This window comes from Clostridium lentum (assembly GCF_014287815.1).
GTDB classification, from domain to species: domain Bacteria; phylum Bacillota; class Clostridia; order Clostridiales; family Clostridiaceae; genus Clostridium; species Clostridium lentum.
Window position 1 is genome coordinate 1 of record NZ_JACOOQ010000001.1, and the last position, 57,671, is coordinate 57,671.

Annotated in this window: 50 protein-coding genes, 3 tRNA genes and 4 pseudogenes (1 of these 57 running past the window's edge); 52 read left to right on the forward strand and 5 right to left on the reverse strand. The window is 28.9% G+C overall.

Annotated elements, in window-relative coordinates:
* Nucleotides 1–120 precede the first annotated feature (120 nt).
* Both H8R92_RS00005 and H8R92_RS00010 read right to left on the reverse strand, forming a co-directional pair.
* Nucleotides 121–762 carry an HAD family hydrolase gene (locus tag H8R92_RS00005; protein ID WP_022212121.1) on the reverse strand — a complete coding sequence of 214 codons (642 nt, stop codon included), beginning with the start codon at nt 760–762 and terminating at the stop codon, nt 121–123.
* Nucleotides 763–813: 51 nt separating this feature from the next.
* Nucleotides 814–889: transfer RNA gene (locus H8R92_RS00010), tRNA-Pro, on the reverse strand.
* Nucleotides 890–1,034: 145 nt separating this feature from the next.
* Between H8R92_RS00010 and H8R92_RS00015 the strand changes: the two genes are divergently transcribed.
* From H8R92_RS00015 to rsmI, 4 genes are all read left to right on the forward strand, one after another.
* A complete protein-coding gene (locus H8R92_RS00015) occupies nt 1,035–1,325 on the forward strand; it encodes a hypothetical protein (RefSeq protein ID WP_022212120.1) in 291 nt (96 codons plus the stop codon).
* 179 nt (nt 1,326–1,504) lie between these two features.
* Nucleotides 1,505–2,755 carry a C40 family peptidase gene (locus H8R92_RS00020; RefSeq protein WP_022212119.1) on the forward strand — a complete coding sequence of 417 codons (1,251 nt, stop codon included), beginning with the start codon at nt 1,505–1,507 and terminating at the stop codon, nt 2,753–2,755.
* A gap of 144 nt (nt 2,756–2,899) precedes the next feature.
* Complete coding sequence (locus H8R92_RS00025; RefSeq protein ID WP_022212118.1) at nt 2,900–3,643, forward strand: tRNA1(Val) (adenine(37)-N6)-methyltransferase; 744 nt, start codon at nt 2,900–2,902, stop codon at nt 3,641–3,643.
* A 1-nt stretch (nt 3,644) separates the two neighbouring features.
* Nucleotides 3,645–4,490 (forward strand): 16S rRNA (cytidine(1402)-2'-O)-methyltransferase, encoded by an 846-nt coding sequence (rsmI, locus tag H8R92_RS00030; RefSeq protein ID WP_022212117.1) that lies wholly within the window; start codon nt 3,645–3,647, stop codon nt 4,488–4,490.
* 42 nt (nt 4,491–4,532) lie between these two features.
* On the opposite strand, the gene H8R92_RS00035 is transcribed toward rsmI, so the two are convergent.
* Nucleotides 4,533–4,781 carry an AbrB/MazE/SpoVT family DNA-binding domain-containing protein gene (locus H8R92_RS00035; protein ID WP_022166495.1) on the reverse strand — a complete coding sequence of 83 codons (249 nt, stop codon included), beginning with the start codon at nt 4,779–4,781 and terminating at the stop codon, nt 4,533–4,535.
* 524 nt (nt 4,782–5,305) lie between these two features.
* Here H8R92_RS00035 and H8R92_RS00040 point away from each other — a divergent pair.
* From H8R92_RS00040 to rlmD, 42 genes and pseudogenes are all read left to right on the forward strand, one after another.
* Nucleotides 5,306–5,890: a DUF1836 domain-containing protein gene (locus H8R92_RS00040; RefSeq protein ID WP_022212116.1), complete on the forward strand. Its 585-nt coding sequence runs from the start codon at nt 5,306–5,308 to the stop codon at nt 5,888–5,890.
* Nucleotides 5,891–6,013: 123 nt separating this feature from the next.
* Entirely contained in the window at nt 6,014–8,308 is a 2,295-nt protein-coding gene (locus H8R92_RS00045) for an ATP-dependent DNA helicase (RefSeq protein ID WP_022212115.1), read from the forward strand.
* 65 nt (nt 8,309–8,373) lie between these two features.
* The gene (locus tag H8R92_RS00050) at nt 8,374–9,234 is read left to right on the forward strand and encodes a YihY/virulence factor BrkB family protein (protein WP_022212114.1); all 861 of its coding nucleotides are present in this window, start codon (nt 8,374–8,376) and stop codon (nt 9,232–9,234) included.
* 119 nt (nt 9,235–9,353) lie between these two features.
* A complete protein-coding gene (locus tag H8R92_RS00055) occupies nt 9,354–9,716 on the forward strand; it encodes a single-stranded DNA-binding protein (protein ID WP_022166491.1) in 363 nt (120 codons plus the stop codon).
* A gap of 381 nt (nt 9,717–10,097) precedes the next feature.
* On the forward strand, nt 10,098–10,400 hold the full coding sequence (locus H8R92_RS00060) for a DUF6514 family protein (protein ID WP_022212113.1): 303 nt from the start codon (nt 10,098–10,100) through the stop codon (nt 10,398–10,400).
* A 26-nt stretch (nt 10,401–10,426) separates the two neighbouring features.
* Nucleotides 10,427–10,795 (forward strand): holo-ACP synthase, encoded by a 369-nt coding sequence (gene acpS / locus H8R92_RS00065; RefSeq protein ID WP_022212112.1) that lies wholly within the window; start codon nt 10,427–10,429, stop codon nt 10,793–10,795.
* Between the two features lie 50 nt (nt 10,796–10,845).
* Nucleotides 10,846–11,016: a hypothetical protein gene (locus H8R92_RS00070; protein ID WP_022212111.1), complete on the forward strand. Its 171-nt coding sequence runs from the start codon at nt 10,846–10,848 to the stop codon at nt 11,014–11,016.
* A 64-nt stretch (nt 11,017–11,080) separates the two neighbouring features.
* Nucleotides 11,081–11,689: a germination lipoprotein GerS-related protein gene (locus tag H8R92_RS00075; RefSeq protein ID WP_022212110.1), complete on the forward strand. Its 609-nt coding sequence runs from the start codon at nt 11,081–11,083 to the stop codon at nt 11,687–11,689.
* A 442-nt stretch (nt 11,690–12,131) separates the two neighbouring features.
* Entirely contained in the window at nt 12,132–12,395 is a 264-nt protein-coding gene (locus tag H8R92_RS00080; RefSeq protein ID WP_022212109.1) for a hypothetical protein, read from the forward strand.
* An 8-nt stretch (nt 12,396–12,403) separates the two neighbouring features.
* Nucleotides 12,404–12,760 carry a type II toxin-antitoxin system PemK/MazF family toxin gene (locus H8R92_RS00085; protein WP_022212108.1) on the forward strand — a complete coding sequence of 119 codons (357 nt, stop codon included), beginning with the start codon at nt 12,404–12,406 and terminating at the stop codon, nt 12,758–12,760.
* A gap of 309 nt (nt 12,761–13,069) precedes the next feature.
* Nucleotides 13,070–13,894 (forward strand): transketolase, encoded by an 825-nt coding sequence (locus H8R92_RS00090; RefSeq protein ID WP_022212107.1) that lies wholly within the window; start codon nt 13,070–13,072, stop codon nt 13,892–13,894.
* Nucleotides 13,894–14,838, forward strand: coding sequence for a transketolase family protein (locus tag H8R92_RS00095; protein WP_022212106.1), 945 nt, complete (start codon nt 13,894–13,896; stop codon nt 14,836–14,838). Before H8R92_RS00090 ends, H8R92_RS00095 begins: the two co-directional genes overlap by 1 nt.
* 265 nt (nt 14,839–15,103) lie before the next feature.
* Nucleotides 15,104–15,955, forward strand: a complete 852-nt coding sequence (locus tag H8R92_RS00100; protein WP_022212105.1) for a YitT family protein — start codon at nt 15,104–15,106, stop codon at nt 15,953–15,955.
* Nucleotides 15,956–15,976: 21 nt separating this feature from the next.
* Nucleotides 15,977–16,816 (forward strand): YitT family protein, encoded by an 840-nt coding sequence (locus H8R92_RS00105; protein ID WP_022212104.1) that lies wholly within the window; start codon nt 15,977–15,979, stop codon nt 16,814–16,816.
* A 105-nt stretch (nt 16,817–16,921) separates the two neighbouring features.
* Nucleotides 16,922–17,608, forward strand: coding sequence for a cell division ATP-binding protein FtsE (gene ftsE, locus H8R92_RS00110; RefSeq protein ID WP_022212103.1), 687 nt, complete (start codon nt 16,922–16,924; stop codon nt 17,606–17,608).
* Nucleotides 17,598–18,488: a permease-like cell division protein FtsX gene (gene ftsX, locus H8R92_RS00115; RefSeq protein WP_022212102.1), complete on the forward strand. Its 891-nt coding sequence runs from the start codon at nt 17,598–17,600 to the stop codon at nt 18,486–18,488. Before ftsE ends, ftsX begins: the two co-directional genes overlap by 11 nt.
* A gap of 194 nt (nt 18,489–18,682) precedes the next feature.
* Nucleotides 18,683–19,945 (forward strand): S41 family peptidase, encoded by a 1,263-nt coding sequence (locus H8R92_RS00120; protein WP_186834350.1) that lies wholly within the window; start codon nt 18,683–18,685, stop codon nt 19,943–19,945.
* 18 nt (nt 19,946–19,963) lie between these two features.
* Nucleotides 19,964–21,232, forward strand: coding sequence for a PDZ domain-containing protein (locus H8R92_RS00125; RefSeq protein WP_186834351.1), 1,269 nt, complete (start codon nt 19,964–19,966; stop codon nt 21,230–21,232).
* Nucleotides 21,233–21,353: 121 nt separating this feature from the next.
* Nucleotides 21,354–23,321: an excinuclease ABC subunit UvrB gene (gene uvrB, locus H8R92_RS00130; RefSeq protein WP_022212099.1), complete on the forward strand. Its 1,968-nt coding sequence runs from the start codon at nt 21,354–21,356 to the stop codon at nt 23,319–23,321.
* A gap of 290 nt (nt 23,322–23,611) precedes the next feature.
* A complete protein-coding gene (locus H8R92_RS00135; RefSeq protein WP_022212098.1) occupies nt 23,612–24,313 on the forward strand; it encodes a response regulator transcription factor in 702 nt (233 codons plus the stop codon).
* A gap of 261 nt (nt 24,314–24,574) precedes the next feature.
* A complete protein-coding gene (locus H8R92_RS00140; protein ID WP_022211492.1) occupies nt 24,575–25,498 on the forward strand; it encodes an ABC transporter ATP-binding protein in 924 nt (307 codons plus the stop codon).
* Nucleotides 25,491–26,372: an ABC transporter permease gene (locus tag H8R92_RS00145; protein WP_022211493.1), complete on the forward strand. Its 882-nt coding sequence runs from the start codon at nt 25,491–25,493 to the stop codon at nt 26,370–26,372. Before H8R92_RS00140 ends, H8R92_RS00145 begins: the two co-directional genes overlap by 8 nt.
* Before the next feature lie 20 nt (nt 26,373–26,392).
* Nucleotides 26,393–26,686 (forward strand): hypothetical protein, encoded by a 294-nt coding sequence (locus H8R92_RS00150; protein WP_022211494.1) that lies wholly within the window; start codon nt 26,393–26,395, stop codon nt 26,684–26,686.
* Between the two features lie 41 nt (nt 26,687–26,727).
* Complete coding sequence (locus H8R92_RS00155) at nt 26,728–27,441, forward strand: ABC transporter ATP-binding protein (protein WP_022211495.1); 714 nt, start codon at nt 26,728–26,730, stop codon at nt 27,439–27,441.
* Nucleotides 27,434–29,050: a permease-like membrane multi-spanning protein gene (locus tag H8R92_RS00160; protein ID WP_022211496.1), complete on the forward strand. Its 1,617-nt coding sequence runs from the start codon at nt 27,434–27,436 to the stop codon at nt 29,048–29,050. The genes H8R92_RS00155 and H8R92_RS00160 overlap by 8 nt, the downstream gene beginning before the upstream one ends.
* Before the next feature lie 185 nt (nt 29,051–29,235).
* Nucleotides 29,236–30,174, forward strand: coding sequence for a sensor histidine kinase (locus H8R92_RS00165; RefSeq protein WP_022211497.1), 939 nt, complete (start codon nt 29,236–29,238; stop codon nt 30,172–30,174).
* A 236-nt stretch (nt 30,175–30,410) separates the two neighbouring features.
* Nucleotides 30,411–33,236 (forward strand): excinuclease ABC subunit UvrA, encoded by a 2,826-nt coding sequence (gene uvrA, locus H8R92_RS00170; protein ID WP_186834352.1) that lies wholly within the window; start codon nt 30,411–30,413, stop codon nt 33,234–33,236.
* Nucleotides 33,237–33,308: 72 nt separating this feature from the next.
* Nucleotides 33,309–33,761 (forward strand): FHA domain-containing protein, encoded by a 453-nt coding sequence (locus H8R92_RS00175; RefSeq protein ID WP_022211499.1) that lies wholly within the window; start codon nt 33,309–33,311, stop codon nt 33,759–33,761.
* A 14-nt stretch (nt 33,762–33,775) separates the two neighbouring features.
* Nucleotides 33,776–35,011, forward strand: a complete 1,236-nt coding sequence (locus tag H8R92_RS00180) for an FtsW/RodA/SpoVE family cell cycle protein (RefSeq protein ID WP_022211500.1) — start codon at nt 33,776–33,778, stop codon at nt 35,009–35,011.
* A 4-nt stretch (nt 35,012–35,015) separates the two neighbouring features.
* Complete coding sequence (locus tag H8R92_RS00185) at nt 35,016–36,578, forward strand: peptidoglycan D,D-transpeptidase FtsI family protein (protein ID WP_022211501.1); 1,563 nt, start codon at nt 35,016–35,018, stop codon at nt 36,576–36,578.
* Between the two features lie 80 nt (nt 36,579–36,658).
* Nucleotides 36,659–38,530 carry an excinuclease ABC subunit UvrC gene (uvrC, locus tag H8R92_RS00190; RefSeq protein WP_022211502.1) on the forward strand — a complete coding sequence of 624 codons (1,872 nt, stop codon included), beginning with the start codon at nt 36,659–36,661 and terminating at the stop codon, nt 38,528–38,530.
* A gap of 76 nt (nt 38,531–38,606) precedes the next feature.
* Nucleotides 38,607–39,527: a UDP-N-acetylmuramate dehydrogenase gene (gene murB, locus H8R92_RS00195; RefSeq protein WP_022211503.1), complete on the forward strand. Its 921-nt coding sequence runs from the start codon at nt 38,607–38,609 to the stop codon at nt 39,525–39,527.
* A gap of 114 nt (nt 39,528–39,641) precedes the next feature.
* On the forward strand, nt 39,642–40,526 hold the full coding sequence (rapZ, locus tag H8R92_RS00200) for an RNase adapter RapZ (RefSeq protein WP_022211504.1): 885 nt from the start codon (nt 39,642–39,644) through the stop codon (nt 40,524–40,526).
* Between the two features lie 23 nt (nt 40,527–40,549).
* Nucleotides 40,550–41,479: pseudogene (locus tag H8R92_RS00205) on the forward strand (gluconeogenesis factor YvcK family protein); the annotation flags it as partial.
* Between the two features lie 211 nt (nt 41,480–41,690).
* Nucleotides 41,691–42,641: a DNA-binding protein WhiA gene (gene whiA / locus H8R92_RS00210; RefSeq protein WP_022211506.1), complete on the forward strand. Its 951-nt coding sequence runs from the start codon at nt 41,691–41,693 to the stop codon at nt 42,639–42,641.
* A gap of 20 nt (nt 42,642–42,661) precedes the next feature.
* Nucleotides 42,662–43,894, forward strand: a pseudogene (dnaE, locus tag H8R92_RS00215) (DNA polymerase III subunit alpha); the annotation flags it as partial.
* 222 nt (nt 43,895–44,116) lie between these two features.
* Nucleotides 44,117–44,887: an LAGLIDADG family homing endonuclease gene (locus H8R92_RS00220; RefSeq protein ID WP_022211508.1), complete on the forward strand. Its 771-nt coding sequence runs from the start codon at nt 44,117–44,119 to the stop codon at nt 44,885–44,887.
* Nucleotides 44,888–45,436: 549 nt separating this feature from the next.
* A pseudogene (dnaE, locus tag H8R92_RS00225) lies at nt 45,437–47,731 on the forward strand (DNA polymerase III subunit alpha); the annotation flags it as partial.
* A gap of 429 nt (nt 47,732–48,160) precedes the next feature.
* On the forward strand, nt 48,161–49,120 hold the full coding sequence (gene pfkA, locus H8R92_RS00230; RefSeq protein ID WP_186834507.1) for a 6-phosphofructokinase: 960 nt from the start codon (nt 48,161–48,163) through the stop codon (nt 49,118–49,120).
* Between the two features lie 61 nt (nt 49,121–49,181).
* Entirely contained in the window at nt 49,182–50,594 is a 1,413-nt protein-coding gene (gene pyk / locus H8R92_RS00235) for a pyruvate kinase (RefSeq protein ID WP_022211511.1), read from the forward strand.
* Between the two features lie 438 nt (nt 50,595–51,032).
* Nucleotides 51,033–51,380 (forward strand): DUF1540 domain-containing protein, encoded by a 348-nt coding sequence (locus tag H8R92_RS00240; protein WP_022211512.1) that lies wholly within the window; start codon nt 51,033–51,035, stop codon nt 51,378–51,380.
* Between the two features lie 126 nt (nt 51,381–51,506).
* A complete protein-coding gene (rlmD, locus tag H8R92_RS00245) occupies nt 51,507–52,886 on the forward strand; it encodes a 23S rRNA (uracil(1939)-C(5))-methyltransferase RlmD (RefSeq protein ID WP_022211513.1) in 1,380 nt (459 codons plus the stop codon).
* Nucleotides 52,887–52,926: 40 nt separating this feature from the next.
* Here the strand turns inward: rlmD and H8R92_RS00250 are convergent.
* Nucleotides 52,927–53,103 (reverse strand): annotated as a pseudogene (locus H8R92_RS00250) (IS3 family transposase); the annotation flags it as partial.
* 178 nt (nt 53,104–53,281) lie between these two features.
* Between H8R92_RS00250 and H8R92_RS00255 the strand changes: the two are divergent.
* A complete protein-coding gene (locus H8R92_RS00255) occupies nt 53,282–53,710 on the forward strand; it encodes a GNAT family N-acetyltransferase (protein ID WP_022211514.1) in 429 nt (142 codons plus the stop codon).
* A gap of 211 nt (nt 53,711–53,921) precedes the next feature.
* Here the strand turns inward: H8R92_RS00255 and H8R92_RS00260 are convergent, their stop codons facing one another.
* Nucleotides 53,922–54,254 carry a hypothetical protein gene (locus tag H8R92_RS00260; protein WP_207722779.1) on the reverse strand — a complete coding sequence of 111 codons (333 nt, stop codon included), beginning with the start codon at nt 54,252–54,254 and terminating at the stop codon, nt 53,922–53,924.
* 208 nt (nt 54,255–54,462) lie between these two features.
* Between H8R92_RS00260 and H8R92_RS00265 the strand changes: the two genes are divergently transcribed.
* The 5 genes from H8R92_RS00265 to mprF form a co-directional block, all read left to right on the forward strand.
* Nucleotides 54,463–54,538 (forward strand) — tRNA-Lys (locus H8R92_RS00265).
* A gap of 287 nt (nt 54,539–54,825) precedes the next feature.
* Nucleotides 54,826–54,901 (forward strand) — tRNA-Lys (locus H8R92_RS00270).
* Between the two features lie 95 nt (nt 54,902–54,996).
* Nucleotides 54,997–55,926 (forward strand): alpha/beta hydrolase, encoded by a 930-nt coding sequence (locus H8R92_RS00275; protein ID WP_186834353.1) that lies wholly within the window; start codon nt 54,997–54,999, stop codon nt 55,924–55,926.
* A 70-nt stretch (nt 55,927–55,996) separates the two neighbouring features.
* On the forward strand, nt 55,997–57,121 hold the full coding sequence (locus H8R92_RS00280; protein ID WP_186834354.1) for an AI-2E family transporter: 1,125 nt from the start codon (nt 55,997–55,999) through the stop codon (nt 57,119–57,121).
* Nucleotides 57,122–57,143: 22 nt separating this feature from the next.
* A protein-coding gene (gene mprF, locus H8R92_RS00285) for a bifunctional lysylphosphatidylglycerol flippase/synthetase MprF (protein ID WP_186834355.1) crosses the window boundary here: on the forward strand, nt 57,144–57,671 show its 5' portion. Its footprint extends 2,064 nt past the window's final position; only the first 528 of its 2,592 coding nucleotides appear in the window; the start codon lies at nt 57,144–57,146; its stop codon lies beyond the right edge, outside the window.

Sequence of the window (57,671 nt, forward strand, 5' to 3'; positions counted from 1 at the left end):
TGTGTTTAAAATTAAATTTATTACCACTAATTACATAATATAAACTGAATAATTTTTCTAAAAAACAAAAAAGAGGTCGTCTACATAAATGATTTAAAAATCATTTATGAGACGTCCCCTTTATAGTAGTTCTTTATAGCTATATATGTATTTGTCAGCTTTTTCTTTTAATATATTTAAATCTTTTTCAGATGCTTTATCATAAACAGCAGTAACATTCATGCCAGCTAGCTTGGCCCCACCTACAGCAGCTACGATATCTTCGTATACCATACAGTTGACAGGATTAACATTAAGCTTTTCAGCAGCTAGTAGGTATATGTCTGGATTATCTTTACCTTTTTTTACTTCATCTGTAACGGTAATAGAGTCAAATAAGTCATAAATTCCATTGTTTTTTAATGTAGCTTCTAATAATGGTTTTGAATTACTTGTAGCTAAAGCTATTTTAATGCCAGCTTTTTTTAAGCTATGTAAATATTCCATAGCACCTTCTTTTAGAAAAACATTATTAGAATACTCATTATAGGCCATTTCATGCCATTCATCCATTATAGCTTCTACTGAATCATCAATAGAAAATGTGGTTTTAAAATATTGGGCTACTTGTTTAAAGCTTAAATGAGTTATGTTATCTTTTAAATTTTCAGGAACAGTATATCCTCTTTTTTTCAAGAATTCCATATCTATTCTTTCCCATACCCACATAGAATCCACAAGTGTACCATCTAAATCAAATATTGCAGCTTTTATTGTATCCATATTAAATCTCCTTTATAAAATGCAAAAAAAAAGATAGGTTTTAGCCTATCTTGGTCGGGGTGACAGGGATCGAACCTGCGACCTCATGGTCCCAAACCACGCGCGCTCCCATCTGCGCCACACCCCGTAGTACATTTATTATTATAGTCCACAAAATTATAAGTGTCAACATGTAATTTAAAAATTGTTGAAGAAAATTTAAAAATAGCGTAATATGTTGTTTAAAAAGAGACAATATATAATAATATATGAAGATTTGGAGGAGAAATACTATGGGAATTGAAAGTATTATAATATTATTTGGAAGTATAGGATTTGTTTTAATGGGTTTTTTTGCCTTATATGTCAGCACTAAAGAAAATAGAACAACAAAAGAGCAAAAACAGTACATAAAAGTTAATGGGCTTCTAAATATAGCAATAGGGGCTATAGGTACTATTATTGGAACAGTATCAATATTTTATAAGGATAGTAGCAGGATAGCAATCATTATTTTCATAATTGCAATTTTTATAACAACAATAATTCAATTATTTATAAGTAAAAAGTATAAGATTAAGTAAAATCAATGAAAATATATGAATAGTAAAAATGAAAAATGACAGAAAAGTGATATTAAGGATGCTTTTATAATAGCTTTAATCCTTAAATATTAAAAATTACCATTGAATGGGGTTACCATAAATGATATAATAGTAATGAATCACTAAGTAGAGGGGGAAGGTCATAAGACCAATGAAATATGAAGAAAAAAGTATTATCGGCACTATTGACGGCAACATTAATATTTGGTATGGGAATGCCAACTTTTGCAACACCTAATGAAGAAGTGATAGAAAATCAAGCAAGATATGATGAATTGACAGATAAAATAGATGAAACAACAGCGCAAGTATACGCATTAAATGCAGAAATAGAATCCTTAATGGAAACTATAGAAAATAATAAGTCTGAAGTTGAAGAAATTAAAATAGAGGTTGAAAATACTGAAAAGGAAATAGAAACAACTAAAGCAGAAATAGAAAAAAATGAAGAAGTTTTAGGAAAGAGAATTAGAGAGTTTCAAAAGTCTGGTGGACAAGTTAACTATTTAACTCTTTTATTTAGTGCAAAAAGCTTTAATGAATTAATCAGTAAAATTGACTCTACAACAAGAATAGTTAATATTGATAAAGAACTTATATCTGAGTTAGAAGAAAAGAAAGCAAATTTAAATAAAAAAGTAACTGCATTAGAAGAAAGAAAAGCAGAAGTAATTAGGCTTACAGAAGAAAACGAAGCAGCACTAGCTGAGTTAAATACTAAGAAGGCAGAGCAAGAAAATGCTATTGAGCAATTAAATGCAGAACAAGAAGAATTTGAAAAGAACTATTTAGCAGTATCAGAAAGAAAATTAGTAGCTTATCAACAATCTGTATTAGAAACATCTAATGATAAGAATGAATTACAATCTGCTATAGATCAATTAACAAGCATAAGAGATAATCAAATAAAAAGTGAAATTGTAAAACAAGAAATATCAGATTCTATATACTATGGAACAATTAAATTAGAAGAAATAATAGAAGCAGAAGAAGCAGCTAAGGTAGCAGCACAACAACAAATTTCATCTCCAAATAGAGGGGAAATTACATTAGGAACTGCATCATCAGCTTATGGAAGTTCTATAGTGAGCTATGCATATAATTTCATAGGAGCTGAATATGTATATGGCGCAGCAGGTCCAGATATATTTGATTGTTCAGGATTTACAAGCTATGTATATGCAAATGCAGCAGGATTAAACATAACAAGAACTACTTATACTCAAATGGAAGTTGGGTCACCTGTATCTTATGATGAATTACAACCAGGTGATTTAGTGTTCACTTATGGTGGAGACCATGTTGGTATCTATGTAGGTGGAGGACAATATATTCACGCACCACAACCAGGTGATAGAGTTAAGGTAGGTAATATAACATCATTCTATTGTGCAAGAAGAGTATTATAATTAGTATTATGGACTAGGAAAGAGCTTTCTAGTCTTTTTATATTTAATTAAGTTTTCTAAAAAGCAGTTTTTGTGTATACTATATAGATATAATATAAGAAAGAATTAAAAGATATAGACACAATTTTGGAGGAACTATAATTTATGGATATAAGTATAAATAAGGATGAGAGAATTGATGATTTAGATTTAAAAGGTCTTAAGATTATACAGAAAGAAAAAGCTTTTAGATTTGGTATAGATGCTGTATTATTATCGGATTTTGCCAATGTTAAATCAAAGCATAGGGTAATAGATTTATGTACTGGTACAGGTATAGTACCTTTCCTTCTTTATGGAAAATATAATCCCAAGGAAGTTTGGGGAATTGAAATTCAAGAAGAAATGGAAGAAATGGCAAGAAGAAGTTCAAAATTAAATGGAACAGAAGATATAGTTAAATTTAAATGTGCTGATTTAAAGGATAAAAACCTTGTAAAAGAGTTAGGAAGGTTTGATGTATTGACGGTAAATCCTCCATATAAGTTAAATAATTCAGGTATAGTAAATCCAAACGATAAGTTAGCAATTGCTAGACATGAAATTCTTTGCAATTTAGAAGATGTAATTGTTGCAGCTAGAAGGTTACTTAAAGATAATGGAAGAATGTTTATTGTACATAGACCAGAAAGATTGGCAGATATATTTAGCTTAATGAGAAAATATAATATTGAGCCAAAGAGAGTAAAAATGGTACAGCCTAATGTAAATAAGGAACCTAATATTGTATTAGTGGAAGGTCAGAGAGACGGAGGAGCATTTTTAAAATGGGAAAAGCCTTTATATGTTTATGATGAAGAAGGAAATTTCAGTAGAGAGATAGATGAAATATATGGAAGGGTGAAATAATATGAGTAAAGGTAAATTATATTTAGTACCAACACCAATAGGAAACCTAAAGGACATTACTTTAAGAGCTTTAGAGGTTTTAAAAAGTGTAGATGAAATTGCAGCAGAAGATACAAGGCAAAGTTTAAAACTTTTAAATCACTTTGAAATTAAAAAGCCACTTTTTAGTTACCATCAGCATAATGAACAAGGAAAAAGTGAGCAAATAATAAATAAATTAGAAGATGGAATAAGTATAGCATTAGTTACTGATGCTGGTACTCCAGGAATATCAGATCCAGGGAGTGTAATAGTAAGTAAATGCATTGAAAACAATATAAATTTTGAGGTTCTTCCAGGAGCAACAGCAATTACAACAGCTCTTGTATACTCAGGACTAGACACAACAAAGTTCGTTTTTAGAGGCTTTATTCCAAGAGAAACTAAAGAAAGAAAAATTCTTATTGAGGAAATTAAAGATAAAAAAGAAACATTAATATTTTATGAATCACCACATAGGTTATTGGATACATTAAGTTTTTTAAAGGAGTCTTTAGGTAATAGAAATATTGCTGTATGTAGAGAACTTACAAAGTTACATGAAGATATATTTAGAGGAGCTTTAGAAGATGCATATAATAACTTTTTAGAGAATAAACCAAGAGGAGAATTTGTATTAGTACTGGCAGGAAAAAGCGAAAGTGAAATAAAGGCGGAGCTGGAAGAAGAATTTAGTGCTTTTACAGTGGAAGAGCATCTTAAGGATTTAATAAATAAAGGGATGGATAAGAAAGAAGCAATCAAGACTGTTGCTAAAATGAGAAACATTCCTAAAAAAGAAGTATATAAGATTGCCATAGATTTATAAAATTAAAAAGCTAGTGAAATTCACTAGCTTTTTTATGTACAATTATTTGTTATCTGTCTTTAATTCGTTTAAGCAATTTTTGCAGATATTTTTACCTTTGTAGTTAACTACATCTCTAGCATCTCCACAGAATATACAAGCCGGTTCATATTTCTTTAATATAATTTGTTCTCCGTCTACGTATATTTCTAATGCGTCTTTTTCTGCTATATCTAAAGTTCTTCTTAATTCTATTGGAATAACGATTCTTCCTAGTTCGTCTACTCTTCTAACAACTCCAGTTGATTTCATTTATAAATTCCTCCTAAAACAAGTTTCGACATTTTGTAGATTTATCTTACCAAATATGTAATATAAAGTCAATATAATTAATATAAAAAATATTAAATTATAGAAAATAATTGATATTTTTTACTTACTAATAAACTATACTACCATATATTTGAAAAGTCAAGTTTAATTTTCAAAATAAATAGTTAAATTTTTCGTGATTAAAATGACTTGTATACTGAAATAGTAAATGTGTTACATAAATGATTTAAAAATATTAAAAAATAGAATATAAAATAAGAAAATAATGTAAAAATAAATTTATTGCATCTGTATACATAAATTGTAAAAGTTTACTAGTAAAATATCAATAATAAATAAAAAAATCAATAATAAATTGGAAATAAAAAAGAATAATCAAAATATAGATATAAATATTAAAAAGAGTGAAAAAACTTATTAAATAGGTAAATAAACTTGTAATAAGTTTATATTTACTATATAATGGAGATAGTAATATAGAGAAAGATAGGTGAAGATGCGTGATGAAAAAGATGGATATGGATTATATACAGCAAGTAGCGGATCAAATAGAAGATAACATAATGATATCTTACGATGATTTACCTAAGTATGATCTTTTTTTATCTCAAGTTATTGATTTTTTGAATGATAAGTTTATAGATGATAAATATACTAATAACATAGTGCAGAACTATATAAAAAGTGAAGTAATAAGTAAGCCGGAAGATGGTAAAAAGAGGGGCTATACAAAGATACATTTAGTTCAGCTAGTATTATTAAGTTATATGAGACCAATACTTACTACTGAAGAGATTAAAAAGGTGTTTAGCTTAGCTTTCAATGAAATTAATGACAGATCAGATGATATAATATCTTGGGAAACTGCTTACAAGATATTTTCAGAGACACAAAGTCAGAGCATAAGAGAAGGTATCGCAGAAGATATTGTAGATGAAGAAAAGTTAAATAACATTATAAGAGACCTTAACCTAAATGAAAAAGATGAAAATAGCATAAGGACTTTCGTAGTGGTTATTTCATTAATAGCTCAAGCAAGTGCTATAAAGAAGCTAGTACAAAAGATAGTAAATGAATACCATTCATAAAAGACTACATATATATTTATAGTAGTCTTTTTTTCTTAAAAAGGAGATACTAGAAAGAGATTATAAAAAATATAATGTTATTAATAGAATTAATTATTTTTAAGATTTAGGAAGGCAAAGGTTATGGCACAAAAAGTAGTGATAATGGAATCTGTAAGAGGCATAGTGGAATACGTGTTAAAAAGTGGTAGCCTAGATGATAGATTTATGTCCATAAGAAGAGCTATGGAAGGAACTATAGCTCATGGAAGACTTCAAAAAGATAATGAAAATATTTATGAAAATTATCAAAAGGAAGTAAAGCTTCAATGGGGATTCGTTAGAGATGATATTGAGCTTATAATTGAAGGACGCACTGATGGAATTATAAAGGAAAGAGATATTATTGTAATAGAGGAAATAAAATCTACATATAAAAGCTTAATATATATAGAAGAAGATTATAATGAGCTACATTGGGCTCAAGGAAAATTTTATGGATACATATATTGCAAGGAAAATAATTTAGCGGAAATAAGAATACGTTTAAGCTATTATAATTTGAATACAGATGAAGTAAAGAGCTTTGAAAAGAAATTCAAACTTACAGAATTAGAAGCTTTTGTTTCAGAGTTAGTTGAGAGATATATGAAGGCTGCTTTTTTAAAAATAGCCTTAATAGAAGAAAGGAATGAAAGCATAGAGAAAATGGAATTTCCTTTTCTAACTTATCGAAAGGGTCAAAGGGAGCTAGCAGTAACTTGTTATAATACCATCAGGAATAACGGTATATTATTTGCTCAAGCGCCTACAGGTATAGGTAAGACAATATCAACAATATTTCCAGCTATAAAGGGGCTAACAAACAATATGGGAGATAGGATAGTGTATTTGACTTCTAAGACTATTACTGGAGTAGTTGCAGAAGAAGCATATGCTATGCTCATAAAGAATGGATTAAAGATAAAGGTAGTAAGTATAACAGCAAAGGAAAAAGCTTGCTTAAATGATGAAGTAAAATGTAATGCTGATGATTGTAAGTTTGCAAGAGATTATTTTTCTAAAGTGGATGATGTTATTGAAGATATTATAAGCCATGAAAACATAATATCAAGAGAGGTAATAAGAAAATATAGTGAAAAATATCAAGTGTGTCCCTTTGAATTATCATTGGATCTTACAGAATGGTGCCATGCAATAATATGTGATTATAATTACGCTTTTGATAATAGAGTAAGGTTAAAAAGGATTTTTGAAGAAGATAATAAAAGTAATGTTATATTAGTTGATGAATGTCATAACTTAATTGATAGAGCTAGAGCAATGTATAGTGGAGAAATTCTTAAGAGTGATGTAGTGCAAATAAATAAGATTTTAAAGGGAAAGGTTCCAGCTCTTTATAAAGCTTCAAATTTAATAAATAAGGAACTGATAGAGATACGAAGGGAACTTGAAGAAAACAGCCTAAGGGTAATATATAAAAATATTCAGTATAAAGAACTCATTAAGGCAATGCAGTTATTTATAAGTGTAGCAGATGAGTATTTGGTAAAAGGGAAAGGTACAGATGGATATGATGAAGTAATGGACTTTTATTTTAAATGTAGAAGTTTTGTTAGTATAAATGAATTGTATTCAGATAAGTATAATACAATAATAGAGAAAGCCAAAAATGATTTGAAAGTTAAGATATTTTGTATTGATCCCTCTGATAATATTAAGAAGATAATAAGTTCTTCCTATGCAACAATATTATTTTCAGCTACTTTATGGCCTATGAAATATTATATAGATTTACTAGGTGGAGATGATAAAAGTTATAGATTAAGATTAGATTCACCTTTTAAAAAAGAAAACTTAAAAACATTTATTTCGCCCTTAAATATGAAGTATAGCATGAGGGAAAATAATATATCTAAATTATGTGAATTAATTTATAGATTTAATGAGGAAAGTCCCGGAAATAATATAGTTTTCTTGCCATCATTTGAGTATCTTAAGAAGGTAGCTGAAAGCTACGAAAAAATATATAGTAATAATGAAAATATATTAGTACAAAAAGAAAATATAAATGAAGTAGAAAAGGAAGAGTTTTTAGCAAACTTTAGAGAAAATTCTAAGGTGTTGGCATTTGCAGTTGTAGGTGGCATGTTTTCAGAAGGAGTAGACCTTCCAGGAAAAAGGCTGAGTGGAGCTGTTATAGTTGGCGTAGGATTTCCTAAAATATCTATAGAAAATGATATAATAGCAAGTTATTTTGATGAAAAAGGATTTGACTATGCATATACTTACCCAGGAATAAATAAAATTTTGCAATGTGCAGGAAGAGTTATTAGAACTGAAGAGGATAAAGGAAGTATCTTATTAGTAGATAATAGGTACCTAAGCAAAAAGTATAAAGATATGCTACCAACAGCTTGGCAAATTGAATCATGGTAAAATAATGAATTAAAGGATATAATAAATATTATTTATATTAAAGAGAAAAAAGTAGTGGTGATGTAATGAAAAAAGAAGAAGTTAAAAAAAGGAGATCAGCCTTTGACTTTATAATATATTTTATTATTAAAGTAAATAATGATGATATTTTTGCTTTAGGAGCCCAGTTAGCTTATTATTTAGTTTTATCATTTTTTCCTTTTTTAATATTTGTTATGACTCTAATTGGATATATCAATTTAGATTCCATGAAGATAATAGAGGGATTAGCAAGAGTGCTTCCAAGTAATGTGGTGGAGCTTACTTCAAGTGTAATAATTGATGTTGTTGAAAAACAACATGGAGGGTTGTTAGGGGCATCTGCTACATTGACTATATGGTCTGCATCTTCAGCTTTTAGAGCAATTTTAAAAGGTGTTAATAAGGCATATAATATTAAAGAAAATAGATCATTTATAAAAAGGTGTATAATTGCTATAATATGCACTATAGCATTGGCATTTACAATTATGCTTACTTTAGCAACTTTAGTATTTGGAGATGTTTTAAGTAAATATATATTAAAATATATTCCATATAATGACTTTATTCATAAGTTGTGGGATTTATTGAGATATTCCATTGTTATAGTGGTAATGATAATTATTTTTGCGGCAATATATCGATATACACCTTCTAAGAGAACTGATTGGAGCGAAGCTATACCAGGAGCTGTTTTTGTAACATTAGGATGGATAGTGGTTTCATTAGCATTTTCATTTTATGTAAATAATTTTGCCAATTACTCACGGATATATGGAAGCTTGGCAACAATCTTTGTTTTAATGACGTGGTTATATATAAGCTCCATAATTATAATAATAGGTGGGGAAATAAATTCAGTCCTAGGTATAAGAAAAGACCAATTAGATAAGAAATTTTTATAAAAAACTTCTCATGAATTATGAGGAGTTTTTTATATATTTATATAAAGAGTTTTTACTAAATGAATAAAAGAGAAATTAATGGTTATACTGTTAGATAAAGTATTCAGGAGGTGTTATACATGAATAAAATTGTGTTATTAGGTAAGCTTATTAAGGACCCTGAACTAAAAACAATTGAAAATGGGGAAAAAAGCTTCACCAGATTTATAATTGCTGTGGATAGGAATTTTAAATCTGCCGATGGAACAAGGAAGGCTGATCTTATTCCAGTTACTATATGGGGAAGGAAAGCCGAAGTTATATGCAAATATATGACTAAAGGAAGCTACATAAGTTTAAGTGGAAGACTTCGTACAGGAAGCTATGAAGATAAGGAAGGAAATAAGAAATACATAGCAGAAGTTGTTGCGGAAGACTTCAAGTTCGTAGGAAATAGGAGAGTAGATAAAGAAAGTTCTGATGCCATAGGCAATGAACAATAATATCTTATATAAAGTTTTCTGTAATGTTTATGACATTATAATAAAGGAGTAAAAGAATAATTAAAGTCTCATAATTTTATAAAATAATATAGTGTACGTTTTGCTAAATGTATACATATAATTATGAGGCTTTGTTTTTTACAAAAAAACTTTAAAATTCAGATTAACTTTCTAAAGGACGTATTATCGACAACGTTTATTTTTAAGAGAAATGATAATGGGATATTATTAAATAATAATATGGGTAAAAAAGTAAAAAATAAAGTATAATGTAGAAAATAAAAGAAAAATTTATTTCTTTACAGAACAATCTTTGACACATTTTAATACATTAATGTGTTATCTTTGATGTATGGAAGTTATGTTAAGGGGGAGATAACTTTGGTTGTAAAAGAATGTTTTGATATCACAGTGGAAAAAGAAAATTGTAAGATGAATTACTTCTATAGAATGACTTTTGGAAGATTTAAAGGTAGACAGGCATACGGTATAGAAGTAGAAAGACAAGACGTTATAAATGGAGGTTTGGTTAATATAGAAAGAAATAGTGTAAATAATATTTCTACCGATAAGGAAAAGGTTAAGAGATTATTTGATTTAGTATCAAAGAATAATGTTTCACCTATACATTTAATAGATGTCATAGGAGAATATGTTGACGAATACGTAAGTGATTTTAATTAAAGGATACAGCATAGGCGGAGGCAACTATGATCTTAGGAATTGGCACAGATATAATAGAAATAGAGAGAATTAAAGTAGCAATTGAAAGAACACCTAGTTTTTTAAGTAAGGCATTTACTGAAAAAGAAAGAGAACTTTTTAAATCAAAGGGAATGAGAGTAGAGACAATAGCAGGGAATTTTGCAGCTAAAGAAGCACTTAGCAAAGCTTTAGGAACAGGATTTAGAGGTTACAACCTTAAAAATTTTGAAATATTAAGGGATAACTTAGGAAAACCTATAGTTAATATTTCTAAAGAAGTTAGAGATAAAATTGGTGATAGAAAATTAAACATAAATGTTTCTATATCTCATAATAAAAGCAATGCCATAGCTTTTGCAATTGTGGAGGAATAAATATGTACATAATGTTTAAGGAAATAGTAAGATGACCTCTGGAGGAATGGGTGATAATAACATCACTGGTTGCTCAAGGTCATAGCAATATGGATTCAGCGTTATTAGGTACATATATTCATGGATTAGCAGCCAATATTATTCTTAGAGATAGATATTTTATTATAGCAGGACATTTAAATAGAAAGTATTCCCTTTGTGATGGAAACTCTATAAGTTAAATTATGAATAAAAAACCAAGTTGCATAATAATAGTATAATGAAGCAGGCAATTTGGGAGGAAATATGAAAAAGAAAATAATTATTATATTATTATTGGCAGTTCCTTTTATATCTATTTTATTTATCATTTTTTTCAGGGGTTTTTTAATGCCTTCAAATGAAGAAATAATTGAAGGATTAAAAAATATTAAGGCATATGAGGCTAAAGTACAATATGTTATGAAAAATGATAAGGGTGAAGAAATTGAGGAAACTAAACAATGGTATTCTGCAGATAAGGGGGTGAGGGTAGAATTTGGTGATGAGGTAACTAAGATATACAAGGATGAAAAAATATATGTCAAAGATACTATTAATGATAATGAATATGAATTAGGGCAAGATATGGATATAGTACATCCATTAGCTTTTATTAATAATATTTTAGCATATCCTATAAGGGAAGGAAGTATATCAGAGGGGCAAGAAGAGTGGGGAGATACCATATATATAAAAGCTGACGTGGAATTGTTTTTAAATAATATATATTTTAATAAAGCTACTATCTTTATTGATAAAAAGAATAGAGTACCAATAGGAATTGTAGTTTATGATAGAGAAGATAGATATGTATTAAGGATAATCTATGAACAGTTTGAAGAAGTAGAAAAAATAGATGATTCTTTATTATGATATAGAATAGAAAGTAGTTAACTTTAAAGGTTAAGTTTGTCTAGATAAACAAATGAACTTTTGTCTCTTTATTATAAAAAAGCAATAAGTATTAAAAAGATATTTACAGAAGAAGTGGAAATATTAAATCGATTAATAAACATACATAAATAAAAAGAAAAAATAATTAAGATAAATAAAATTTAAATAAGCCAGGTTATATTAATAGAAGTCGAATTATATATTGATAATACTTTCCATAGGAGAGTACATAAATCTTATTGTAATTTATTTAAAAATAATGAATTAATTAGATAAAAGTTTTAGAAAAAGCATAATATTTTATAAAATATACAAAAAAAGGCGAAAAGTTAAAAATAATATTATTTTCTATTTACAGACTAGCACAAATTGAAATATAATTTTCTAAAGGATAAAATTATGTACTCTTAGGAGGACAAGTATGTCAGATAAATTTGAAAATCAAATCTTTAGAAAAATAAATGAAGATTTTGATAAAAAAAATAGGAAATATATTAAGGAAAATTTAATAAAATATGATGAGAAGAAATATGAAGGAGAGTTTCTTGAATTAATGAGGATAGGGTATGAAGAAATGTCAGATATTAATTTAGAACTTTCAAAGGCTATTGATTTCTCAAAGGGAAATGTACAATATAAATTTGACGATATTTGCGAATATGAGAAATGGCTTTGCGGAGTGTGAGAATTTAAATGGCGACTATAGTAGTAAAAAGAGGGGATATTTTTTATGCAGATTTAAGTCCAGTTATAGGCTCAGAGCAAGGTGGAATTAGGCCAGTTATTATAATACAAAATGATATAGGAAATAAATATAGTCCTACTGTTATTGTATCAGCAATAACTTCACAAATTAATAAGGCTAAACTTCCAACTCATGTGGAGATTTCTTCAGTTGAATATGGATTAAACAGAGATTCAGTAGTGTTATTAGAACAAATAAGGACTCTTGATAAAAAGAGACTGAAAGAAAAGATTGGACATATGACAGATATTGATATGAAAAAAGTGGACAAAGCATTGCTAATTAGCTTAAATTTAGATAAGTAGTAGTAAAAGATAATGAAAAGGCAGAGTTAAAATGACTCTGCTTTTGTTGTATAAATAATACATATAAACAGTAATTGTACATATAAAAATAGGTAGGGTGAGATTAAAGTGATACACAATATAAATTAAATAATAATAAAAGTATACACTAATCAAAATAATAGTATATACAAAGAGTGATTCATATGATAGTATAAATTTAAAGAATAAAATGACGTATTAATACAAAGCTTAATTTATATGATCTGTATCATTTATTATGAATAATTAATAATTTATATATTAAGAATTAATTGAGGAGGATACACAATGGCAAAGAGTTTAGACGAATTAAAATCAATATCTACAGAAATTAGAAAAGACATAGTGAAGATGCTTACTGAATCAGCATCAGGGCATCCAGGAGGATCATTATCAGCTACTGATATTATGACTGTATTATTTTTTAAGGAAATGAATATAGATCCTAACAATGAAAAGGATCCAAATAGAGATAGATTTGTTTTATCAAAAGGCCATGCTGCCCCTGTACTTTATAGTACTTTAGCTAGAAGAGGATATTTCCCAGTAGAAGAATTATCAACTTTAAGAAAGTTTAAATCAAGATTACAAGGTCACCCAAGTATTCAATATTTACCAGGAATTGATATGTCAACAGGATCATTAGGACAAGGGATTTCTGCAGCAGTAGGAATGGCTTTAGCTGGAAAGATAGATAAGAAGGATTATAGAGTTTATACAATATTAGGTGATGGAGAATTAGAGGAAGGTCAAGTATGGGAAGCTTCAATGTGTGCAGCACATTATAAGTTAAATAACTTAACAGCTTTCATTGATTTTAATGGATTACAAATTGATGGAGATATAACAAAAGTTATGAATCCTTGTCCAATAGATAAAAAATTTGAAGCTTTTGGTTGGAATGTTTTAGTTATTGATGGTCATAACTATGAAGAAATTATAGATGCTATAGAAAAAGCAAAAGAGTGTAAAGATAAGCCTACGGCAGTAGTTTGTAAAACAATCAAAGGAAAAGGCGTATCATTTATGGAAAACCAAGCTGAATGGCATGGTATAGCACCTAGCAGAGAGCAATGTGAAGCAGCATTAAAGGAATTAGGAGGGGAAAATTAATGAGTAAAAAGATTGCAACAAGAGAAGCATATGGAAAAGCTTTAGCAGAATTAGCTAATACTAATGAAAATATAGTGGTTTTAGATGCAGATCTTTCAAAGTCTACAAAAACTTCAGAATTTAAGGCTATATGTCCAGAAAGATTCTTTAATATGGGAATTGCAGAAGCAAATATGGTGTCAGTGGCAGCGGGGCTTTCTACTTGTGGAAAGATTCCTTTTGTAAGTACATTTGCTATGTTTGCAGCAGGAAGAGCATTTGAACAAATAAGAAATGCAATTTGCTATCCAAGATTAAATGTAAAAGTGTGTGCTACTCATGCAGGTATAACAGTTGGAGAAGATGGTGCATCACATCAAACAGTGGAAGATTTATCATTAATGAGATCAATACCTAATATGGTAGTTATTTCACCATCAGATGCTGTTGAGACAAAAGCAGCAATAGAAGCAATAGCAGAGTATAATGGACCTTGCTATGTAAGATTAGGTAGAGCGCCTGTTAATGTTATAAATGATGAAAATAATTATAAATTTGAAATTGGTAAAGGTGTACTTTTAAATGAAGGTACAGATTTAACAATAGTAGCTACAGGAATAATGGTGGATGTTGCTTTAGAAGCTAAGGAAATCTTAGCATCACAAGGAATTTCTGCAAGAGTTATTAATATCCATACTCTAAAACCGATTGATTCAGACATTTTAGTAAAGGCTGCTAAGGAAACAGGAGCAATTGTAACAGTTGAAGAACATAGCATAATTGGTGGGCTAGGTTCAGCAGTATCAGAAGTTTTAGATGAAGTTTGTCCAGTGCCAGTAGTGAAGGTTGGTATTAATGATCAATTTGGTCAAAGTGGAAAACCAGATGAATTATTAGAGTACTATGGATTAACAGCTGCAAATGTTGTTGAAAAAGTTAAAAGAGCTATTGAATTAAGAAGATAGTTTAAAATCTTATTGATATAGATGGCAGATCAAAATGAAATATTTTTGATTTGTCATCTTTTTATAATTAAATATATAAATTTAAGATTAGTTTTATAAGTAAAACCATGATTTTAATTACAATTTCATAATTCGTATATCATGAACTAGTTTTTATAAAAGTTTATGATATAATTGTTCATTGGAATAATATTCAATGTAAATGGGATAAAAAGAGGTAAAAGAGGAAACATAATTATAGTAATTTAAATAATAGGAGTATATTATGAACAAATATAATTTAAGAGATTTTATATTAATCACTTTTGGTGTATTTCTTGTAGCAGTATCGGTAGTATACTTTTTTCAACCTAATAACATTGCTGCAGGAGGCTTAAGTGGTATAGCAATAATAATTAATAATTTCGTTCCAGAAATACCTATAGGACTATTGGTATTAATGATGGATTGTATTTTATATATAGTTGCTTTTTTGGTGATAGGAAGTAAATTTGGTGGAAAGAGCATTTATGCTAGTCTTACTTTGTCAGGATTTATGTGGCTTTTAGAAAAAGTATTTCCTTATGAAGCAACTAATGATCTTATGCTAGCAACTATCTTAGGAACAATAATTTCTGCATCAGGCTTAGCAATTGTATTTAACTGCAATGCATCTACAGGTGGGACTGATATTTTGGCAAAGATATTACATAAATTTTTACATTTTAATATAGGAAAATCACTGTTGATAGTGGATTTTATAGTTACATTAGCAGGAGCAATGACCTTTGGAGTACAAAAGGGATTATATGCAGTATTAGCAGTAATAATAAGTGGCTTTGCTATAGATAAAGCCATTGCTGGTTTTAATATTTGTAATGAAGTTACAATAATAAGCAAGGAAAGTAAAAAAATAAGTGAATTTATTTTAAATGATTTAGAAAGAGGTTGCACTTTTATTAATGGTATAGGAGGATTTACTGAAAAGCAAACTACTATACTTTACACTGTTATAGGTAGAAGTGAATTTATTAAGCTTAAGAGATATATTAGCCAAATAGATAAGAGTGCTTTTATAACTGTCAGTGAAGTAGCTGAAGTTATGGGAGAAGGCTTTAAAGAAATTAATGGAGAATAATTAAAGGTTAGGGTGGTACAAATGAAAAAAATAAGGGAGTATGCATTAACAACATTAGGAATAGTATTAACAGCAATTGGACTGGAATATTTCTTATTTCCAAATGATATAGCAGCTGGTGGGGTTTCAGGTATAGCTCTTGTAATTAATGGAATTACAGGTTGGAATATAAGTATAATGGTATTCATATTAAATATTATTTTATTTATTGTAGCTTTTGTGGTTTTAGGAAAAGGATTTGGTGGAAAAAGTCTGTATGCTACTGTGATACTTTCTGTAGTTATGGAAATAATTGAGAAAGTGTTTAACCCTGTAATGTTAACAGAAAACATGTTTTTAGCTAGCTTTTTTGGTTCAGCACTTTTAGCAATGGGATCAGCAATAGTATTTCATCAAGGTGCATCAACAGGAGGAACCAGTATATTGGCAGCTATAATAAGCAAATTCACACCTTTAGGTGTTGGAACAGCATTATTATTAAATGATTCAATTATATGTCTTTTAGCAATTAATGTTTTCGGTATAGATAAGGGACTATTTGGTTTCTTTAGTTTAATATTAATAGGACTTCTTATTGATAAGTTTATTGATGGGTTTAATACATGTAAGCAAGTGTTTATCATCACTAGTAAAGCTGATATGGTAGTTAACTTTATAAATAAAGATATAAATAGAGGGTGTACAGTGTTAAATGGAAAAGGCGGATATACTTATAGTGAAGTAAATATTGTTTACACTGTGCTTAGTAATAATCAATTTATTACATTAAAGAACTTTATTAAGGAAAATAATCCAGAAGCATTCATTACAGTAAATGACTCAAAAGAGGTGTTAGGATTAGGATTTAATGATAATTACTAAAAAATTGGATAATGATAAATAATTAGGTACATTGTTGGTCAATAGGATTTTCTGTGATATAATCAATTTAGAGTTTTTGAGAAAAGAATGATACGAGGTGTTTTAATGATAGAATTTAATAATGTATCCAAGATATATAACAACAATGTAAAAGCGTTATCAGATGTAAGTGTTAAAATAAATTCAGGAGATTTTGTATTTTTAGTTGGACCTTCAGGGTCAGGAAAGTCAACTTTTATAAAAATGCTATTAAAAGAAATTGAACCTACAATGGGAAATATAACTGTTGCAGATAGGAATTTATCAGAAATAAAAAGAAATCAAGTGCCATATTACAGAAGAAAGATAGGTATGGTGTTTCAAGATTTCAGACTTATACCAACATTAAATGTTTATGAAAATGTTGCTTTTGCCATGAGAGTTGTGGAAGCATCTCAAAAGGAAATAAGAAAGAGAGTACCAATGGTTTTATCTCTTGTTGGATTATCTCATAAATATAAAATGTTCCCTAATGAATTATCAGGGGGAGAGCAACAGAGAGTATCATTGGCTAGGGCTATAGTGAATAATCCATCTGTACTTATAGCTGATGAGCCTACTGGTAATCTAGATCCAGATACAGCAAAAGAAATTATGGAATTATTAGAAGATATAAATAAATCTGGTACAACAATAGTTATGGCTACTCACGCTAAGGATATAGTTGATAATATGAAGAAGAGAGTTATAGCTATAGAAAAAGGTTCTATAGTAAGAGATGATAGAAAGGGGATGTACGAAAATGAAAATTAATACAATAAATTATTTTATAGTAGATGCCCTGAAAAGTATAAAACGTAATATAACAGTTAGTTTTGCTGCAATGTTAACTGTATTAGTAACATTTTTTGTATTAGGTACATTTACTTTAGTTGGTTTAAATTTTAATAAGACTATAGAAGATGTAGCTGATAAGATAGAAATAAAAGTTTATTTACAAGATGATATAAAGCTTGTAAATAAAAGGGAAGTAGAAATTAAATTATCGGAGCAGGATGGAGTAAAAGCAGTAACTTATGAATCAAAAGATGAAGCCTTTACAAAACTTAAGAAGGATTTAGAAGGAAATAGTGGTATGCTTGAAGGATATAGCCTTGAAAATAATCCACTAGCAAGTTCATATATAGTTACTCTAGAAGATGCATCATATGCAAGTAATGTAACTAAAGCAGTAGAAGATATGACAGGTGTGGAATCTGTTACTAATCAACAAGAATTAATTGAAAAAATAAGCAGAGTAGTTGATTTTGTACAAATATTAGGAGTAATATTATTCTTTGTATTTATTGGAGTATCAATATTCTTAATAATGAATACAATCAAATTAGCTGTATATTCAAGAAGAAGAGAAGTAGGAATAATGAAGTTTGTTGGAGCAACAGATTGGTTTATAAGATGGCCATTTGTTATTGAAGGTATAATCATTGGAGCCATTGGTTCATTGCTTGCAACAGCAGTACTATACTTTATCTATAGAGGTGTATTTGGATTTATAGCAAGTAACCTTTTAATAGCTAACTTAGTTCCAGTATCATTTGTATTAACAACTTTATTAGGAGGATTCTTATTAGGTGGAATAGTAGTTGGAGCTATTGGAAGTATAGCTGCACTAAGAAAATTCTTAGTTGTATAAAAACTAAATATTGAAAAATAAATTAATAAGGAGCTGTATGATATTTATAGCTCCTTATTTTTATTAAAAAATAAAAAAAATATAGATAAATAAAAAAGAAGCTTAACATTTATTTAAATTAATATTATTATTATATAAGATATAGATATAAAAAGCATAAAGCTATTGAACATACATTGAAAGGAAGTAGGACAATGGAAAATTTTAAGAGAGAGGAAAAAGAGAGTAGGAAAGATAAATTTAAATGGTTAAAGGTTGCTGCCATAGCTGTATTATTTGTAGGAACAGGAATTGGAATGTTTTATGGAGGTAATATTGCAGCAACTAAAGGATTTATTTTAACTGGAGTTCCTGAAAAAGCTGCTGGGGACTTAGGAAAGATAAGTGATGCAAATAAATATAGTGACTTATTTGAACTTAGAAGCCTGCTTATGGCAAAATATGATGGAGACATAGATGATACTGTACTTTTAGAAGGTGCTATGAAAGGAATGGCATCTGCTTTAGGTGATCCATATACTGTTTATATGAATTCAGGTGAATATAAGAATTTTATAGAATCAAATAATAATTTTTATGGAATAGGAGCACAAATTGGTGTAAGAGATGAAAAGGTGGTAATAATATCACCAATTGAAGGTTCACCAGCTGATAGAGCGGGAATAAAGGCAGGAGATGTAATTTTACAAGTTGATGATTATGAAGTTACTGATGCCAATAGTGAAGAGGTAGTATCAAGAGTTAGAGGAGAAAAAGGTGTTTCAGTAAAGTTAATTATAAAAAGAGGAGAAGAGACTTTACAATTTGACATAGTAAGAGAAGAAATTCAAAGTGAATCAGTAAAAGGTGAAATATTAGAAGGTAATATTGGGTATATTCAAATTACTACTTTTAGTGATGAAGATGTAAGTGTTAAATTTACAGAAAAGCTCAATGAATTAAAAGAAAGTGGAATGGAAAGATTAATATTAGACCTTAGAGGAAATCCAGGAGGATATTTAGATAAATGTGTTGAGATAGCATCTAACTTTATTCCAAAAGGAGAGATGATTACTTATACCATAGATAAATATGATAATAAGCAAGTTTCTTTATCTCAAGGTGGAAATACAATTGGTATGCCATTAGTGGTATTAGTAAATGGTGGAAGTGCCAGTGCATCAGAAGTTGTTACAGGAGCATTAAAAGATAATAATGTAGCAACAGTTATAGGAACTACAACATTTGGAAAAGGTATAGTTCAACAGCTTATTCCTTTTGTACAAAGTGACGGAGATACTGGAGCTATTAAAGTAACAACATCAAAGTATTATTGTCCTAATGGAGAAAATATTCATGGTAAAGGTATTGAGCCAGATATTAATGTAGAATTAAGCGAAGAAGTGTTAAGTCAAGAGTATAGTAGGGACATTGATACACAATTCCAAAAGGCATTAGAGGTAATAAGACAAAAATAGTAACTTAGGAGGCTACAAATGGAGCTGATAACATATAGTCTAAGAACTGTAGCAAAAGCAATAATTGAACCAACATATTTACTAATGCTTATAGTATTTGGAATAATATTTTATTTAAAAAATAAAAAGACTGCAATTATACAACAAATGACAATAGGAGAAGTAATTGATACTCCCCTAGAATTAACATTATCACAAATAGTGATAGGTATATTAGCAGGAACAATAGGAAGTGTTATATTAGCTATATTAGGTATTAGTTTTGGCAATAATTCAGGTATAGAATTTATTTTTATAACATCAATAGTACTATTGAGCATAAGGCCTAAGCTTGTATGCTTTGCTTATTCTGGAGCATTACTTGGAGCAGTGAGTATGATATTAAATATAATATTAAATAGCATTGGTATGAAGTCATATATCAATATAAATATACTTTCATTAACTAGTTTTATAGCGGTTTTACACATTATGGAAGGCATCATTGTAATGGTAGATGGAAGTAGAGGTTCAATTCCGGTATTCAGTAATAGGGAAAACAAAATAGTTGGTGGATTTTCATTTAATAGATACTGGGCTATACCCATAGCTGTGATGATAATGATTAGTGGAGAGTCTTCAGGAACAGGAATAATTTCAGCACCAACATATAGTTGGTGGCCTATTATTAAAGATTTTAATTTAACAGCAATTTTAGCTACAGCATCTTTAATGTTTGCTCCTTTTTATGGTGTAATAGGTTATAGTTCTGTTACCTTTACTAAAAGAAAAAAGGAAAAAGTACTAGGAGCAGGGATAGGAATATTATTATATGGAATATCATTACTTATTGTTTCACAATTATGTAGTATTGGATTAGTTGGAGAAATAATAGCATTAGTTTATATGCCATTAGCACATGAGTTATTGATTAAATTTGAAAGAATGAAAGAAAAAAATGGAGAATACTTATATGTAAGTGGTGAGGATGGTATATCAATACTTGAAGTAGCACCTAATTCTGTGGCTTTTGAAGCAGGAATTAGAAGAGGTGATAAAATTTTAGCTGTAAATGGTGAAGCTGCAACTTCAGAGGTAGATATATTAAATGCTGTTAAAGAAGCTAAGTCTACTTTACCTATTAAAATAAAAAGTAGATACGGTAAGATAAATGATTATATATTACAATTAGGGAATAGAAGGTTGGGAGTATTATTAGTTCCTCGTATGATAAAAGATGAAAGTAGAATTGATATAAGCAGTGATGAATTTAAAAGAATATTAGAGCAATTAAAAATCAAAAAATAGTGATTGCATTTGCAATTGCTATTTTTTTATAGCTTAAATTTAGATGTTAATAAATTTTACAAAATGTTAATAATAAGTAGAATAGATATATAGTATTAATTATGACGGAGTTGATAAAAAAATGAATAAATTTAAGATACATTCAAAATTTAAACCAATGGGGGATCAACCTAAAGCCATTGATTCACTAACAGGTGGAATAGAAGAAGGACGAGAATTTCAAACACTATTAGGGGTTACTGGTTCAGGAAAAACCTATACCATGGCCAATATTATCGAAAGGGTTCAAAAACCAACTATAGTATTAGCACATAATAAAACTTTAGCAGCTCAATTATGTTCTGAATTTAAAGAATTCTTTCCAAACAATATAGTTGAATATTTTGTATCATATTATGACTACTATCAACCAGAAGCTTATGTGGCTTCCACTGATACATTTATAGAAAAAGATGCATCTATAAATGATGAGATAGATAAGCTTAGACATGCTGCTACATCAGCGTTATTAGAAAGAAGAGATGTAATTATTGTTGCATCAGTTTCTTGTATATATGGATTAGGTAATCCAGAAGAATATAAAAAGCTTACAATATCTTTAAGACCAGGAATGGAAAAAGATAGAGATGAAATTATAAGAAAGCTTATAGATATTCAATATGAAAGAAATGATATAGACTTTTCTAGAGGTACATTTAGAGTAAGAGGTGATTCTTTAGATATAGTTCCATCATCATCATCTAATAATGGAATAAGAATAGAGTTCTTTGGTGATGAAATTGATAGAATAAGAGAATTTGATGTGTTAACAGGGAAGATAATTGGAGATAGAAAGCATGTATCAATAACTCCAGCATCTCACTTTGCTGCTTCACAAGAAACAATAGATAAAGCAATTAATGTAATAGAATATGAATTAGAGGAAAGATTAAAAGAGCTTACATCACAAGATAAACTTGTGGAAGCTCAAAGGTTAAGACAAAGAACAAACTATGATATTGAAATGATTAAGGAAATGGGATATTGTAGTGGTATAGAAAATTATTCTAGAATTCTTGATGGAAGAGCGCCAGGAACGCCACCACAAACATTGTTAGATTATTTCCCAGATGATTACTTAATGTTTATTGATGAAAGCCACGTTACATTACCACAAGTTAGGGCAATGTATGCTGGAGATAAATCAAGAAAAGATAACTTAGTAGAGTATGGATTTAGACTTCCATCAGCTTATGATAATAGGCCATTACAGTTTAAAGAATTTGAGAATAAGATTAATCAAGTTATTTTTGTTTCTGCTACACCAGGCCAATATGAGGTAGATCATTCAACTAATATAGCAGAGCAAATAATACGTCCAACTGGACTTATAGATCCTGAAATAGAAATAAGACCTGTAAATGGTCAAATTGATGATTTATATGAAAGTATCTTAGAAACTACTAAGAGAGGATTTAGGACATTAGTTACTACATTAACTAAAAAGATGGCAGAAGATTTAACTAAGTATCTTACTGATATTGATGTGAAGACAACATATATGCATTCTGATATAGATACAATTGAGAGAATGGAAATAATTAGAGACCTAAGACTTGGTAAGTATGATGTGCTTGTGGGAATTAACCTTTTAAGAGAAGGGCTTGATATACCAGAAGTTGCTTTAGTGGCAATTTTAGATGCTGATAAAGAAGGATTCTTAAGATCAGAGACATCTATGATACAAACAATAGGTAGAGCAGCTAGAAATGCTGAGAGTAAGGTTGTTATGTATGCTGATAGCATAACTGGATCTATGGATAGAGCCATTAAGGAAACAGAAAGAAGAAGAAAGATTCAAATGGATTATAATAAGGAGCATGGCATAATACCTAAGACCATTAAAAAGGATGTAAGAGACGTTATTGGAAGTATAATGGTTACAGAAGAATCTGAAACTTATGAAGTTGATAGCACAGGATTATCTGAAAATGATAAGGTTAAATTAATAAAGGAATATACTGATGAAATGAAAGATGCTGCTAAGAATCTTCAATTTGAAAGAGCTGCAGAACTTAGAGATATGATTAATGATTTAAAGGAAAAATAATTTCCTAGGAAATTGCATTAAGTATTTTTATGAAAGTCATTTAAAAATCTCATAATTAAAATAATTGTATATATGATATACTGTGTTTGAACTGTTTTGAAAACTTAATGAATAGATATAGTTTCAATATATCCATTCATCATAAATTTCATAACAAATATATATTGAGGCTATCGCTAACGGATTTTTTTATCCGCTATTGCGACAGCCTCTTTAGTAATACTAATTTATAGAGATATAATTTTTTGATATAATTTATATAATTATTTGTTATAGAGGATGGAGAATTTATGAATGCAAGTAACAAAATATTAGTAGTTGAAGATGACTGGGATATAAATGCGCTGTTATGTAAGATACTAAGTCAAAATGGATATGATGTAAGAGGGGCATATTCGGGATCAGAAGCAAAGATGTGCATTGAGAAAAGTCAATATGATCTTATAATTTTAGATTTAATGTTACCAGGGATATGCGGAGAAGAGTTAATAAAGGAAATTAGAAAGAATTATTTAATGCCAATAATAGTGGAGTCAGCTAAGATAACTCCAGAAGATAAGATTGGAGTATTAAAAATGGGGGCTGATGATTTTATTAGTAAGCCATTTGATATAAATGAAGTTTTGGCTAGAGTAGAGGCACAATTAAGAAGGTATAAAGCATTTTCTAGTTCTAAAACAAATAGCAATAATAAATTAACTCATAAAAATTTAACTTTAGATATAGATAGTAGACAAGTACAGGTAAATGGAATAAACATAAATTTAACAGTTAGAGAATTTGATATATTAGAACTATTAATTAGTAATCCTAACAAAGTGTTTACAAGGGCAAATTTATTTGAGGCAGTTTGGAAAGATGAATTCATTGGAGATTATAATACTGTTAATGTACATATTAGTAATTTAAGAGCCAAGATATCTAAGATAGATAAGGAAAATGAATATATACAAACAGTATGGGGAATTGGATTTAAATTAAAGTCTGAATAGTTAATATTTGTAGGAAAGAAAATTACAATAGGAAATAATATATTTAAAAAATGTAATTATACAATTTAAATAGTGGTTGGTAGAAAATTTAATGAGTTCTACCAACCATTTTTTAATCTTATTTTTTATCTTTGAAACTTAATACTTTCTTAATATTTTCTTTAAGGTATCTTACAACTATGGATATACAATGTAAGTAAATTAAGAATTTAAATAAAAAAAGAAGTGATAGATAAATTAATACTTAGGGGGTAAATAAAAATGAAAAAAGTTGTATTGAAGACATATAACATTACTAAAAAATATGGTGAACAACTGGCTGTAGATAATGTTAATATGACTATTAAAAAAGGTGATATATATGGATTTATAGGTCAAAATGGTGCTGGTAAAACAACATTAATTAGACTTATTACAGGATTAATTCATAAAAGTGGTGGAGAAATAGAGCTTTTAGGGGCAAATGAGGAAAATGAGTTAAATAAGGCAAGAACAATGGTTGGAAGTTTAATTGAATCCCCTTCATTTTATACTAATATGACGGCAAGAGAAAACCTAGAAGTATCTAGATTAGTAAGGAATATACCAGGAAAGAAATGTATAGATGAAGTATTAGAATTAGTTGGATTAAAAGATGTTGAAAAGAAAAAAGTTAAGAACTTTTCTTTAGGAATGAGACAAAGATTAGGAATTGCAAATGCACTAATGGGAAATCCTAAATTGCTTATATTAGATGAACCTATAAATGGACTTGATCCAATGGGAATTGTTGAAATAAGAGAATTATTAAAGAAGATAAATAAAGAAAAAGATATGACAATATTGATATCAAGCCATATATTAAGTGAGCTATCAGAACTTGCAACAACTTATGGAATAATCTCAAATGGAAAATTAATTGAAGAAATTACAGCTAAGCAACTATCCAAAAAATGTAGACAATATATAGATTTAAAGGTTGATAATACAGCTAGGGCGGTAATTTTGTTAGAGAGAGAATTAGGAATAAGTGATTATGAGGTATTAGAAGATAGTAACATAAAGGTATTTTCTAATTTGGATAATGTTGGTGAAGTAAATTCGTTATTATCAAGATCCGGAATTATTGTTGAAAGTATAAGTGTTAAAGGTGAAAATTTGGAGGAATACTTTATGAATAAAGTTGGAGGTGTTTTAAATGCTTAAAGCAATACAAGCAGAATTATATAAGCTATTTAAAAATAGAACATTTAAAGTACTAATATGTGTTGCAGTTTTATTATCTACATTGACAGTAGTTATGTGTTCATCGGTTTTTGAGAAAATACTTAATGATAGTTTAGGAAATATGCCACAAGATCAAAAAGAGGTTCTTATGGAACAATTAACAAGTATGTCTGAAAGTGAAGCAATAGTAACACCAGGCCAACTAGGAATTCAGTTACAAGCTAAAGATATGATGAATCCAACTTCAATAGAAGTATACCATGCTTCATTTGGGTCAGGAGTTATAGAAATAATAATAGGTATATTAGTAGGAGCATTAATAGCAAAAGAATACTCACAAGGTACAATTAAAAATTTCTTAGCTTACGGTAAGAGGAGAGAAGAATTTTATCTAGCAAAATTTGTATCTATGGTTATAGCAGTTACAATAATTTTAGCTGTTATGACAATCCTACCAACCATAGTAGTAACGCTAATGAATGGCTGGGGACAAGCTTTTGAAATTTCACAACTATTAGGAATGATAAAAACATTTGTTGCATCAGTTATTGCGGGTTCAGCAGTAGCAGCATTAGCTATGATTATAGCAACATTAGTAAAAAGTAATGGAGCTACAATAGGAATAACAGTAGCAATATTTATAGGGATTCCTACGTTAGCTAGATTTTTATACGGAATATATCCTTGGTTCGATAGAGTTTATGAGGTATTACCATTTTATAATTCAGCATTAGCAACTTCAATTAAAGCAGGAAATGGAGATTTGTTAAGATCAGTAATAATTTCATTAGTAACAATAGCAATTTCGTTATTTATGGGAATAAAAATATTTAAGTCGCAAGATATCAAATAAGAAAGGTTAGTAGATTAAAAATGATTAATAGTAAATTAGAAAAGAACATTAAATTAGGCTTTGGGATAGTTATTTTTATTTTAGGAATTATATCATTTATTATATTACCTAATAAAGTAGGAATGCAGATTTCAGTTAGTGGTGAATTACAAAATTATATGTCAAAGATAATTGCTGTTATTATACCAATTGGGATATATGGACTTGGTTTTTTACCCAATGGAAATGGTAAATCAGCAGAAATAAAAAGGAATATAATTTTATCATTATTAGCTATAGTTATTCAAATTTTTACATTAGTTTCAAATTTATAAGGATATTATAAAAGGGGAATAAGTATAAGGGGAGAAATAGTATGTTAGAAATAAAGAACTTTTCAAAAGAATATTCAAAGGGCAAAAAAGCAGTTGATAATATATCTTTAACTGTAAATAGTGGGGAGATATTTGGATTTATAGGTCACAATGGTGCAGGAAAAACAACAACGATTAAATCTATAGTTGGAATATTAGAATTTAGTGAAGGGGATATATTAATAGATAGTAAATCTATTAAGAAAAATGCTATAGAATGTAAAAAAGTAATGGCATATATTCCAGATAATCCAGATCTTTATGAAGCTTTAACTGGAATACAATATTTAAGCTTTATTGCAGATATTTATAAAATAAGTAAAGAACAAAGAGAAAAATTAATTAAATATTATGGAGATAAGCTTGAGTTAACTAAATATTTAGGGGATTTAATTTCTTCATATTCCCATGGTATGAAACAAAAGTTAGCAGTAATATCAGCATTAATTCATAAACCAAAGTTATTAATATTAGATGAGCCATTTGTTGGATTAGATCCTAAGGCTTCTCATACACTTAAAGAAATAATGAGAGAACTTTGCAATGAAGGTAGTGCAATATTCTTTTCAACTCATGTATTAGAGGTAGCAGAAAAATTATGTGATAAGATTGCAATTATTAAAGATGGGAAAATAGTTGCAGAAGGGACTACTGAACAAGTTAAAGGTAATAATTCTTTAGAAGAAGTATTTATGGAGTTGATTGATAATGAGTAATTTATTTATTTTATTAAAAAATTCATTTATAAATAGCACAAGAATTAATTCTTTATCTAAAGGGGTTAGCACTTCTAATGAAAAGAAGAAGTTATTAATTACTACAGCTACATTGTTATTAATAGCAGCAGTAATATGCTTTATGTCAACCACATATTCAATAGCGTTAGCTACAGTATTAAAACCAATGGGATATTTAGATTTAATATTAATAGTTGCTGTATTATTTTCATGTATTTTAAGCTTTATAACATCAATATATAAAGCGCAAGGAACATTATTTAGTTCAAAAGATTACGATTTATTAATGGCTTTACCTATAAGAAATAGTACAATATTAACTAGTAAAATATTAAGTTTAATGTCTATAAACTATATAGGAACAGCACTTGTAATAGTACCGGCTTCAATAGTATATTTTATCTATAATGGAAGTTTGTCATGGATTTTCTTCATTATATTAATAATAGGGTTAATATTTATACCAATGATTCCAATAATATCAGCTTCAATAATAGCTGTTGCTATAACATTTGTATCATCAAGATTTAAGCATAAAAATATAGTAACTACAGTTGTTGGTATGATAGCATTTTTATTAATTATGATACTTTCAATGAATATGCAAAATTATATTAATGAATTTATTGCAAATAGTGACTCAATAGTAAAAGGACTATCTAGCATATATCTACCAGCAATGTATTTAAAAGAAGCTTTAGTAAATTATGATATATTTGCTTTAATAAAGTTTATACTAATATCAATAGTTCCATTTTTAATATTTATTTTGGTATTTAGTAAGACATTTAAAGTTATAAATGGGGAATTATCAGAAAGCTATAAAAAGGCAAATTATAAGGTGTCAAAGTTAGAAGCAAGCAGTGTAATAAAATCATTGATTACGCAAGAACTAAGAAGATACTTTGCAACACCTATTTATGTTATGAATACAGCGTTTGGGATGGTATTATTAGTTGCAGCATCCATTGCAACGTTATTTGTAAGTAAAGAAACGTTAGTGGAATTTTTGGGGTATCCTGAGATAGCTAATATGATTCCAGTTGAAATATTAGTTTTCTTAGTATTTACTATTGGACTATCTTGTACAACAAATTCATCAATATCATTAGAAGGAAATAGGTTATGGATATTAAAATCATTGCCAATAGAACCTAATGATATCTTTAAGGGTAAAATAATAACTAATTTAATAATAACAATTCCAGCATCAATTATAGCAAATGTATTTTTTTATATAGGATTAAAGTTTGATATAAAGTATTTAATATTTAACTTAGTAATTAGTATAGTATTTGCAATTGTATCAGCTATATTAGGAATAATAATTAATTTATATTTTCCAAAGATGGAGTGGACAAATCCAACAACAGTAGTAAAGCAAAGTGCAAGTGTAATGATTACTATTTTGGGAATATTGATATTAATATTAGTAGTTGTAGCAGTATCAGTTGTATTAGTTAAAGTATTCAATATTACAAATATGATGATTATTTTAAGTTCAGTATTAATTATATTTTTAATAGCTTTATTTGTTTCAATTAAGGTATTGAATAATATAGGTAGTGAAAAGTTTAATAGATTATAGAAGAGTTGCCTCTGTGGAATATTCATTTTTTAGAATATTCTATTGAGGTAATTTGATTATATTTATATAGTGTTGGAAGGATTAAGCATAGAGTATATAATATACTTAAAGAATAAATTGAATTTTGATATTTATAAAATTAGATTTGAATTCATATGCAAATAGATTAAGAGGTTTAATTATAGATGAGTATATCTAGGGGTATATATAATGAATTGATATATAGAATAGGAGAAAATATGGGAATAACATGTATTTTAATACTAATAATTATTGTTTTAATAGCTGTTATTATAGGATATAAAAGAGAGTTTAGAAGAATAAGTAAGCAAATTAATAATAATTTAGATGAATATGCAAATATAAAAACAAAATCTGTAGACAAGGATATAGAGTATTTAGTTGAAAATATAAATTTGATTTTTGATTCTAAACAAAGAATTGTTGCAGAAAAGAATAAGAACGAAGAAGAATTAAGAGCTAGTATAGCTAATATGTCACATGATTTAAGAACACCATTAACATCAATAATGGGATATTTGCAAATGGCAAGATTAGAAGAAGTATCGGAAGAGGAAAAAAATGAGTATATAGATATTGTAGAAAATAGAACAAAATCATTACAACAGCTTATTAGTAGTTTTTACGATTTATCTAGAATAGAAGGAAATGAGTATAACTTTAATTATAAAAAGGTAAATTTAAAAAACATATTATGCGAAAATATAGCCGCATTTTACAATGATTTTATTAATAATAATATTAATCCGATTATTGAAGTAGATGAGAATATTAGAGATATTATATCAGATGAAGGAGCTATTACAAGAATTTTTACTAATTTAATAGGAAATATAATTAAACATGGTGAAAGTTATGTAAAAATTACTTTAAAACAAAAGGATGATGTAATAATAACAGAGTTTATTAACAAAACAACAGATTTAACGGAAGAAAATGTGGATAAATTATTTAAGAGATTCTATACTGTGGATAAATCAAGAAGTGATAGAAATACAGGATTAGGGTTGTATATAACTAAGGTCTTAGTAGAAAAATTGGGATATAGTATAAATGCCACTTTAAAAAATGAAGAATTAATAATACAAATTTTATGGAAATAAGATAAAAATAGTTATAATCAATGTAAGCAAATTTAATGAAAAATTATTTGCTTGTATTTTTTTATAAACAGATGATATACAAGAAATAAATATAATTGACAATAAAAAATAACAATTCTAAAATAGTAATAAAGAATGTCTGTTCGAGATTAAATGTAGAATAATATGATAAAAATAATAAAAAGAATTAATTTATATAAATTGAATGGCGATAAATAAGGGAAGAGGTGGACTTTATGAAAGATAAAATAGTAGTAAAGGGTGCAAGAGTACATAACTTAAAGAATGTTTCCTTGGAAATACCAAGAGATAAGCTAATAGTTTTTACAGGACTTTCTGGTTCAGGAAAATCATCCTTAGCATTTGATACTTTGTATGCAGAAGGACAAAGAAGATATGTTGAATCTTTATCATCATATGCAAGACAATTCTTAGGGCAAATGAATAAACCAGATGTTGATAATATAGAAGGATTATCACCAGCAATTTCAATAGATCAAAAAACCACAAGCAAAAATCCAAGATCTACTGTGGGTACAATAACAGAAGTATATGATTACTTAAGGTTATTATACGCTAGAGTAGGTACTCCACATTGTCCAAAGTGTGGTAAAGAAATTACTCAGCAATCTGTGGATCAAATTGTGGATAATGTCATTAAACTTGGGGAAAAAACTAAGGTTCAAGTTTTAGCTCCAGTGATTAGAGGAAAAAAAGGTATGCATGAAAAGATCCTTGAAAATATAAGAAAGCAAGGATTTGTTAGAGTAAGGATAGATGGTGAAATCTATGAAATAGGTGAAGAGGAAATTAGCTTAGAAAAAAATATTAAACATAATATAGAAGCAGTTGTAGATAGACTTGTTATTAAAGAAGGAATAGAAAGTAGATTAGCTGAATCTATCGAAACAGCTTTAAAAATGGCTGAAGGATTAGTAGTCATAAATGTAGTAGGACAGGAAGATATTCTATTTAGCGAACACTTTGCTTGTCCTGATTGTGGTGTAAGCATAGATGAATTAGCACCTAGGTTATTTTCATTTAATTCACCATGGGGAAAATGTGAGAAATGTGATGGACTTGGAACACTAATGGAATTTGATCCAGACTTAATTATTCCTGATAAAAGTTTAAGCATTATGGAAGGTGCTATAGCAACTTGGGGTGAAGGAAGATTAAAGGAAGATTCATGGACATTTGCCATATTAAAAGCATTAAGTGTAGAATATGACCTTGATTTAAATAAACCTATTAAGGAGTTTTCGAAAGAAGAATTAAATCTTTTATTGTATGGAACACAAGGTAAAACTTTGACTGTTAAATACAAAAAAGATGGTTCATTAAACACTTATAGATATGCTTATGATGGTGAAATAAATACATTAGATAGAAGATATAGAGAAACTAACTCTGATGTTATTAAAACTGAAATAGAACAATATATGAGTGATAGCTATTGTCCAAGATGTAAAGGAGCACGTCTTAAAAAGGAAGCATTAGCAGTAACTATTGGAGGCATAAACATTTATGATTTCACAAAGATGCCAATTAAAGATGAATTAGAGTTTGTAAATTCTTTAGAGTTTTCTGAAAAGGATAGAGTAATAAGTGACCAAATCATTAAGGAGATAAAGAATAGACTAGAATTCCTTGTTAATGTTGGACTTGATTATCTTAATCTTTCAAGAAATTCAGGAACACTATCAGGAGGAGAGTCTCAAAGAATTAGGTTAGCAACACAAATTGGTTCAGCACTTATGGGGGTACTATATATACTAGATGAGCCAAGTATAGGTCTTCATCAAAGAGATAATGATAAGTTGATTCAAACTCTTAAAAATTTAAGGGATGTAGGAAATACAGTTATAGTAGTTGAACATGATGAAGATACTATGAGGGAGGCTGATTTTATAGTAGATATAGGTCCAAGAGCAGGTGAACATGGTGGACAGATAATAGCAGCAGGAACAGTGGAAGAGATAATGGCTTGTAAGGAGTCTATAACTGGACAATACTTAACAGGTGAAAAGAAGGTTGAACTACCAGCTGAAAGAAGGAGCGGTAATGGTAAGTTTATTAAGATAAAAGGTGCCAAAGAAAATAACCTTAAGAATGTTAATGTAGATATTCCACTAGGGACATTAACAATGGTTACTGGTGTATCTGGTTCTGGAAAGAGTACTTTAATTAATCAAATACTTTATAAAGGATTAAATAAGCTTGTTAATAAGAGCAAGAATCCAGTTGGAGCACATAGAGAAATATTAGGTTATGAAAATATAGATAAGATTATTGATATAGATCAAAGTCCAATTGGTAGAACCCCAAGATCAAATCCAGCAACATACACAGGAACATTTGATATTATCAGAGAATTATTTGCTCAAACAACAGAAGCTAAAATGAGAGGGTATAAGCCAGGTCGATTTAGTTTTAATGTAAAAGGTGGAAGATGTGAAGCTTGTTCAGGTGATGGAATAATTAAAATAGAAATGCAGTTTTTATCTGATGTTTATGTTCCATGTGAAGTATGTAAAGGCAAAAGATATAATAGGGAAACTTTAGAAGTTAAATATAAAGGGAAAACTATAGATGATATATTAAATATGACTGTAGAGGAAGCCTTAGAATTTTTTGAAAATATTCCACGAATTAAGAATAAAATTCAAACATTATATGATGTTGGTTTAGGATATATAAGATTAGGACAGCCATCAACACAATTATCAGGTGGGGAAGCTCAAAGAATAAAGCTTGCTTATGAATTATCTAAGAGAAGCACAGGAAAAACTTTATATATTTTAGATGAACCAACTACTGGACTTCATGTAGATGATGTAAATAGACTAGTACATATTGTTCAAAGGCTTGTAGATGGAGGAAATACTGTAGTAGTTATTGAGCATAATTTAGATATGATAAAATGTGCAGATTATATAATAGATTTAGGTCCAGAAGGTGGAGATAAGGGCGGCACTATAGTGGCTAAAGGAAAACCAGAGGAAATAGTAAAAGTGGAGGATTCATACACTGGAAAATATCTTAAAAAGTTATTAAGATAATAATAGGTGGGTTGTTATTTTTTCCAATAACTATTAATATTAGATTGAAGAACAGTAGATAGAGGTGAAGAAATGAGTATTAGCAAGATAATGGCCTTTGTATTTGGGATAGCCTTTATTGTATTTTTATATGGTATAATATATTATTCATTAAAAATAATGTACAAGGATGTAAAGACTGGTGGTAAGAAGAAAAGTAATCCAGCAGCAAGAAAATATGCAGTGGAAGTAGTTAATCCAGGGGCTAGTGAAGATTTGGAAGAGGGTTCTGTGATTTTAGTCAGAACAGAGTTAACAATAGGTAGAAGAGAAGATAATTTAATAGTTTTATCAGAGCCATTTGCATCTGGTTATCATGCTAAGTTATATGTTAAAAATAATAATCTTTATATTCAAGATTTAAATAGTACCAATGGTGTATATGTAAATGAAGAAAGAATAAAAGATAAAGTAAAATTAACAGCTGGTGATGAAATAAAAATAGGAAGTGCTATTTTTAAGGTGTTAAAACCAGGAAAGCAATAGAGGTGGTTAAAGGCATGAAAGGATTTAAGCAGGAAAAGAAATTATTAAGAATGATTTATTTACTATGCTTACTGCTTTTTATTTATCTAGGCTTTCAATCAAAGCCATTCGATACTCTTGCAATAGTTATGGGAGTAGTTCTATGTTTTTTAATAGGCTATTCCCACTTTGTCATTAGAAGGTATTATCCTGATGGTGATAAATTTATTTTAAATTTTGCAAGTATTTTAGCAGTAGTAAGTATAGCTATGCTTTATAGAATTGATAAATCAACTTCTGTAAAGCAGTTAGTATGGGTTACTCTTGGAGTAATAGGTTACATATTAGTAGTAGCCATTATACCGGAAATGAGCAGGTTTGCTAAATATAAGAAAGTTTATATGATTGCAACCATAGTACTTATGCCCATGGCATTTTTATATGCAAAAATAACTGGAGCATCAGCTATTGGTGGGGCTTATAACTGGATAAGCATAGGTAAATTTATGATTCAACCTTCAGAGTTTGGGAAAATAACATTAGTATTATACTTGGCAGCAGCTTTTTCTGAATATGAGGATAATGGAAGTATTAAAGATGATGTAAAACAACTTATAGTACCAGCATTAGTAGCTGGGTTTTCCCTTATATTTTTAGTTGCACAAGCAGATTTAGGTTCAGCACTTATATTTTTTGGAATAATTATAAGTCTTCTTTATGTGGCAACTTCTAAAAAGCTATATGTAGCATTAAGTTTAGGTGGTGCTACAGTAGGAGCCATATTAGGGTATAATCTTTTTGCCCATGTAAGGGAAAGAGTTATGATTTGGAGAAATCCATGGGAATATGCTTCTGGTGCAGGATACCAATTAGTACAATCTTTATATGCTATTTCTTCAGGTGGACTTATAGGAAGTGGACTTGGGCAAGGGTATGTAGAGTATATTCCTGTTAATGATTCAGATTTTATATATGCAGCAATATGTGAAGAGTTTGGTGTAATATTTGCAGTAGGATTAATGATAATATACTTTTTGTTGTTTTTTAGAGGTATTAGATCAGCATATGTTACTAATGATAAGTTTTCACAGTTAGCTGTTGTAGGTTTTAGTACTATGATAGCATGTCAAACATTAGTAATTATAGGTGGTATTTTTGGAGTAATTCCGTTAACTGGTATTACATTACCGATATTAAGTTATGGTGGTTCATCAGTGCTTACTATATTCTTTGCTTTAGGAATATTACAAAAGGTATCAGAGGAGGCGTAAGAATATGGATGAAAATAAATTAGCTAAAAGTGTACAACATGTAATGGTTGTGTTCTTATTTTTATTTATTGCATTAATATCATATATAGCATATTTTCAACTGTTTAGAGGACCTAAAATAGCTGAAGATTCAGGAAATGTAAGAATTATAGCAGCAAAAAATGAAGTTATTAGAGGGACTATTTATGATAGAAATGGTACAGCTTTAACTGAAACTACTAAGGTGAATGATTTGACTCAAGATAGAAAATATCTTTATGGTGAGTTATTAGTGCATCCATTGGGATATTATGATCAAATATATGGAATATCAGGTCTTGAGTCAGAATATGATAATGAATTAAGTAAAAGTAGCTTTATAGGAAATAGTTATAGAACATTTTTAAATAGTATGGATTTTACTGGTTTATTTAATGATATAAAAGATGATTTAATAAATGAAAAGAAATTAAATTTATCAGAAAACTTTAAAACTTTTGTAGATAAGATAAAAGTTAAAAATGAAAAAGAAGAGAATGAAGCAAAGACTGGAAATAGTATAGTTACTACTTTAGATTTGGAATTACAAAAGGTAGCTAGTGATGCTTTAGGAGATAATAAAGGGTCAGTAGTAGCAATAAATCCTAAAACAGGTGAGATATTAGCTATGGTTTCAAAGCCGTCTTTTGATCCTAATAATCTAGAGGTAGCATTGCAGTCAGCTTATAGTGGAAGTGCTGATGATAGTCCTCTCATTAATAGAGCAATAGATGGATTATATCCACCAGGGTCAGTATTTAAAACTGTTACTTTATCAAGTGCTTTGGAAAACATGTCAGGAGTAGCTAATAGGACATTTAATGATCAAGGAAAAATAACATTTGATGATGGAACTACTTTAAATAATTATGCATATCAATCACATGGAGCCATTGATTTAAGATATGCCTATAGAGTATCAAGTAATGTTGTTTTTGGAACATTAGCTATGGAATTAGGTAATAATACTTTAAAACAAACAGCAGAAAACTATGGATTTAATTCAGTTATTAGTGGACCAGGATTAACTATAACAGCAAGTCAGTTCCCAAAACTAGAGAGTTACGCTCAAGGTGAAATAGCACAAAGTGGTATTGGTCAAGGGGGAGTTTTATCTACACCAATTCAAATGGCCTTAGTGGCAGCAACAGTTGCCAATGATGGAGTGATGATGCAACCTAGATTAGTAAATTCTATTTTAGATAGTGCAGGTAATACTGTTAAAACAATGGAAAATACTGAATTAAAACAAGTAATTTCAAGTGATATAGCTTCAACTATAAAAAGTTATATGAAATATTTAGTAGACAATAATCTTTATAGATGGCCAGCTTTTAAAGGAACAAATGCTGGTGGAAAAACAGGTACAGCAGATTATAAATTATCAGATGGAACAGATGCAGTTCCTCATGCATGGTTTATTTCAGCAGCACCAATGGATGACCCACAAATAGCAGTGGCTGTTATTGTGGAAAATGGTGAAAGTGGAGCAGTAATTTCAGCTGAAATAGCCAGTTATGTAGTAAGAAAAGCAGTACTTGGATATTAATACAGAAGAGGGAGCTCTTCTAAAAAAAGGAGCTTATAGCTCCTTTTTTTAATTAGAAAGTAGTGAAAGGGAGTGATGAAATGTTTGATTTTGAATATCATTTAAAAAACCTTCCTTCTAAGCCTGGAGTTTATTTAATGAAAAATTCTCTTGGAGAAGTCATTTATGTAGGAAAAGCTAAGATATTAAAAAATAGGGTAAAAAGTTATTTTCAAAACTCTAAGAATCATAGTGAAAAAGTTAGGGTAATGGTTAAGCATATTGCTGAGTTTGAATATATTGTTACAGATTCAGAAATGGAAGCATTAATCTTGGAATGTAACTTAATAAAAAAATATAGTCCACGCTATAACATATTACTAAAGGATGATAAGTTTTATCCATTTATTAAGATAACTATTAATGATGACTTTCCAAGGGTCTTTGTTACAAGAAACTATTCTAAAGATGGAAGCAAGTATTTTGGACCATATACTAATGGAACAGCAGTATATGAAACAATTAATTTAATAAATAAAATTTTTCCTTTAAGGACTTGTAAGCTTTTAATTAAAGAAGGTGGAGAAAAGGTAAGGCCTTGTTTAAATTATCATATTAAGAAATGTTTTGGACCATGTGGTGGCTATATAAACAAGGTAGAGTATGGTAAAATGATAAAGGATGTTATAGATATTTTAAGTGGAAGAGATAATACTGTTTTAAAAGTGCTTCAAAGTGAAATGGAAGAGGCATCTTTGAACTTAGAATTTGAAAAAGCTGCAGATTTAAGAGATAAAATTATAGCTATAAAAGCTATAGTTGAAAAACAAAAGATATTTAAAACCATGGACGGCGATGAAGATTTTATAAATATCTACAGAGATGAAAAAGATAGCTGCATACAGATATTCTTCTCTAGAGATGGTAAGATTATTGGAAGAGAACATTTTATTTTTGAAAATACAGCGGAAGACTCCATTGAAGAAATATTAGAGGAATTTACAACCTCTTTTTATGGAGGTACTGCAAAGGTTCCAAGAACTATATATGTTCCAGAATTAAGTAATATTGAGTTAGTTGAAGAATATTTAACTATTAAAAGAGGAGCTAAGGTTTGGATTAAGGTTCCACAAAAGGGTCAAAAAAGAGAAATGCTTGATATGGTAAAAAATAATGCTCAAATAACCTTAGAAAAATTTAAAGATAAGTACTTAATGGACAAGGAAATCAATAAGATAGCATTAGAAGAACTTCAGGAATTATTAGATTTAGAGATTTGGCCTTCAAGAATTGAAGCCTATGATATTTCCAATATACAAGGTGTTGATTCAGTAGGTTCAATGATTGTCTTTGAAGAAGGACGTTCTAAGAATAGTGATTATAGAAGGTTTAGAATAAAAACTGTTAAAGGTGCCAATGATTATGATAGTATGAGAGAAATACTAACAAGAAGATTTTCTCATGGATTAGAAGAAGTAAAGGCGATACAAGAATCTAAGCTACAATTTTCAGCAGGTAAGTTTTCTAATTTTCCTGATATTATAATGATGGATGGTGGAAAAGGGCAGATAAATATAGCATTAGAAGTACTAAGGGATTTAAATATAAGTATTCCTGTTTGTGGACTTGTTAAAGATGATAAACATGCCACTAGGGGGATTATTTATAATAATGAAGAACTTATTATTAATAGAAGCTCTAATTTAATGCAGCTTATAAGAAGAATTCAAGATGAAGTACACAGGTTTGCTATAACATATCATAGAAGTTTAAGAGATAAAAGGACTCTTCATTCTATCCTTGATGATATACCTAATGTAGGAGAAAAAAGAAGAAGAGCCTTACTAATGAAGTTTGGTAGTGTAGATAACATAAAAAGTGCAACTTTAGATCAATTATTAGAGACTCCAAGCATAAATAATAAAGCAGCAGAAAGTATTTATAAATATTTTAATGGAAATGAAAGCAAATAGATTAAAATCCTTGTTAAATGGGATAATTTAATTTATACTATTTAAATATAATTAATTAAGAAATAAGGAGCTAACCATGAATAAATATAATAAATCAGGAAATTTGTTTAGCCAATTATATAAAGAAGAATATATAAAGATAGATGAGCCATTAAAAAAGTATGTTAATTTTAAAGTTGGTGGACCAGCTGATATTTTATTAATTCCGGAAACAAAGTCGCAAGTAATTGAAAGCGTTAAGATATGCAGGGAAAATAATATTCCTGTATATGTTATAGGAAATGGTTCTAATTTGCTTGTTAAAGATGGAGGAATCAGAGGAGTAGTAATTTTATTAACATCATTAACTGGAATGGAAGTAGTAGAAGAAAAAATAGAAGTTGAAGCAGGAGTTATGCTTAAAGCAGTTTCAGATAAAGCAATGGAGCATTCTTTAACAGGATTTGAATTTGCTTGTGGTATTCCAGGAACTATTGGAGGAGCAGTGTTTATGAATGCTGGTGCTTATAATGGTTCTATGAGTGATGTAGTTGAAAGTATAGAGGTTATTAGTGAAGATGGAGAAATAAAGACTTTATCTAAAGAAGAATTAGATTTTGGTTATAGATCTTCTGCTGTAATGAAAAAGGGATATATAGTTTTAAGTGCTACTTTAGACTTAAAACATGGTGAAGTAAAGACTATTAGGGAAATGATTACAGATTTAACTGAAAAGAGAGAATCTAAGCAACCGCTTGAGTATCCATCAGCAGGAAGCACATTTAAGAGACCAGAAGGTTATTTTGCAGGAAAGTTAATTCAGGATGCTGGATTAAAAGGGTATGAAATGAATGGGGCAGCAGTTTCTAGCAAGCACTCAGGTTTTGTTATTAATAAAGGTGGAGCAAGAGCAAAGGATATATTAAATTTAATTAAACATATTCAAGATGAAGTCAAAAAGCAATTTGGTGTAGATCTTCATACAGAAGTAAGAATTGTTGGAGAAGATGAAAATTAATTTATAATTTATAATTAAGGGGATGTATTACTGCATCTCCTTTTTTGTCGTGATATAATTAAATTAATGATGGAGTTAAGTATAATATAGTATTATTTTAGGAGGAAAAGATACATGAGATTTATAATTGTAACAGGACTATCTGGAGCAGGAAAATCAGAGGCAACAAATGCATTAGAGGATATGGGGTATTTTTGTGTAGATAACTTACCACCAAAACTTATAAAGAAATTTGCAGAAGTATGTAAGCAAAGCCAGGGATCAATTGATAAAGTTGCCTTAGTTATGGATATTAGAGGTGGTATTTTCTTTGATGATTTATTTGAGAGTTTAAGTGAATTATCTAGGGAACAATTCCGATATGAAATATTATTCTTAGATACTTCAGATGAAGTACTGGTTAAGAGGTTTAAGGAAAAGAGAAGAAGCCATCCATTAGCACCAGGTGGAAGAGTGATTACAGGAATTGAACTTGAAAGACAAAAGCTTAGAGAAGTAAAGGATAAAGCTGATGTAATTATAGATACATCCAAGTATGCTATAAAGGATTTAAGAGAAGAAATGGCTAGAAAATTTGGTGATAAAGAAATGCCAGAAAAACAAATGGCTATTACTATATTAAGCTTTGGCTTTAAATATGGAATTCCTGTAGATTCAGATTTGGTGTTTGATGTAAGATTTATTCCAAATCCTTTCTATATTCCAGAACTTAAGCCGTTTTCAGGCAATGATGAACCTGTAAAGAACTATGTTATGGATCAAATAGAAACACAAACATTTTTAGAAAAAGCAAATGATATGTTTGAATTTTTAATTCCTAATTACCAAAAGGAAGGTAAGAGACAGTTGATAATTTCCATTGGATGTACAGGAGGAAGACATAGATCAGTGGCAATAGCCAATTCAATTTATGAAACACTACATTCTAATAATCACGATGTTTATGTAGAGCATAGAGATATTAAGGAAGATGTACATAAGGGAGATAAAAAACTATGATGATAAAAGAGAATAATGAGGTTAAGGTTGTGGTTATAGGTGGAGGGACTGGACTTTCCACCATGTTAAGAGGATTAAAAAAATATACAAGCCATATAACTGCTATTGTGACTGTAGGTGATGATGGTGGAGGGTCAGGCAAGATAAGAGAAGACTTAGGAATGCTTCCACCGGGAGATATAAGAAACTGCATTTTAGCATTGGCTGATACAGAACCTTTAATGGAGGATCTGTTACAATATAGATTTACTGAAGGTAGTTTAAAGGGGCAATGCTTTGGGAATCTTTTTTTAGCGGCGATGGCGGGTATAAGTGAAAATTTTGAAGATGCAGTACAAAAAATGAGTTCAGTTTTAGCTGTTAAAGGGAAGGTACTACCAGTAACTTTAGATGATATGAAACTTGTTGCTGAATTGGAAAATGGTGAAATAATAGAAGGTGAATCAAAAATACCTAGTGAAGTTATTGTAAGAAAAACAAGCATTAAGAAATTAGCTATTAAGCCTATTGATGCAAAGCCATTGGAAGAAGCAATAAAATCAATAAATGGTGCAGATGTTATTATTATGGGTCCAGGAAGTCTTTATACAAGTATAATACCTAATCTTCTTGTAAAAGGTATATCAGAAGCAATCTGTAAAAGTGATGCTAAGAAAGTATATATTTCAAATGTAATGACTCAGCCAGGAGAAACTGATGGATTTAAAGTTTCTAACCATTTAAAAGTACTAATGGATTATGGAGTATCAGGAAATATTGATTATGTTATTGCTAATAATGGAATAATTCCTTCAGATATTAAAGAAAAGTATGCTAGAGAAAATGCTGAACTAGTAGTTTTAGACTATGAAAATATAAATAACTTAAATGTAAAAATTATTGAAGCAGACCTTATTAAGATTACTAAGAGATATGTTAAACATAATGCAGACAAATTAGCAGAACTTATTATGAAGAATATGTAAAAGAAATGAATATAATTTTTAAAAAGTATTAGTTGTTGGAAAGAATAAAGATTGGCTTTAGAGGAGAGTTCAGATATTTTATGGTGGTTAATTAGCACTTAAAAATTAAATGAACTTTCCAGTTTATTAGTGTGATACATACGGAACAGTTTATGATATAATACATAATGTATTTTAAATTAGTTAGGAGAAGGAATATATGTCGTTTTCAGCAAAGGTTAAGGGAGAAATATGTAGATATACGGATATATCCATAGAAGAGGCATTGGCAGAGATTTCTGCAATAATGAAAGGCAGTGGAACAATTGGATTTAGTGGAAGAGGACTTAGCTTTAAGATAACCACAGAAAATCCAGCATCAGCAAGACATATATTTACTATATTAAAAGAATATTTTGATATACATTCTAAGCTGATGGTTAAAAAGAGCAATTCACTTAAGAAGAATAATATATATATGGTATTAATAGATGAAGAAATGGGTGTAAGGGATTTATTAAAGAAGACAGGGATTTTTCAAGAAATTGATGGAGTATTAACTTTAGATTATAAGATAGATCCTGAAATGATAAAAACTGATGAATATAAAAAAGCTTATATAAGAGGAGCATTCATTGGTGGTGGAAGTATCAGTAATCCTGAAAAGACATATCATTTAGAGTTTGTAATTCATAGTGAAGAATACGCTAAAGATTTATGTAAATTAATAAATTCTTTTGGATTAAATTCAAAAGTTATACAAAGGAAAAACAGTTATATTATTTATATAAAAGAAGGAGAACAAATAGTAGACCTTTTAAATATAATAGGAGCGCATACTTCTTTGCTAGAGTTAGAAAACATAAGAATAATGAAGGAAATGAGAAATAATGTTAATAGGCTTGTTAATTGTGAAACTGCCAATTTAAGCAAGACAGTAAATGCAGCAGTAAGACAAGTTGAAAGTATTAAGCTTATTCAAGAAAAGATTGGTCTTAAGAGATTACCTAAGAATCTGCAGGAAGTAGCAGAATTAAGATTGAGCTACCCTGATGAATCACTTAAAGAATTAGGTGAAATGTTAAATCCACCAGTAGGTAAATCAGGAATAAATCATAGACTAAGAAAAATTGAAAAAATTGCCGAGGAAATAAGAAGTGGAAATTATTAAAAGAATTAAAAAGGGGTGATATTTTGTCAAAGGAATTTTGCCATCTTCATTTGCATACTGAATATAGTTTGCTAGATAGTTCAGCTAAAATTAAAAAGCTTATAGCAAGGGCTAAAGAACTTGGTATGAAAAGCATAGCTATAACTGACCATGGTGTCATGTATGGGTGTGTAGCTTTTTATAAGGAAGCAGTGGCAAATGGAATAAAGCCAATACTAGGATGTGAAGTTTATGTTGCAGCTAAATCCATGAATATAAAGGTTGCAGATAAAGAAAATTCTACAAATCACTTAGTATTGTTGGTGAAAAATGAAATTGGTTATGAAAACTTAATGAAGATAGTGTCGGCAGCATCAATTGATGGTTTTTATTATAAGCCGAGGGTTGACCATGAATATTTAAAAAGCCATAGTGAAGGTATAATTGCCTTAAGTGCATGTCTTGGAGGAGAGGTACAAAGAGCTATAATGGCAGATGACTATGAAAAAGCCAAGAAAGTAGCTTTAGAATATAAAGATATTTTTAAAGATGGTTTCTATTTAGAAATACAAGATCATGGCATGGAAGAGCAGCGTAAGGTTATAGATTGGAATATGAAGTTATCTAAGGAAACTGGTATACCACTTATAGCAACTAACGATGTTCATTATTTAACTCAAGAAGACTCAAAGGCCCATGACATATTGATGTGTATTCAAACAGGAAAGACCATTGAAGATACCAATAGGAGAAGGTATCCTTCAGATCAGTTTTATTTAAAGTCAGCTGATGAAATGAGGGATTTATTTTCTTATGTACCAGAAGCATTGGAAAATAGTATTAAGATTGCAGAGGAATGTAATTTTGATTATGAATTCCATGTATCAAAGTTACCAAATTTTCCTGTACCAGATAATAAGGATCATTTTGAATACTTACAGGAAGTCTGTTATGGTGGTCTTATTGAGAGGTATGATGTCTTTGAAGGCTTTAGAAATATGCCTGTAGATGTTAAATCCATTAAGGATTTTGCAAACACTAATGAAGAAGCATTAGGATATGTGGAAAGACTTGAATATGAGCTTGGTGTTATTAATGAAATGGGGTATGTTGATTACTTTTTAATAACTTGGGATTTTATTCATTTCTCCAACGAACATGGTATTCCAACTGGACCTGGGCGTGGATCTGCGGCAGGTTCAATTGTAGCTTATACTTTAGGAATAACAAAGATAGACCCTATAAAGTATAGTTTAATCTTTGAGCGTGAATTAAGATGCGCTCATTAAATTGGGTGAATTGCTGGAAAGCTAAACTAATAATAATTAGCATGCTAATCAGCAGCCAAGTCTAGGAATAGCTAAATGTACTAGAAAGGTTCAGAGACTAGAGAAGTGAGTAGCTAAGCAATAATCTTCTCCACGAGTGCCCAACATACCAAATAAAATATGATAAGTATGGAAAATATATTTATATATAATAGAAGGAGAGATTCAATGTATAAATATATTTGTGAGAAATGTAATTGCGAATTTGAGACTAAGAAGAAGAACCAATTATATTGTTCTAAGAGTTGTGCTAATAGTGTTAATGCATCAAAAAGAAAGATACTTGATAAAAGTATTTTTTCAAATGGAATAAATGAAGAAACTGCGTATATTTTAGGATTAATATTTTCAGATGGGTGTTTGAGTTATGATATACATTCAAAAAGATATAGAATAACAATATCTATGAATGATTATGATATATTAGAATATTTACGAAGTACCTACACACCTTTAAAGAAACTATATGTATATAAGAATAAAAAAGGAAAAAGTGAGACATATACATTTATAACCACTGATGAATACGACATTAAATTTTTAAGAAGTGTTGGAGTGGGAGAAAGAAAAAGCAAATATATAAGACTTCCTAAAATTAATGATAGATATATGAGAGATATGATAAGAGGTATATTTGATGGAGATGGAAGTGTGTATATAAATAAAACTAAAGGAATTTATAAATCGGAAATAAAAGTATATGAATATGTAAATGCTTCATTCACAACAGGTTCTAAAAAGTTTGCAGAAGATTTACTAAATATACTTTCAGAGAATTATATTAATGCTCATATAGTAAAAGATTCAAGAAAGAAGAAAGAGTGTTGGTACGTAAAGATATATTCTAAATTAGATATAGAGAAGTTTTATAGATATTTATACCTAGATACATATATTTATCTAGGTAGAAAACGAAGTTTATTTGGTATGATGATATAGTCCAAACTGAGATAGAAAAGACTATCTGATGAAAATGAGGGAAACCTCCAGAGCACGGAATAAAGAGTCCGTGGTTAATAATAATTTGTTCTTAAATCCAGAAAGAGTTAGTATGCCAGATTAAAAGACTAGTTTATATGAATTATTTATATAATAATTCAAAAATATATTTAGATAGGAAATATGATAAATATAATATTTTAAAAAATATGAAATAAGCTAGTTTATAGTCGTGCATGTTAGAAATAGCATGCTTAAAGAGCCTCGAATTGCTGGAAAGTCCTTAGAGCCTTTTAAACCAAAGCAGAAGGATGAAATAAGCTTAAATGTAATGGTGGTTTAACCATAAAAATTAAAAGGATTGGATAACCAGCAGCCAAGTCTTGAAGAGAGAAAGGTCCAACGACTAGTGCAAAGGCACGTAGCATTTATTTTAGTTATATTTGCGAAGTGGGGCATCCCAAACCGTAAAGGGCGGTGGGAGAAGATATAGTCTATACCCACTGAAAAATCAGTGTTAAAGTATCTTGAAAAAGAGGGTAGTAATAGATAGATTCGGATTTTTGTTACGAAAGAAGACAAGAAGTAATTGATTATGTTGTTGATAAATATGGTGTTAACAATGTATCACAAATAATTACTTTTGGTACTATGGCAGCAAGAATTTGTATAAGAGATGTAGGTAGAGCTATGAATTATTCTTATGCAGAGGTTGATAGAGTTGCCAAGATGATTCCTACAATGCTAGGGATAACCATAGAAAAGGCTTTAGATATGAATCCAGAACTTAAGGCAGCATATGATACTGATGATAGGGTGAAAACTCTTATTGATGTAAGTAAGACGTTAGAAGGCTTACCGAGACATTCATCTACTCATGCGGCAGGTGTTGTTATTGCATCAAAGCCATTGGTGGAATATGTACCATTACAAAAAAATGAAGATAACATAGTAGCTCAATTTGATATGACAACATTGGAAGAATTAGGGTTACTTAAGATGGATTTCCTTGGTCTTAGAACATTAACAGTTATGAGTGATGCTGTTAAAATGATTAAAGCAAACCGAGAAATAGAAATAGATTTAGACAAGATAAACTTTGAAGATAAAGAAGTTTATAAGATGATTGGTGAAGGAAAAACAGCAGGGGTATTCCAATTAGAATCACCAGGTATGACTTCATTCATGAAGGAACTTAAGCCAGACTGTTTAGAAGATATCATAGCTGGTATTTCTTTATATAGACCAGGTCCTATGGCTGAAATTCCAAGATATATTGAAGGTAAGAGAAATAAAGACAGTGTACATTATGAAACGCCTGAATTGGAAGATATTTTAGACGTAACGTATGGTGTAATGGTGTATCAAGAGCAAGTAATGGAAATAGTTAGAAAGCTTGGAGGGTATTCTTTAGGAAGAAGTGATATGGTTAGAAGAGCTATGTCTAAGAAAAAACATAGTGTCATGGAACAAGAACGTAAAAATTTTATTTATGGAATTGTAGATGAGGAAGGAAATGTTGAAGTTCCAGGTTGTTTAAGAAATGGGATAAGTGAAAAAGCGGCAAATGATATCTTTGATTCAATGATGGATTTTGCTTCATATGCTTTTAATAAAAGTCATGCAGCAGCTTATGCAGTAGTTGGTTATCAAACTGCATATTTAATGCATTATTATCCTGTTGAAACAATTGCAGCTATGTTAAATTCCATGATGGGAAGTTCAGAAAAGGTTGCACATTACATTAACTTTGCTGAAAGCCAAGGAATTCAAGTTCTTCCACCAAACATAAACGAAAGTTATTCCAAGTTTACAGTACAAGATGACAAGATAAGATTTGGGCTAGCAGCCATAAAAAATGTAGGTATGAATGTGGTTGATAGTATAGTTGAAGCAAGAGATTCAAAAGGAAAATTTGAATCAATTACAGACTTTATCAATAAAATAGATTTATCAGCCATCAATAAAAGAGCTGTAGAAAGCTTAATTAAAGCTGGAGCATTAGATGATTTTAAAATATTTAGATCAAAGCTTTTAGCTGTACATGAAAAGTTGATGGATAGTATGGCAAGTGAAAGAAAGAGAAATATAGATGGTCAAATAAGCTTATTTGGATTAACGGAAGATGAAGATTTTAAAGCAACAGAAGTTATGTATCCAAATATAAAAGAGTTTGCTAAAAATAATTTATTAGCAATGGAAAAAGAAATGACAGGTCTATATTTATCAGGACATCCTCTTGATGAATATGCTAAAAGTTTAAAGGTGATGACATCTACAACCATACAAAAGATTTATGATTGTAAAGAAGCACATAATGAAGGTATTGACCATGAAGAATATTCAATACATGATGAAGATAAAGTGGTTGTTGGTGGAATAATTACAGAAGTTACTCAAAAGGTTACGAGAAATAATCAAATAATGGCTTTTATTAAAATTGAAGATTTAAGTGCTACTATAGAAGTTATAGTTTTCCCTAAAACTTTAGATAGAGTAAGAAATTTAATTGCTGCTGATGCCTTTGTTATTATTAAGGGAAGAGTGAGTATGAAAGAAGATGAAGCTGTGAAGATTATCTGTGAAACTATGGAACCTCTAGAAAAAGTAGATTCATCTAAAGTTTATGTGAGAGTTGATAATTTAGATATGGCCAGAGCCACTAAGCCAAAGCTTATGGAAATTTGTAATGAATATGCAGGAAATACACCTTTGTATGTATTTACAGCAAATGATAGAAAAAATTATAGAATGCCAAGAAATATGTGGGTAAATTTATCTAGTGATATATTTTTAGAATTAGAAAAAGTATTTGGTGAAGGTAATGTTAAAATAGTAGAATAAAAATGACCTGGCTTAGTTAAAGTCAGGTTATTTTTTATTTATAAAAAATAACAAAAATTACAAAAGGTTTTTGTAAACAAATACAGTAGAAAATAGTAAAAAATATAAAAAATAATTTTTAAGTAATTATTTTAGTTTTAATTATTTAAAATAACTTTGTTAATTATATTAATAAAGTCTTGTTTTTCAAGGCTTTCAAAATAAAAAAGCAATTTTAAAAACATTATATATTTTAATTTATTATAGGACACAATATAAAATGAACATATAAAAATCTACAATATAGTTGCTAAATTTAGTTGCAATGAAAGCACTTTAACAGTAAAATAAAAAATGGTAGGAAAAAGTTTAAAGATTCAGAAATTTTAAAGATTTCAGAGGATGTGGGACATGCAGAGTCCATAGTGGTATCAAGGAGGAATGATTATGATAAAAAAAATAGCTGTTTTAACTAGTGGAGGAGATGCTCCGGGGATGAATGCTGCTATTAGAGCTGTAGTTAGAACTGCATTACATCATAACATTGAGGTAATGGGAGTACACAGAGGTTATAGTGGATTGTTAAATGGAGAAATGTTTCCAATGAATAGATCATCTGTTTCAGATATTATTCAAAGAGGTGGAACAATTTTAAGAACAGCAAGATGTGAAGAATTTAAAAAAGAAGAGGTTAGAAAAGAAGCAGTAAAAATACTTCAAGATAATGGAGTAGATGCACTAGTGGTTATTGGTGGAGATGGTTCATTCACAGGAGCTAAATTATTATCAAAATTAGGTGTTAAAACAATAGGTTTACCAGGAACTATTGATAATGATTTAAGCTACACTGATTATACTATTGGATTTGATACAGCTTTAAACACTGTAACAGATGCTGTTGATAAAATAAGAGATACATCAACTTCTCATGAAAGAGTTTCTATAGTGGAAGTTATGGGAAGAAATTGTGGTGATATAGCTCTTTACGCAGGAATTGCATGTGGAGCAGAATATATAATAACTCCAGAAAAGGGATATGATAAAAAAGAATTATGTGATATTATATTAGATGGCAAGAAAAAGGGAAAAATGCATAATTTAATATTACTTGCTGAAGGTGTTGGAGGAGCTAGTGAACTAGCTAAATTTATCGAAAACGAAACAAAAATAGAAACAAGAGCAACGGTATTAGGCCATGTTCAAAGAGGAGGAAGTCCAAGTGCTTTTGATAGAGTTTTAGCTTCAAGAATGGGTTCAAAAGCTATTGAATTATTATTAGAAGGAAAAACTTCAAGAGTAGTTGGTATAAGAAAGAACGAAATTTATGATGTAGATATTGATGAAGCATTAGCACTAGATAGAACTTTTGATAATAAGTTATTTTCAATATCAGCTGAAATAAATAGTTAGTTATGTTATCTAAAATTATATATATAAATTAAGATACTAAACATAAAGGAGTGTTATTTACATGAGAAAGACTAAAATAATTTGTACAATAGGGCCAGCGAGTGAAAAGAGAGAAATATTATCTCAAATCATAGAAGCAGGAATGAATGTTTCTAGACATAACTTCTCTCATGGTGATCATGCAGAACATGCAGAGAGAATAAACTTAGTAAAAGAATTGGCTAAAGAACATAATAAAGAAATAGCTGTTATGTTAGATACTAAGGGACCAGAAATAAGAACTGGTAAATTTGAGCCTAAAAAAGTTGAGTTACAAGCTGGAGCTAAGTTTACAGTTCACGCAGGTGGAGATGTAATTGGAAATACTGAGGAATGTTCAGTAACTTATGCTGGTTTAGCTAGTGATGTTAAAGTAGGAGATACTATTTTAATAGATGATGGTTTAGTGGGTTTAACTGTTGAATCAATTGAAGGAAACAAAATCCACTGTACAGTTCAAAATACTGGATTTGTTGCAACTCATAAAGGAGTTAACGTTCCAGGAGTTTCAATAAAATTACCAGCTTTAACTGAAAAAGATATAGCTGACTTAAAATTTGGTTGTGAAATTGGAGTTAACGCTGTTGCAGCTTCATTTATAAGAAAAGCTTCAGACGTTGAAACAATAAGACAAATATTAAATGAAAATGGTGGAGAAGACATCAAGATAATTTCTAAGATAGAAAACCAAGAAGGTGTTGACAACATAGATGCTATATTAGAAGCATCAGACGGATTAATGGTAGCAAGAGGGGATTTAGGAGTTGAAATTCCATTTGAAAAATTACCAGCTGTTCAAAAAATGATGATAGAAAAATGTAATGCTGCTGGAAAGCCAGTTGTTACAGCTACTCAAATGTTAGATTCTATGATGAGAAACCCAAGACCAACAAGAGCAGAAGTTTCAGACGTTGCTAATGCTATCTATGATGGTACAGATGCAATCATGTTATCTGGAGAATCAGCTAACGGAGATTGGCCAGTAGAATCAGTTCAAACTATGGCTAGAATAGCTGAAGAAACTGAAAAGAAATTAAGCTATGAAACAGCTGTTTCAAGAGCTAAAAACCATACTCCAGCAGTTTCAGGAGTTATTTCAAGAGCTGCATGTAATGCTGCTAATGAATTAAAAGCTGCTGCAATAGTTACTTCAACTAAGAGTGGAGCTACTGCTAGAAGAATTTCTCAATGCAGACCAGACTGTCCAATAGTTGCAGTTACACCTAACGAAAAAGTAGCTAAGGGATTAGCATTTAGCTTTGGAGTATATTCAATGGTTACACCTACTGCTTCAAACACAGATGAAGTTGTAGCTAATGCTATAGAAGCTGCTAAGAGCAGTGGATTTGTTACTGCTGGTGAAACAGTAGTAGTTGCTGCTGGGTTAGATACAGTAGGTTCAACTAATCTTTTAAAGGTTACAGAAGTTAAATAGTAAAAATAACACTCTATAAAGAGGTACCATAAGGTACTTCTTTTTTTACAGGAAATAAAAAATAATGAAGAATGAATTAAGAAATTTTTTTATAATTAATTTATTACTTATAATTAATAATTAAATAGAGTATACTATTTAATAAAAATGAATAAAATTATGCAACATAAAAGTTAAATGTCTTAAAAAATGAATTAAATATTGCAAAAAAGTATAAAAAACATAAAATTTAACAAAAAGTTAACAAATTAAATCTAATATATAGGTTATAATGAATAGTATGATTAAAAGATGGCAATCGTTTTAAATCATGGCAACTTATTAACCAATTTGCACCGTAAGGTGCTCTTTTTTTTATTTAAAAATAAAATACTGTATAAAGTTTATTAAAAATGAAAATAACTAATAAATATAATGAAATATTTAGGAGGTATTTTTATGACAACTTTAAATTGCTGTTCAACTAATTGTGTCAATAATAAACATGGTACATGCAAAGCTCATGAAATAAATGTGAATGGACAAGATGCCCATTTTGCCAGTGAGACAGAATGTAATGGATTTAATGATAGTAAGTTTAGAAGTGCATTGAATATGTTTGATAATATGAATATATTAAGCCGTTTGCAAGATTATACAGCAAATACACCAATAACATCAGTTCATTGTACTGCCAATAACTGTTTCTACAATAAGTATGGACAATGTAGTGCAGAACATTTAAGTTTTAAAAATAATGATTTAAAAAAGAAGATAAATTGTGATACATTTATAGAAGCATATTAATATAAAAAGCTGATTTCTTTTCATTAAGAAATCAGCTTTTTATATTAAAGATTATTTATAACATTAATGACATAGTATATAATAGATTTTAAAGCGGAAGAAATATATGATTGACAGGTGATAAATTTGGTAGAAAAAAATAAAGAATATATATTAGATGTAGTAGCTCAAGGATATGAGGGAGAAGGAATCGCCAAGATAGATAATACTTTTCCTGTATTCGTTGAAGGAGCATTAGTAGGGGAAAAAGTAAAGGTTAAAATAGTAAAATCAAAGAAAAGTTTTGCTTATGGAAAGCTTATAGAAATTGTGGAGGAATCAAAAGAAAGATGTACTTCTGAGTGTGGAATATATAAGAAGTGTGGTGGTTGTAAGTTACAACATAGTACATATAAAGAACAATTAAAGTTTAAACATGAAAGAGTAAAAGATTGTATCAGTAAGATAGGTAAGTTAGACGAAAGCTTAGTAAAGTTTCCTTTATGCATGGAACAACCTTGGAGATATAGAAATAAGGTTCAATTGCCTATAGGATTAGTTAATGGAAAACTAAAAATAGGGTTCTTTGCTCCAAGAAGTCATGAAATAATTGATATGGAAAGTTGTTTAATACAAGATGAAATTGCTGATAAAGTAGTTGAATTGACTAGAAGCTGGATTATAAAAAATAATATTAAGCCCTATAATATAGATGGACAATATGATGAAAGCGGTATATTAAGACATATTATGATAAGAAGAGGATTTACTACTAATGAAGTTATGGTTGTAATAGTAACTAATGGTAGAGACCTTCCACATAAAGAAGAATTTATCCACTTAATGGTTAATAATATACATGGAATCAAGAGTATTATTCAAAATATAAATTCTAAGCCAACTAATGTAATATTAGGATTAGAATCTAAAACTCTTTGGGGAAGTGATACTATATGTGATTATATAGGAGAGTTTAAGTACAATATATCACCATTATCATTCTTCCAAGTTAATCCTATCCAAACAGAAGTATTATATGCAAAGACTTTAGAATATGCAGATTTAAGTGGAAATGAAACAGTATTTGATGCTTATTGTGGAACAGGAAGTATTACATTATTTTTATCACAGAAAGCAAAAGAAGTTTATGGAGTAGAAATTATTCCACAAGCAATTGAAAATGCAAAGATAAATGCTGTGGAAAACAATGTGGATAATGCACATTTCTATGTAGGTGAATCAGAAGTAGTTATACCTGATTTAATTAGTAAAGGTATTAAAGCTGATGTAGTTGTAGTGGATCCACCAAGAAAAGGCTGTGATAAAAAGTTATTAGATGCAATAACAAATATAGATGCTAAAAGAATAGTATATGTAAGTTGTGATCCAAGTACATTAGCTAGAGATTTAGCTATTTTGGAGGAAAATGGTTATAAAACAGTGGAAATACAGCCAGTAGATATGTTCCCTCATACAGTACACGTCGAGACAGTTGTTTTGATGTCAAAGGTGAACCATAACAAGTAAATATAGTGTAGAAATCAAAGGACTTTCTCAAAGACTATCGTTAAAATATGTATGAAGTCTTACGGAAAGTCCTTTTTCTGTTATACCAACCTTCAATATATTTAAATATAGCTATATTGGCTTCTTCGAAGGTGCGATATGTATTTCTATAGATTTCTTCCTTCTTTATTGAAGAATGGAAAGATTCTATACAAGCATTGTCATAAGGACAACCTTTTTACTAAATGATTGTATAATATTAAACTCTTTACATATTTTCTTAACTAAATATTATTTTAACTTAGTTTGTCTTAATGTGTCCACTACTTTATACTAACACCAGATATAGAGGTTCAGCTTGATAAATACACGAAATATGAAGAGTAGTGTAAATCGGAATTTGAGGAGATGATGAAATGATTAGGAAATACGTTGATGGTGATATAGATGCAGTAATGCAAATATGGTTGAATACGAATATTCAGGCACATAGTTTTATATCTCAAGATTACTGGAAAAGCAACTTTGATATGGTAAAAGAAATGATGCCACTTGCAGAAATATATGTACATGAAGTTGACAATGCAAATCAGATAGATGGATTTATTGGATTAAATAACGACTATATTGAAGGAATCTTTATAAAAGATGTAGCACAGTCAAAGGGAACCGGAAAACAGTTATTGGATCAGGTGAAGAAAATCAAGTCCACTCTAAAATTGAACGTTTATCAAAAAAATGAGCGAGCAATTCAATTTTATCTGCGAGAAGAATTTAGTATCCAATCTGAATGTGTAGATGATAATACGGGAGAAAAGGAATTTACAATGGTATGGAAGCGTTAAATTCCAGTTTATCTGTAGCAATTAAATAATACTCATAAGCATCAATCAGAGATGGTTGGTGCTTTTTCTATGCTCGGAAGATACCGAGCTTTTTTATACAATTTTTTAAGGAGGTATCAGCCAATAGCAAACAGAATCAAAGGTATCACTGTCGAAATTGGCGGTGATACTACCAAGCTGCAGACTGCCCTAAAGGGAGTCAACGGTCAGATTAAAAATCTGACTTATGGACAGTTATTATGGAATTTATTTTTGAATCATATTGATTTTTATTGAATTTAAGTATAAATAAGTAAATTATATCATCTAATTTTTTAATTTTACTTTTACCTACAATGGATATTCCCATATATTTAGTGCATCTAATACAATATTTCCATTTAAGAGTTTCATCTATAAATTTAAATAAATCAATACTTTTAAATCCTCTATCTGCAAGTATAGTAACATCAAACTCATATGGTGTTAATATCTTATGTAAAAATTTAAGACCTTCCTTTACATGAATAAAGTCTTTGTTTCCATGTTGTTTATATTTAAACAACTTAAACCAAAGGGGAATAGATCTTTTACCTAACTTAAATGAAAATTGAAGTATTACAAATTTATCATCTATTGTTGTATAATCAAATATTATATAATTATTATCATAAGTCTATATAGAAACTCAAAGAATATTTTTTTAAAATTTAAATTAAAAAAAATATTGACAAAAAAAGTCGAAGATGATATTATAAGTTCATAAGGAATACGCGTCTTTAGCTCAGCAGATAGAGCACCTAGCTCTTTACTAGGGGGTCCGGGGTTCAAGTCCTTGAAGGCGCACCAAAGCAGAAGTTTTACTTCTGCTTTTTTTATTAACATACTAAATATACAGTCTTTGTTTCCATCTTGTTTATATTTAAACAATTTAAACCAAAGGGGAATAGATCTTTTACCTACCTTAAATGAAAATTGAAGTATTACAAATTTATCATCTATTGTTGTATGATCAAATATTATATAATTATTATCATAAGTCTATATAGAAACTCAAAGAATATTTTTTAAAATTTAAATTAAAAAAATATTGACAAAAAAAGTCGAAGATGATATTATAAGTTCATAAGGAATACGCGTCTTTAGCTCAGCAGATAGAGCACCTAGCTCTTTACTAGGGGGTCCGGGGTTCAAGTCCTTGAAGGCGCACCAAAGCAGAAGTTTTACTTCTGCTTTTTTTATTAACATACTAAATATACAATGAAATTTATGATATTTTAAAATTAAACATATAGGAGGGATATTTTATGATAGAAATAAGTGAATATATTGAGATAAATGGTATAAAGCAATATGTTCTTATAACAGGCAATGAAAATGGTCCATTAATGTTATTTCTACATGGAGGACCAGGAGTATCTCAAATAGGTTTTATAAGGAAATATCAAAGTAAATTAGAAAAAAAATTTCTTGTTGTAAATTGGGATCAAAGAGGTGCAGGAAAATCAAATATAAAAAAATTTTCAAGAAAAGAATTAACTATAGATAATATTATAAATGATGCAATTTCCTTAATAAAGATATTAAGAGAACGTTTTAAGAAAACTCATGTTTATTTAATAGGTCATTCTTTTGGAAGTTTAATAGGAATAATTTTAGCACAAAAAATCCCTCAATACATAAAGGTATATATATCAGTAGGACAAGTTGTTAATATAAATGAAGCCGATAAAGTTACTTATAAACTTTTATCACAAAAAATAAAAAAAGAAAACAATAAAAAAGGAATTAATATTTTAAAGAAAATAGGGAAACCACCATATGTAACAAAAGATAGTATTAGAAATTTAGATAAGTTAATAGAAAAATATAAGGGGGATATTTTTAAAATTAACAAATTATCATTTATATTAAATAGTATTTCATTTAAATATTACAGTATATTTGATTGGTTTAGGTTTTTAAGAGGAAGTGTTATTTCAAAAAAATACATGTATTCAGAAATGGCATCTATAAATTTGTTTAATTTATCGAATAAATTTGAAGTTCCAATATATTTTTGCTGCGGAGATAATGATTATCATACACCAAGTAAAATTATAGAGGATTATTATAATTTTATAGATGCACCTAAAAAAGCTTTATATAAATTTAAAACATCAGCACATATGCCAAATGTAGAAGAAGAACTTTGCTTTTATAATATGTGTAAATCAATATACTTAGATAATGAATAAATTTATAGAGTTTAATTATTAGCTGTGAAATTATATAACTAAATAAAATAATTTTATATAAGGAGGTTAAATGAATAAAAAATATATTAAAGAAAATATTTTTATAGTAACATATGGATTAATATTATTTTTCATAATACATAATTTAAAGTTTGTATTAAAAACCATAGATAATTTAGTAGCAATTACTTTACCTGTTATATTTGGTATAGTTTTAGCATTTCTTTTAAATATACCAATGAGTTTTTTAGAAAGAAAGATTATTTTATTAATACAAAAATTAAAAGTAGATAAAAAAAGAGCTTTTAAAATAAGTAGAGCTATATCTTTATTATTAGTACTTTTAATATTTATTTGTGTAATTACATTTACCATAAATATAGTTATTCCTGAAATTATAAAGAGTTTTTATATTTTTATAGAAAAAGCTCCAGAGCAAATAAAAAATATACAGGGATTATTAATTAAAAATTATGATAATTATTTAATTGATAGTGTATTATCAAAAATTCAAGAAATAGATGGTGATATCTCTAAAATAATAAATAATCTTGTTCAGATTACTTTTTCTGGTGTTTTAAATATTACTTTAGGAATAACAAATATTTTAATTAATTTTATCTTAGGTTTAATAATATCCATATATATTTTGCTAGAAAAGGAAACTTTAAAATATCAATTAAAACTATTAATAAATACAGTTGCTACTGATAAATACAAAAGTAGTATTATTGAAATATTAAAATTAATTTATAGCAAATTCAAAAAGTACATTTTTGGTCAAGCTATTGATTCAGCTATATTGTTTATAATGATATTTATTAGTATGACTATTTTTAAAATTCCATATGCGATATTTATAAGTTTTATTCTTGCAATATGTGCAGCAGTACCAATTCTTGGTCCACTTATAGGAATTATAATAACAACAATTATTATGATTATAGCTGGATATAAAAATATTTTATTTTTTATTTTAATAGTTGTGTTAATGCAACAAATTGAAGGGAATATAATTTATCCAATAGTTGTAGGAAATTCAATAGGGCTTTCTTCACTATATATTGTTGTAGTAGTCATTGTTTTTTCGAGTCTATTTGGTATTTTTGGCGTAATAATAGGAGTTCCTTTATGTGGAGTGCTTTATGAAATTATATGCAAATATGTATATAAAAAAGACTTTATAGAAAAATAATTCAGTGAAGGGTTAAATAAAAATGAAAATAAATAAAAAATTATTTAGAATAATTCAAAGTATAGTTATAATAACAATATTCTTTATTGCTTTTAAAGAGCTATATAAAATATTTATAGATATAGATATAAGTTTATTTAAAAAATATGCTGATAAATTAACAATTGTTAATTTATTAATAATTGCAGCATTAGGTGTAATTTCATATATTCCATTATCTTTTTATGATTTAGTAACTAGAAAAAGCATACCTATAGATTTACCAATAGGAAAAGTATATAAGTATTCTTGGATTGCCAGCTCAGTTTCAAGTATTGTTGGATTTGGTGGAAGTGCTGCAATTCTTATAAAAAATCACTTTTATAAAAATTATGTTAAAGATAAATCAGAATTAACAAAAGAAAATTTAAAAGTTGTAGGATTAAATTTAAGTGGATTTTCTTTAATATGTCTTATATATAGTATATGGTGCTTTTTCACTATTAAAGAATTTAATATAGTTTTTTATGCATCAATTTTATTTGGACTTTATATTGTAGGAGTTTTAGCT

Coding starts and splice junctions, on each gene's coding strand:
- H8R92_RS00090 (WP_022212107.1), top strand. CDS start 13,070: ATGGCAAAGAGTTTAGACGAATTAAAATCAATATCTACAGAAATTAGA.
- H8R92_RS00220 (WP_022211508.1), top strand. CDS start 44,117: ATGTATAAATATATTTGTGAGAAATGTAATTGCGAATTTGAGACTAAG.
- H8R92_RS00150 (WP_022211494.1), top strand. CDS start 26,393: ATGATTAATAGTAAATTAGAAAAGAACATTAAATTAGGCTTTGGGATA.
- H8R92_RS00100 (WP_022212105.1), top strand. CDS start 15,104: ATGAACAAATATAATTTAAGAGATTTTATATTAATCACTTTTGGTGTA.
- H8R92_RS00120 (WP_186834350.1), top strand. CDS start 18,683: ATGGAAAATTTTAAGAGAGAGGAAAAAGAGAGTAGGAAAGATAAATTT.
- acpS (WP_022212112.1), top strand. CDS start 10,427: ATGATCTTAGGAATTGGCACAGATATAATAGAAATAGAGAGAATTAAA.
- H8R92_RS00240 (WP_022211512.1), top strand. CDS start 51,033: ATGACAACTTTAAATTGCTGTTCAACTAATTGTGTCAATAATAAACAT.
- H8R92_RS00025 (WP_022212118.1), top strand. CDS start 2,900: ATGGATATAAGTATAAATAAGGATGAGAGAATTGATGATTTAGATTTA.
- ftsE (WP_022212103.1), top strand. CDS start 16,922: ATGATAGAATTTAATAATGTATCCAAGATATATAACAACAATGTAAAA.
- H8R92_RS00080 (WP_022212109.1), top strand. CDS start 12,132: ATGTCAGATAAATTTGAAAATCAAATCTTTAGAAAAATAAATGAAGAT.
- uvrA (WP_186834352.1), top strand. CDS start 30,411: ATGAAAGATAAAATAGTAGTAAAGGGTGCAAGAGTACATAACTTAAAG.
- H8R92_RS00145 (WP_022211493.1), top strand. CDS start 25,491: ATGCTTAAAGCAATACAAGCAGAATTATATAAGCTATTTAAAAATAGA.
- H8R92_RS00160 (WP_022211496.1), top strand. CDS start 27,434: ATGAGTAATTTATTTATTTTATTAAAAAATTCATTTATAAATAGCACA.
- H8R92_RS00255 (WP_022211514.1), top strand. CDS start 53,282: ATGATTAGGAAATACGTTGATGGTGATATAGATGCAGTAATGCAAATA.
- H8R92_RS00085 (WP_022212108.1), top strand. CDS start 12,404: ATGGCGACTATAGTAGTAAAAAGAGGGGATATTTTTTATGCAGATTTA.
- H8R92_RS00165 (WP_022211497.1), top strand. CDS start 29,236: ATGAGTATATCTAGGGGTATATATAATGAATTGATATATAGAATAGGA.
- uvrB (WP_022212099.1), top strand. CDS start 21,354: ATGAATAAATTTAAGATACATTCAAAATTTAAACCAATGGGGGATCAA.
- rapZ (WP_022211504.1), top strand. CDS start 39,642: ATGAGATTTATAATTGTAACAGGACTATCTGGAGCAGGAAAATCAGAG.
- H8R92_RS00105 (WP_022212104.1), top strand. CDS start 15,977: ATGAAAAAAATAAGGGAGTATGCATTAACAACATTAGGAATAGTATTA.
- H8R92_RS00095 (WP_022212106.1), top strand. CDS start 13,894: ATGAGTAAAAAGATTGCAACAAGAGAAGCATATGGAAAAGCTTTAGCA.
- H8R92_RS00045 (WP_022212115.1), top strand. CDS start 6,014: ATGGCACAAAAAGTAGTGATAATGGAATCTGTAAGAGGCATAGTGGAA.
- H8R92_RS00180 (WP_022211500.1), top strand. CDS start 33,776: ATGAAAGGATTTAAGCAGGAAAAGAAATTATTAAGAATGATTTATTTA.
- H8R92_RS00140 (WP_022211492.1), top strand. CDS start 24,575: ATGAAAAAAGTTGTATTGAAGACATATAACATTACTAAAAAATATGGT.
- H8R92_RS00035 (WP_022166495.1), bottom strand. CDS start 4,781: ATGAAATCAACTGGAGTTGTTAGAAGAGTAGACGAACTAGGAAGAATC.
- H8R92_RS00125 (WP_186834351.1), top strand. CDS start 19,964: ATGGAGCTGATAACATATAGTCTAAGAACTGTAGCAAAAGCAATAATT.
- pyk (WP_022211511.1), top strand. CDS start 49,182: ATGAGAAAGACTAAAATAATTTGTACAATAGGGCCAGCGAGTGAAAAG.
- H8R92_RS00155 (WP_022211495.1), top strand. CDS start 26,728: ATGTTAGAAATAAAGAACTTTTCAAAAGAATATTCAAAGGGCAAAAAA.
- rsmI (WP_022212117.1), top strand. CDS start 3,645: ATGAGTAAAGGTAAATTATATTTAGTACCAACACCAATAGGAAACCTA.
- uvrC (WP_022211502.1), top strand. CDS start 36,659: ATGTTTGATTTTGAATATCATTTAAAAAACCTTCCTTCTAAGCCTGGA.
- H8R92_RS00275 (WP_186834353.1), top strand. CDS start 54,997: ATGATAGAAATAAGTGAATATATTGAGATAAATGGTATAAAGCAATAT.
- H8R92_RS00020 (WP_022212119.1), top strand. CDS start 1,505: ATGAAGAAAAAAGTATTATCGGCACTATTGACGGCAACATTAATATTT.
- whiA (WP_022211506.1), top strand. CDS start 41,691: ATGTCGTTTTCAGCAAAGGTTAAGGGAGAAATATGTAGATATACGGAT.
- H8R92_RS00175 (WP_022211499.1), top strand. CDS start 33,309: ATGAGTATTAGCAAGATAATGGCCTTTGTATTTGGGATAGCCTTTATT.
- H8R92_RS00050 (WP_022212114.1), top strand. CDS start 8,374: ATGAAAAAAGAAGAAGTTAAAAAAAGGAGATCAGCCTTTGACTTTATA.
- H8R92_RS00005 (WP_022212121.1), bottom strand. CDS start 762: ATGGATACAATAAAAGCTGCAATATTTGATTTAGATGGTACACTTGTG.
- H8R92_RS00015 (WP_022212120.1), top strand. CDS start 1,035: ATGGGAATTGAAAGTATTATAATATTATTTGGAAGTATAGGATTTGTT.
- H8R92_RS00185 (WP_022211501.1), top strand. CDS start 35,016: ATGGATGAAAATAAATTAGCTAAAAGTGTACAACATGTAATGGTTGTG.
- H8R92_RS00280 (WP_186834354.1), top strand. CDS start 55,997: ATGAATAAAAAATATATTAAAGAAAATATTTTTATAGTAACATATGGA.
- H8R92_RS00135 (WP_022212098.1), top strand. CDS start 23,612: ATGAATGCAAGTAACAAAATATTAGTAGTTGAAGATGACTGGGATATA.
- H8R92_RS00075 (WP_022212110.1), top strand. CDS start 11,081: ATGAAAAAGAAAATAATTATTATATTATTATTGGCAGTTCCTTTTATA.
- H8R92_RS00040 (WP_022212116.1), top strand. CDS start 5,306: ATGAAAAAGATGGATATGGATTATATACAGCAAGTAGCGGATCAAATA.
- murB (WP_022211503.1), top strand. CDS start 38,607: ATGAATAAATATAATAAATCAGGAAATTTGTTTAGCCAATTATATAAA.
- H8R92_RS00055 (WP_022166491.1), top strand. CDS start 9,354: ATGAATAAAATTGTGTTATTAGGTAAGCTTATTAAGGACCCTGAACTA.
- ftsX (WP_022212102.1), top strand. CDS start 17,598: ATGAAAATTAATACAATAAATTATTTTATAGTAGATGCCCTGAAAAGT.